At 42.4% G+C, this 57671-nt stretch carries 53 protein-coding genes and 1 other annotated feature (1 of these 54 only partly in view); of the genes, 18 read left to right on the top strand and 35 right to left on the bottom strand.

Annotated features, from left to right (window positions below):
- Window positions 1-1418: 1418 nt before the first annotated feature.
- A complete protein-coding gene (exbD, locus tag PR675_RS10155; RefSeq protein WP_004926875.1) occupies window positions 1419-1844 on the bottom strand; it encodes a TonB system transport protein ExbD in 426 nt (141 codons plus the stop codon).
- A 5-nt stretch (window positions 1845-1849) separates the two neighbouring features.
- On the bottom strand, window positions 1850-2782 hold the full coding sequence (gene exbB, locus PR675_RS10150) for a tonB-system energizer ExbB (protein WP_004926872.1): 933 nt from the start codon (window positions 2780-2782) through the stop codon (window positions 1850-1852).
- A 361-nt stretch (window positions 2783-3143) separates the two neighbouring features.
- Here exbB and metC point away from each other — a divergent pair, with 361 nt between their 5' ends.
- Window positions 3144-4331 (top strand): cystathionine beta-lyase, encoded by a 1188-nt coding sequence (gene metC / locus PR675_RS10145; protein ID WP_060560962.1) that lies wholly within the window; start codon window positions 3144-3146, stop codon window positions 4329-4331.
- Between the two features lie 170 nt (window positions 4332-4501).
- Window positions 4502-5173: a DedA family protein gene (locus PR675_RS10140; protein ID WP_004926866.1), complete on the top strand. Its 672-nt coding sequence runs from the start codon at window positions 4502-4504 to the stop codon at window positions 5171-5173.
- Window positions 5174-5226: 53 nt separating this feature from the next.
- Here PR675_RS10140 and PR675_RS10135 read toward each other — a convergent pair whose 3' ends face one another.
- Window positions 5227-6243, bottom strand: a complete 1017-nt coding sequence (locus PR675_RS10135) for a MerR family transcriptional regulator (protein WP_014656795.1) — start codon at window positions 6241-6243, stop codon at window positions 5227-5229.
- 172 nt (window positions 6244-6415) lie between these two features.
- Here PR675_RS10135 and PR675_RS10130 point away from each other — a divergent pair, with 172 nt between their 5' ends.
- Window positions 6416-6814, top strand: a complete 399-nt coding sequence (locus tag PR675_RS10130) for a hypothetical protein (RefSeq protein ID WP_014656796.1) — start codon at window positions 6416-6418, stop codon at window positions 6812-6814.
- A 69-nt stretch (window positions 6815-6883) separates the two neighbouring features.
- Here the strand turns inward: PR675_RS10130 and carB are convergent, their stop codons facing one another.
- From carB to PR675_RS10055, 15 genes are all read right to left on the bottom strand, one after another.
- A complete protein-coding gene (carB, locus tag PR675_RS10125) occupies window positions 6884-10105 on the bottom strand; it encodes a carbamoyl-phosphate synthase large subunit (protein WP_036941863.1) in 3222 nt (1073 codons plus the stop codon).
- Between the two features lie 14 nt (window positions 10106-10119).
- Window positions 10120-11283 (bottom strand): glutamine-hydrolyzing carbamoyl-phosphate synthase small subunit, encoded by a 1164-nt coding sequence (gene carA, locus PR675_RS10120; protein ID WP_060560961.1) that lies wholly within the window; start codon window positions 11281-11283, stop codon window positions 10120-10122.
- A 446-nt stretch (window positions 11284-11729) separates the two neighbouring features.
- Window positions 11730-12551 (bottom strand): 4-hydroxy-tetrahydrodipicolinate reductase, encoded by an 822-nt coding sequence (gene dapB, locus PR675_RS10115; protein WP_004926849.1) that lies wholly within the window; start codon window positions 12549-12551, stop codon window positions 11730-11732.
- 246 nt (window positions 12552-12797) lie between these two features.
- On the bottom strand, window positions 12798-14300 hold the full coding sequence (locus PR675_RS10110) for a helix-hairpin-helix domain-containing protein (RefSeq protein WP_272582737.1): 1503 nt from the start codon (window positions 14298-14300) through the stop codon (window positions 12798-12800).
- A gap of 30 nt (window positions 14301-14330) precedes the next feature.
- Window positions 14331-15869, bottom strand: a complete 1539-nt coding sequence (locus tag PR675_RS10105; RefSeq protein ID WP_004926841.1) for a PP2C family serine/threonine-protein phosphatase — start codon at window positions 15867-15869, stop codon at window positions 14331-14333.
- Window positions 15869-16909, bottom strand: a complete 1041-nt coding sequence (locus tag PR675_RS10100; RefSeq protein WP_014656801.1) for a TerY-C metal binding domain-containing protein — start codon at window positions 16907-16909, stop codon at window positions 15869-15871. Before PR675_RS10100 ends, PR675_RS10105 begins: the two co-directional genes overlap by 1 nt.
- A 106-nt stretch (window positions 16910-17015) precedes the next feature.
- Entirely contained in the window at window positions 17016-17654 is a 639-nt protein-coding gene (locus tag PR675_RS10095; protein ID WP_004926837.1) for a vWA domain-containing protein, read from the bottom strand.
- Window positions 17655-18293 (bottom strand): TerD family protein, encoded by a 639-nt coding sequence (locus PR675_RS10090; protein ID WP_004926835.1) that lies wholly within the window; start codon window positions 18291-18293, stop codon window positions 17655-17657.
- Window positions 18294-18306: 13 nt separating this feature from the next.
- Window positions 18307-18945 (bottom strand): vWA domain-containing protein, encoded by a 639-nt coding sequence (locus tag PR675_RS10085; protein ID WP_014656804.1) that lies wholly within the window; start codon window positions 18943-18945, stop codon window positions 18307-18309.
- Window positions 18946-19252: 307 nt separating this feature from the next.
- Window positions 19253-19726: a hypothetical protein gene (locus PR675_RS10080; protein WP_004926830.1), complete on the bottom strand. Its 474-nt coding sequence runs from the start codon at window positions 19724-19726 to the stop codon at window positions 19253-19255.
- 257 nt (window positions 19727-19983) lie between these two features.
- Entirely contained in the window at window positions 19984-20934 is a 951-nt protein-coding gene (locus PR675_RS10075) for an HpcH/HpaI aldolase/citrate lyase family protein (RefSeq protein ID WP_004926828.1), read from the bottom strand.
- Window positions 20934-22013, bottom strand: a complete 1080-nt coding sequence (locus tag PR675_RS10070) for a cysteine protease StiP family protein (protein WP_036941878.1) — start codon at window positions 22011-22013, stop codon at window positions 20934-20936. Before PR675_RS10070 ends, PR675_RS10075 begins: the two co-directional genes overlap by 1 nt.
- Window positions 22006-22788 carry a hypothetical protein gene (locus PR675_RS10065; RefSeq protein ID WP_014656808.1) on the bottom strand — a complete coding sequence of 261 codons (783 nt, stop codon included), beginning with the start codon at window positions 22786-22788 and terminating at the stop codon, window positions 22006-22008. Before PR675_RS10065 ends, PR675_RS10070 begins: the two co-directional genes overlap by 8 nt.
- Window positions 22781-23926 carry a phosphoribosyltransferase domain-containing protein gene (locus PR675_RS10060; protein ID WP_004926817.1) on the bottom strand — a complete coding sequence of 382 codons (1146 nt, stop codon included), beginning with the start codon at window positions 23924-23926 and terminating at the stop codon, window positions 22781-22783. The genes PR675_RS10065 and PR675_RS10060 overlap by 8 nt, the downstream gene beginning before the upstream one ends.
- Window positions 23927-23928: 2 nt before the next feature.
- Window positions 23929-24996 (bottom strand): ATP-grasp domain-containing protein, encoded by a 1068-nt coding sequence (locus PR675_RS10055; RefSeq protein WP_014656809.1) that lies wholly within the window; start codon window positions 24994-24996, stop codon window positions 23929-23931.
- A 320-nt stretch (window positions 24997-25316) separates the two neighbouring features.
- Between PR675_RS10055 and PR675_RS10050 the strand changes: the two genes are divergently transcribed.
- From PR675_RS10050 to PR675_RS10025, 6 genes are all read left to right on the top strand, one after another.
- Window positions 25317-25910: a TerD family protein gene (locus PR675_RS10050; protein WP_004926810.1), complete on the top strand. Its 594-nt coding sequence runs from the start codon at window positions 25317-25319 to the stop codon at window positions 25908-25910.
- On the top strand, window positions 25907-27091 hold the full coding sequence (locus PR675_RS10045) for a TerD family protein (protein ID WP_004926807.1): 1185 nt from the start codon (window positions 25907-25909) through the stop codon (window positions 27089-27091). The genes PR675_RS10050 and PR675_RS10045 overlap by 4 nt, the downstream gene beginning before the upstream one ends.
- 25 nt (window positions 27092-27116) lie before the next feature.
- The gene (locus PR675_RS10040; RefSeq protein WP_004926805.1) at window positions 27117-27572 is read left to right on the top strand and encodes a tellurite resistance TerB family protein; all 456 of its coding nucleotides are present in this window, start codon (window positions 27117-27119) and stop codon (window positions 27570-27572) included.
- Window positions 27573-27603: 31 nt separating this feature from the next.
- On the top strand, window positions 27604-28647 hold the full coding sequence (locus PR675_RS10035; RefSeq protein WP_004926804.1) for a TerC/Alx family metal homeostasis membrane protein: 1044 nt from the start codon (window positions 27604-27606) through the stop codon (window positions 28645-28647).
- Between the two features lie 48 nt (window positions 28648-28695).
- Window positions 28696-29274 (top strand): tellurium resistance membrane protein TerD, encoded by a 579-nt coding sequence (gene terD / locus PR675_RS10030; protein ID WP_004926803.1) that lies wholly within the window; start codon window positions 28696-28698, stop codon window positions 29272-29274.
- 72 nt (window positions 29275-29346) lie between these two features.
- Window positions 29347-29922 (top strand): TerD family protein, encoded by a 576-nt coding sequence (locus PR675_RS10025; RefSeq protein WP_004926799.1) that lies wholly within the window; start codon window positions 29347-29349, stop codon window positions 29920-29922.
- Between the two features lie 110 nt (window positions 29923-30032).
- Here PR675_RS10025 and PR675_RS10020 read toward each other — a convergent pair whose 3' ends face one another.
- The 6 genes from PR675_RS10020 to ribF form a co-directional block, all read right to left on the bottom strand.
- Window positions 30033-30692, bottom strand: coding sequence for an HAD family hydrolase (locus PR675_RS10020; RefSeq protein WP_004926796.1), 660 nt, complete (start codon window positions 30690-30692; stop codon window positions 30033-30035).
- Between the two features lie 93 nt (window positions 30693-30785).
- Window positions 30786-31739, bottom strand: coding sequence for a 4-hydroxy-3-methylbut-2-enyl diphosphate reductase (ispH, locus tag PR675_RS10015; protein ID WP_004926791.1), 954 nt, complete (start codon window positions 31737-31739; stop codon window positions 30786-30788).
- Window positions 31720-32190 carry an FKBP-type peptidyl-prolyl cis-trans isomerase gene (fkpB, locus tag PR675_RS10010; protein ID WP_036941890.1) on the bottom strand — a complete coding sequence of 157 codons (471 nt, stop codon included), beginning with the start codon at window positions 32188-32190 and terminating at the stop codon, window positions 31720-31722. Before fkpB ends, ispH begins: the two co-directional genes overlap by 20 nt.
- A gap of 65 nt (window positions 32191-32255) precedes the next feature.
- A complete protein-coding gene (gene lspA / locus PR675_RS10005; protein ID WP_014656811.1) occupies window positions 32256-32756 on the bottom strand; it encodes a signal peptidase II in 501 nt (166 codons plus the stop codon).
- Window positions 32756-35566 (bottom strand): isoleucine--tRNA ligase, encoded by a 2811-nt coding sequence (gene ileS, locus PR675_RS10000; protein ID WP_004926779.1) that lies wholly within the window; start codon window positions 35564-35566, stop codon window positions 32756-32758. Before ileS ends, lspA begins: the two co-directional genes overlap by 1 nt.
- 27 nt (window positions 35567-35593) lie before the next feature.
- Window positions 35594-36532: a bifunctional riboflavin kinase/FAD synthetase gene (gene ribF, locus PR675_RS09995; protein ID WP_004926774.1), complete on the bottom strand. Its 939-nt coding sequence runs from the start codon at window positions 36530-36532 to the stop codon at window positions 35594-35596.
- Window positions 36533-37133: 601 nt separating this feature from the next.
- Here ribF and rpsT point away from each other — a divergent pair.
- The gene (gene rpsT, locus PR675_RS09990) at window positions 37134-37394 is read left to right on the top strand and encodes a 30S ribosomal protein S20 (RefSeq protein WP_014656814.1); all 261 of its coding nucleotides are present in this window, start codon (window positions 37134-37136) and stop codon (window positions 37392-37394) included.
- A 52-nt stretch (window positions 37395-37446) separates the two neighbouring features.
- On the opposite strand, the gene nhaR is transcribed toward rpsT, so the two are convergent.
- Window positions 37447-38370: a transcriptional activator NhaR gene (gene nhaR / locus PR675_RS09985; protein ID WP_014656815.1), complete on the bottom strand. Its 924-nt coding sequence runs from the start codon at window positions 38368-38370 to the stop codon at window positions 37447-37449.
- Between the two features lie 183 nt (window positions 38371-38553).
- A complete protein-coding gene (gene nhaA, locus PR675_RS09980) occupies window positions 38554-39726 on the bottom strand; it encodes a Na+/H+ antiporter NhaA (RefSeq protein WP_004926760.1) in 1173 nt (390 codons plus the stop codon).
- A 392-nt stretch (window positions 39727-40118) separates the two neighbouring features.
- On the opposite strand from nhaA, the gene PR675_RS09975 reads away from it, so the two are divergent.
- Entirely contained in the window at window positions 40119-40967 is an 849-nt protein-coding gene (locus PR675_RS09975; RefSeq protein ID WP_004926757.1) for an EamA family transporter, read from the top strand.
- Between the two features lie 63 nt (window positions 40968-41030).
- On the opposite strand, the gene dnaJ is transcribed toward PR675_RS09975, so the two are convergent.
- The gene (gene dnaJ, locus PR675_RS09970; protein ID WP_004926754.1) at window positions 41031-42167 is read right to left on the bottom strand and encodes a molecular chaperone DnaJ; all 1137 of its coding nucleotides are present in this window, start codon (window positions 42165-42167) and stop codon (window positions 41031-41033) included.
- A 110-nt stretch (window positions 42168-42277) separates the two neighbouring features.
- On the bottom strand, window positions 42278-44197 hold the full coding sequence (dnaK, locus tag PR675_RS09965; RefSeq protein ID WP_004926752.1) for a molecular chaperone DnaK: 1920 nt from the start codon (window positions 44195-44197) through the stop codon (window positions 42278-42280).
- Between the two features lie 335 nt (window positions 44198-44532).
- On the opposite strand from dnaK, the gene satP reads away from it, so the two are divergent.
- Window positions 44533-45099 carry an acetate uptake transporter gene (satP, locus tag PR675_RS09960; RefSeq protein WP_060560957.1) on the top strand — a complete coding sequence of 189 codons (567 nt, stop codon included), beginning with the start codon at window positions 44533-44535 and terminating at the stop codon, window positions 45097-45099.
- Window positions 45100-45154: 55 nt separating this feature from the next.
- On the opposite strand, the gene mog is transcribed toward satP, so the two are convergent.
- Both mog and tal read right to left on the bottom strand, forming a co-directional pair.
- Window positions 45155-45733, bottom strand: coding sequence for a molybdopterin adenylyltransferase (gene mog / locus PR675_RS09955; RefSeq protein WP_004926746.1), 579 nt, complete (start codon window positions 45731-45733; stop codon window positions 45155-45157).
- A gap of 309 nt (window positions 45734-46042) precedes the next feature.
- A complete protein-coding gene (gene tal, locus PR675_RS09950) occupies window positions 46043-46996 on the bottom strand; it encodes a transaldolase (RefSeq protein WP_014656817.1) in 954 nt (317 codons plus the stop codon).
- A 284-nt stretch (window positions 46997-47280) separates the two neighbouring features.
- On the opposite strand from tal, the gene yaaA reads away from it, so the two are divergent.
- The 4 genes from yaaA to PR675_RS09930 all read left to right on the top strand — a co-directional run bounded on the left by yaaA (window position 47281) and on the right by PR675_RS09930 (window position 50315).
- Complete coding sequence (yaaA, locus tag PR675_RS09945; protein WP_004926740.1) at window positions 47281-48057, top strand: peroxide stress protein YaaA; 777 nt, start codon at window positions 47281-47283, stop codon at window positions 48055-48057.
- A 191-nt stretch (window positions 48058-48248) separates the two neighbouring features.
- On the top strand, window positions 48249-49244 hold the full coding sequence (locus PR675_RS09940; protein WP_272582736.1) for an aldo/keto reductase: 996 nt from the start codon (window positions 48249-48251) through the stop codon (window positions 49242-49244).
- Window positions 49245-49552: 308 nt separating this feature from the next.
- Entirely contained in the window at window positions 49553-49771 is a 219-nt protein-coding gene (locus tag PR675_RS09935; RefSeq protein ID WP_004926727.1) for a hypothetical protein, read from the top strand.
- Window positions 49772-49832: 61 nt separating this feature from the next.
- The gene (locus PR675_RS09930) at window positions 49833-50315 is read left to right on the top strand and encodes a hypothetical protein (RefSeq protein ID WP_272582735.1); all 483 of its coding nucleotides are present in this window, start codon (window positions 49833-49835) and stop codon (window positions 50313-50315) included.
- A gap of 122 nt (window positions 50316-50437) precedes the next feature.
- Here the strand turns inward: PR675_RS09930 and thrC are convergent, their stop codons facing one another.
- The 4 genes from thrC to thrL form a co-directional block, all read right to left on the bottom strand.
- On the bottom strand, window positions 50438-51730 hold the full coding sequence (gene thrC / locus PR675_RS09925) for a threonine synthase (protein ID WP_004926722.1): 1293 nt from the start codon (window positions 51728-51730) through the stop codon (window positions 50438-50440).
- A gap of 3 nt (window positions 51731-51733) precedes the next feature.
- On the bottom strand, window positions 51734-52663 hold the full coding sequence (thrB, locus tag PR675_RS09920; protein WP_004926720.1) for a homoserine kinase: 930 nt from the start codon (window positions 52661-52663) through the stop codon (window positions 51734-51736).
- A gap of 3 nt (window positions 52664-52666) precedes the next feature.
- A complete protein-coding gene (gene thrA, locus PR675_RS09915) occupies window positions 52667-55126 on the bottom strand; it encodes a bifunctional aspartate kinase/homoserine dehydrogenase I (RefSeq protein WP_014656818.1) in 2460 nt (819 codons plus the stop codon).
- Window positions 55127-55150: 24 nt separating this feature from the next.
- Window positions 55151-55272, bottom strand: a sequence feature (Thr leader region).
- Window positions 55211-55279 carry a thr operon leader peptide gene (gene thrL / locus PR675_RS21000; RefSeq protein WP_071599685.1) on the bottom strand — a complete coding sequence of 23 codons (69 nt, stop codon included), beginning with the start codon at window positions 55277-55279 and terminating at the stop codon, window positions 55211-55213. (Overlaps the previous feature by 62 nt.)
- Window positions 55280-55933: 654 nt before the next feature.
- Between thrL and arcA the strand changes: the two genes are divergently transcribed.
- Window positions 55934-56650 carry a two-component system response regulator ArcA gene (arcA, locus tag PR675_RS09910; protein ID WP_004926714.1) on the top strand — a complete coding sequence of 239 codons (717 nt, stop codon included), beginning with the start codon at window positions 55934-55936 and terminating at the stop codon, window positions 56648-56650.
- 104 nt (window positions 56651-56754) lie between these two features.
- On the opposite strand, the gene creA is transcribed toward arcA, so the two are convergent.
- Window positions 56755-57231, bottom strand: coding sequence for a protein CreA (creA, locus tag PR675_RS09905; RefSeq protein WP_014656819.1), 477 nt, complete (start codon window positions 57229-57231; stop codon window positions 56755-56757).
- 254 nt (window positions 57232-57485) lie between these two features.
- Here creA and robA point away from each other — a divergent pair, with 254 nt between their 5' ends.
- Window positions 57486-57671: the start of an MDR efflux pump AcrAB transcriptional activator RobA gene (gene robA, locus PR675_RS09900; RefSeq protein ID WP_004926707.1), read on the top strand. Its footprint extends 711 nt past the window's final position; the window shows 186 of its 897 coding nt (coding positions 1-186); the start codon lies at window positions 57486-57488; its stop codon lies off the right edge, out of view.

Genomic DNA, 57671 nt, shown 5'->3' with positions numbered 1-57671 from the left:
AGAGAACCCCGCCGTTGTATAGCATGCCCGCTTCACAAGCCCCCCAATGGTTGCAAGAAAGCAAATTGGCATATTCCCCACAGCAGATAGGGATAACATCATACTCCGATAATTAGTTTCGGGAAGCTATATGCTATAAATATTTCACGGTCTATCCCTTCAATCGCTGATTTTTACAGCAGATATAATAACCTATCGAAAATAAAAGGATGGCTCGCAATACCCTAGGTTGATTATATTGCATCTCAGGTTTTGCCATTAACATGAAGATTTTGAAAACTTACATTAACTTTATGTTTTATAAAAGAAATTTAAGCAAAAAAAAAGCGTTATCAGAGATAACGCGGGAATGTGTAGTCTTATTTTATCTATAGTAGAGGAGTATAATATGAAATTGCCGTATAACGGCGTTGCATGCTATGCGTAGTCTGAAGTCAGCCCATTTGACTCCAGTAATAACATTTATCAACTTAAAAACACATTCATCCGTAAGTTAAAAAATAATACGATATAGATCATTTTTACTAACTCAAATTATCAAGATGACTTTATTTTTCCCTAGTTTGGCGAATAAAGAAAATAAAAAAATTTGAAAGATGAAAAGTGTTTAAAAGTATTTCTAAATGTTATTGACCGCATTATAACTCAACATAATTGTTGCGCAAGTGTTTTTTTCATTTAACTAAAATTTCAGCGTAAATTCAATTTTAATGAATAAAATCATATTGTTACACTATTATCGTTAAATATAAAAAACATAATTATATATTTTTAATAATAATTTACATAAATAGCGACATCTTTAAAATGTTACAAAACAAATTATTCAATTAACTCTTCTTATCTAGATAATAATTAACATTTAATTGTTAGATTTATTTATATAGATATCATAATTTGAATAAGCATTAATCTAATTTATTTCATTATCTATTCTACTCAATAACACTTGTAATGGATAAATATAATCTGTATTTATACTCTCAATAATATAATCAGAATTTTATATGTAAAACAAAAGGTTACAAAAGATAAATAAAAAACCCTTTATCTACGCAAAAATAAAAAATACGCGTAATTACTTAAAGACTCACAAAATAAAATAACATCCTAATAGAAAAATAGTTTATTTTTAATAATCACTTATTGAGGAACTAGGCAAAAAAAGATGTGTTAGTGGACAAAAAAAAACCATACAACTCAACGGATAAATCACAAAGAAGTCATAAAATTAATTCAAAAAACTAATCATTACTCGCAATACGTCATACCGAATCAAGAAAAAAATTGTGACTTAGGCACCTCAATGATGCAGTTTGGTGCCTGTAGATTTAAACCCTCAATAAAAAACGCACCTTATAACCCCACTATATGTAAAGGGATAAAGTGCGCTTGCTATAGAAAAAGATACTAGCGAACTACTTAGACGCCGCCGCTTCCATGCCTACTAGGCCAATTTTAAGATACCCTGATTGACGCAATGCATTCATTACATCCATCATTGTTTCATAATCAACACTCTTATCCGCTTGGAAGAAAATTGTGGTATCTTTATTCGCATTTGTTGCCAGATCAAGAGAGGCCGCTAACTGCTCTTTTGTTACAGCTTGGTCTCCTATGAATAATTGGCTATCCGCTTTTACCGTCAGAAAGACCGGTTTTTCTGGACGTGGTTGCGGTTTCGCTGTCGAAGCAGGTAAATCCACTTTGATATCAACCGTTGCCAAAGGAGCGGCAACCATAAAGATAATCAACAGAACTAACATAACATCGATAAACGGTGTTACGTTGATCTCGTGCATTTCACCACTATCGTCTTGTTCGTCACCTAAACGCATTGCCATAATCGTTACCTTGCTTTGCTATTTGCCAGATCCAGATCGCGACCTAATAGTAACGCAGCCTGTGCTGCAACATCACCGACCTGACCACGGTAGTTATTAATCATTCTGGCAAAAATGTTATAAATAACAACGGCAGGGATTGCTGCGATCAAACCAATTGCTGTTGCTAATAATGCTTCCGCGATCCCTGGAGCAACAACGGCTAAGTTAGTGGTTTGTGAGTGAGCAATACCAATGAAGCTATTCATGATCCCCCAAACCGTACCAAACAACCCAACAAACGGAGAAATCGCCCCAATGGTGGCTAAATAACCATTTCCACGCCCCATATGGCGGCTAATTGCAGCGATTGAACGCTCAAGACGGAACCCTGTGCGATCTTTAATACCAGAAAGATCTGTGCTTTGTGCTGACAGTGTTCTTTCCACAACCGCTTGTTTTAACAATAAACGGGTTACACTGTTTGCCTTAAAACCTTCAGCGATGCTCATTGCCTCATCTAACGATTTGACCTTATTAAGCTGTGCTACTTCAGCTTTTAAACGACGGCGCGCTGCCAATAACTCGATGCCTTTAGAGAAGAACAAGGCCCATGTAATCACTGATGCCAAAACCAGACCAATCATGACTGTTTTAACAACGTTATCTGCATTTTGGTACATACCCCAGACCGATAGGTCCTTATCAAAGCCACCTTGGTTTTCGGTCGCAATCTCAATACTTTCGCTAACCACTGGTGTTGTTGCACCATTTTCTGCTGCGGCTTGAGTTTGTGCCGGTGCTGCTGCCGATGGGGTATTTGTTTCAGTCGCCGGTGCCGCTGGTGTTGTTTGGGCTGACGCTGTGGATGTCGCTGGGGTTGTTGCTGGTGTGGTTTCAGCATTTGCTGTCCCCAACAGGCCTATCGCCAATAGAATAGAAGCTGTTAGTTTACGCATCAGTTGGCCTTATACTCTCTTTTTCTGTGTTCTATTAATAAATTCGTGCCGATGATTTCACGTTCACCGACTAACCTATAAAAGCGAAATTGACTCGCCCAATTCATCTCTTTTTTCAAAAGATGGTGCAGATAATATCAAACGCTGCGCGAATTGATAGTAATTATCATTACTATTCAATATTTTTTTCATATTTCTTGCGCTTTAACAAATATGCCCTCAACAACAGTGAGACTATTACTGAGTGACATGAAAAAAAATCCGATTGGACGTTTACACTTGTACATCTTCAACAAAATCATTTAACTTCAAGTATTCTCTTTTTGTTTCGTATCGCTCAGGAGCAGCTAAAGGACGCAATATGGCTAAGATCAAACCAGAAACTCAACTCGTGCACCTTGGTAGAAACCCTGCTTTTACTCAAAAAGGCGTGAACCCTATAATCCAACGCACCTCATCCGTAATATTCAACACCCTTGCTGAAAAGCGCCATGCGACACAAAACAGAGCCAATTCTGTACTTTTTTATGGGCGTCGTGGAACACAAACTCACTTTGCATTTCAAGAGGCGATGACGGAATTAGAGTGTGGTGCAGGTGCGGCACTTTATCCCTCAGGGGCGGCCGCAATCACCAATGCACTGTTATCTTTTATCTCTTCGGGAGATCATATTCTTGTCACAGGCTCAGCTTATGATCCCACACAAAACTTTTGCGATAAGATCCTAACAAAACTAAACGTTACAACGGACTATTTTGATCCGATGATTGGAGCTGGTATCGCTGAGCTTATCCGTCCTAATACTCGAATAGTCTTTTTAGAAGCGCCCAGTTCTATCACTATGGAGATTCATGATCTCCCTGCTATTGTGCAAGCGATACGTCAAAAAGCCCCCGAAACTATTATTATGATTGACAACACTTGGGCCGCGGGCGTGTTATTAAAACCTTTATTATTAGGCATCGACATCTCTATCCAGTCTGCGACTAAATATATTAATGGTCACTCGGATGGTATGTTAGGCGTTGCCGTTGCTAATGAGCGCTGCATTGAACCCCTTCGCGAAAACTCTTATTTACTCGGTCAGACTGCCGATCCTGATACGGTATATATGGCCGGTCGCGGCTTACATACGTTAGCAACGAGACTCAAACAGCATGAAACCAATGGCTTAGCTGTTGCCCAGTGGTTAGCGCAGCGCCCTGAAGTTGAACGGGTTTTCCATCCCGCGCTTCCTTCTTGTCCGGGGCACTCATTCTTTGTTCGTGATTTTAGTGGCAGCAACGGGCTATTCTCTTTTCAATTAAAATCACGCTTATCCCAAACACAGTTTGAAAATTTCTTAAATCACTTCAGCCATTTTAAGATGGGGTATTCATGGGGAGGTTATGAATCTTTGATTTTGGGATACCAAAAAGAAGATCTTATCAGCATGCGTCAGTATGATTTTACCCCCAATGAGGGTACTTTTTTCCGTATTCATGTTGGTCTGGAGCATCCCCGAGATTTAATTGATGACCTCACATTGGCATTTGAACGTATCCAATAATGGTGTTTTGTTACACGCTTTCATCATCGACCCAAGATGAAAGCGTGAAAATTCAATCATCTTATTTATCAACTAATCCTCTCATTTAGTAAACAAATCAAACTTGGTGTGGTTTTTTCCTGTAATATAAGAAAAGAAATTCGCTTTTTCGTAGATAGACAGGAACAATTATGGAAGTACTACGCGAAATCGTGCTGGCGCTTTGGCATCATGATTTCCTTAAACTCTCCAATCCAGAAGTGCTTTGGGTTATTTACACAGTTCTCTTTGTGGTCATTGTGCTAGAAAATGGGGTACTCCCCGCCGCTTTTTTACCTGGTGATACCTTATTGATCCTTTCGGGAGCCTTAATTGCAAAAGGAGTGCTGCACTTTATTCCGACCATTTTGCTACTAACAACAGCGGCAAGCTTGGGGTGTTGGCTCGGTTTTCTTCAAGGAAGGTGGTTGAGTGAAACAAAAATCGTTAAGCGTTGGCTCTCACAGATCCCGCATGAATATCATGATAAAGCCAACCATATGTTTCATAAACAAGGCCTTTACGCCTTACTCATCGGTCGTTTTTTAGCCTTTGTCCGCACACTATTGCCGGTATTAGCTGGGCTGTCTGAGCTAAGCCATCGACGTTTTCAACTCTTCAATTGGTTAAGTGGCTTACTTTGGGTAGGCATTATCGTGACATTAGGATATGCACTGAACCAAATTCCTTTTGTGAAGCAACATGAACAAATCGTCATTAGCGTATTAATGATCTTACCTGTACTTTTGCTCATCGGTGGGCTTATCGGCTCCATCATGATGTATTGGAAACATCGCAAGTCTATCAATAATAAATCGAAATAATAAAAACCGCCTCATCATTGAGGCGGCATTAGACTTAGTTACGATGGCTTATTTTAATGCGCTGTTAAGGCCGCAAATAAGTATTGACCAATTTCAGGGGTCATCCACGTACCTTGTGAAATAACAGGGTTTTCGCGATAAATTTGACGAATTTTTTCCTGTAATTCAGGGTCTCCCCCAGTAAATTGATTAAACATGTTTAACCATGTTTTAGCCAAGGATTGCACTTCTGGTGATTCAGGTGATACACCTGATTGCTGCGCTCTGTATAAGCCCGCAATCAATTCAGGCCATACTTTACCTGATTCAAAGTAGTGTTCACGCACAAATGCAAACTGTGAATCCGTTAAATAAGACTTAAAAATCGCAAGCTGGTGCTCGCTAAACCCTTTCGCCACATATTCAATCATTTCCTCAGTAATACCTGAAGACAATGCAAATTCATTATCCGACAAATGAATTTTATTCAATCTAGCGAAAAAGTCAGGGTTCCCACCAGTATCACGCTCTAAAGCGATCATCCACTCCGCTGACACTTTGCGCGCTTGTTCAGAGTCAGGTGTAACACCTTCTTGCATAAGGTTTTTAACGGTTTCTACGCGTTGCTGCCACTCTTGGCTTTTTAACGTATTCGCCGTATATAATGGCATTTTTTCTAATTCTTTCGGTGTAAAATACTTGTCGTACATAGACATCATCTCCAATATGGAAAACCAATCAGCCTGAGTGAGAATATCGCCAGCTTGCATTTGTAATTGAAGCTGCTCTAACCGATAGCGTAGTTTGGCTATCTGTTTCATCTGTTCAGAAAGCGCGCTAATACGTTCCTGTAACAATTGCGCCATATTCCCACTATGGCCATCTAAGATCTTACCGATGTCTTTGAGTTTAACGCCCACTTGTCTGAGCATTTGAATTTGAGTTAAACGCTCGAGACACTCTACGTTATAGAGTCGATAACCCGCATCGGTTCTCGCAGTTGGAACGAGTAATCCTATCTCTTCATAATGATGAAGTGTGCGAATGGTTAGCCCTGTTTTTTGTGCAATCTCACCCACTTGAAATAGCATATCGAACCTCCTGTGATTGATGTGCAGGTTAGTGCCTCACGTTACGTGAGAGTCAACCGTTTCTGACAAGAATTTTATCTTTTTTTCTCTTTCTAGATCATCTTTATCTTCACAAACACACTGATTATAATTTTCGCGGAATAACCCACACTGAATAATAATGGTGAAATTAATGAGTATGAAAGCAATATGTATAGGATTGCTTTTACTCCCTTCTTTAGGGTTAGCAAATCCCCTAAACACCGGAGAGCCGAGTACGCCTGGGTATGAGAAAGCCGAGGAAGCTAAAGCGTGTATTGACCAATATGCTTTTGATATCGCAAGACAATATGACCAACCTGCCAGCCAAATAGCCGAAGCGGCTCTTGGTTACTGTGATCAAAAGATAGAGTCATTTCGCCAATACAACCGAGAAATGAGTGTTGCCAACATTCCACAAAGTAACCTCCGAGAGCTTTCTTTGCGGGGAGCCGCGCTCTATGCTGCCGACCAGCAATTCCATGATCTCAAACTTTCGTGGATAAAAGATATTGAATACAAAATATTAAAACACAGAGAAGCAACACAATAGCATTTTCTTAAAATAAAAAAGCCCTGCCACTTAAGATTAAGGACAGGGCTTTAAACTTATCTTATTGCATTATTTAATTAGAGCATGCATCTCTTGCACTGAAATCACTTTTTCCGTTGGATCAGCGCTTAATGACATTGTGGTCGCAAAGCCGCCATTCAACGTCGTATCATAGTGTACTTTATATTGTAATGCGCTACGGCGTATTAACTTAGAATCCTCAATCGCTTGACGACCAGCCGTAGTGTTCACAATATAATCGTATTCACCATTTTTGATCCTATCTTGGATATGAGGACGACCTTCATGCACTTTGTTGACCAAACGAGGGTTGATCCCAGCTTCACCTAAGACGATGGCCGTACCATGGGTCGCATCCAATTCAAAACCATGCTTAAGCAATTTAGCCGCCAAATCAACGACACGAGTTTTATCCCCTTCGCGCACAGACAACAATGCACGACCGGATTTTTTCATTGTCGAGTTACTGCCTAACATTGCTTTCGCGAAAGCCTCCGCAAATGTACGGCCAACGCCCATCACTTCCCCTGTTGAGCGCATCTCTGGCCCCAAAATTGGGTCAACACCTTGGAATTTATTAAATGGTAGCACCACTTCTTTTACAGAATAATAAGGAGGAATAATCTCTTTCGTCATCCCTTGTTCTGTTAATGATTGACCAACCATCACTCGCGCAGCAATTTTTGCCAGAGGCAGCCCAGTCGCTTTAGATACAAATGGAACAGTACGCGCTGCACGTGGGTTCACTTCGATAAGATAAACTTCGTTATCTTTTACGGCAAACTGGACGTTCATCAAGCCACGAACACGTAACTCAAATGCCAAGTTACGCACTTGCTCACGCATCACATCTTGAATTTCTTGGCTAAGTGTATAAGCAGGTAATGAGCATGCTGAATCACCTGAGTGCACCCCAGCTTGTTCAATATGCTCCATGATGCCACCAATCAACACCATTTCACCATCACAGATTGCGTCAACGTCTACTTCAACTGCATCATCTAGGAAACGGTCGAGTAGTACTGGTGCATCGTTAGAAACACTCACGGCAGTTTGGAAATAGCGACGTAGATCAGATTCGTCATAAACGATTTCCATCGCACGTCCTCCTAAAACATAGGATGGACGTACCACCAGCGGATAACCGATGCCTGACGCTTTTTCAACCGCCTGCTCAATCGTCACTACAGTCGCATTTTGTGGTTGCTTCAAGTTCAATCGATTAACCGCTTGTTGGAAACGTTCACGGTCTTCTGCACGGTCAATGGCATCTGGGCTAGTACCGATGACGGGTACACCAGCCGCTTCTAGGGCACGAGCCAGTTTTAATGGCGTCTGCCCGCCATATTGAACAATAACCCCTTTTGGCTGCTCAATACGTACAATTTCAAGTACATCTTCTAAGGTAACTGGCTCAAAATAGAGGCGGTCTGAGGTGTCATAGTCTGTTGAAACCGTCTCAGGGTTACAGTTAACCATGATGGTTTCATACCCATCTTCACGTAGTGCCAACGAAGCATGAACACAGCAATAGTCAAATTCAATACCTTGACCTATACGGTTTGGACCACCACCTAATACCATAACTTTAGGCTTGTCGAAATTAGGGTTAGACTCACACTCATCTTCATAGGTGGAGTACATATAAGCGGTATCTGTTGCAAACTCAGCCGCACAGGTATCAACACGCTTATAAACAGGGTGTAAGCCATAACCTTGACGCAGTTTACGTAGCTCAGCTTCAGAGACACCAACAAGTTTTGCTAAACGTGCATCAGCAAAACCTTTGCGTTTCAAAACGCTTAAAAACGTTTTGGTTAACCCATTAATGCCTAGCTCTGTAACTTGTTCTTCTAAGCGCACCAGCTCTTCGATTTGCACTAAGAACCAGCGGTCGATGTTAGTTAGGTTGAAAATACCGTCAACGGATAGTCCAGCACGGAAGGCATCGGCAATATACCAAATACGCTCTGCGCCCGCGTCTTTTAACTCGCGACGAATACGTGTTAGTGCTTCAGGATCATCTTGGCTAACTTTTGGATCAAAACCAGTCGCGCCAACTTCAAGGCCACGTAATGCTTTTTGCATTGACTCTTGGAAGGTGCGACCAATTGCCATCACCTCACCAACGGACTTCATTTGCGTTGTCAGGCGGTCATTCGTGCCCGCAAATTTTTCGAAATTGAAACGAGGAATTTTTGTGACGACATAGTCAATGGAAGGTTCGAATGATGCAGGTGTACGACCACCTGTAATATCATTCATTAGCTCATCAAGTGTGTAGCCAACAGCAAGCTTAGCGGCAATTTTGGCAATTGGGAAACCAGTCGCTTTCGAAGCAAGTGCGGAAGAGCGCGATACACGAGGGTTCATTTCAATAACAATCAAACGTCCATTTTTGGGATTGACGGCAAATTGAACGTTAGAGCCTCCAGTTTCAACACCAATCTCACGCAATACCGCCATCGAGGCATCACGCATAATTTGATATTCTTTATCGGTCAGTGTCTGGGCTGGCGCAACGGTGATAGAGTCACCCGTATGGATCCCCATCGCATCAAAGTTTTCAATTGAACAAACAATAATGCAGTTATCATTTTTGTCGCGTACCACTTCCATTTCGTACTCTTTCCAGCCAATGAGCGACTCATCAATCAGTAGCTCATTGGTTGGTGAGAGGTCAAGGCCGCGCGTACAGATTTCTTCAAATTCTTCACGGTTATAAGCAATACCACCGCCAGTTCCCCCCATCGTAAATGAAGGACGGATAATACAAGGGAACCCAACATCTTCAGCTACCGCGTAGGCTTCTTCCATATTGTGTGCGATACCGGAGCGCGCTGTATCCAAGCCAATTTTTTTCATGGCTTTATCAAAACGTTGGCGGTCTTCGGCTTTATCAATCGCATCGGCGGTGGCACCAATCATTGTCACACCGAACTCAGCTAATACGCCTTTACGCTCAAGCTCCAGTGCACAGTTCAAAGCAGTTTGCCCACCCATGGTTGGCAACACCGCATCCGGACGCTCTTTTTCGATGATTTTACGCACCACTTCCCAATGAATTGGCTCAATATACGTTGCATCAGCCATTTCAGGGTCAGTCATGATGGTTGCTGGGTTAGAGTTGACTAAAATAACGCGATAGCCTTCTTCACGCAGTGCTTTACACGCTTGCGCACCTGAATAGTCAAATTCACATGCTTGGCCGATAACAATCGGGCCAGCCCCTAGAATCAGAATACTTTTTATATCTGTACGTTTTGGCATTTTTCTGCTCCCGATTATTTTGCGTTATGACGAGGTTGGTTCTGGCGATATTCATGGATAAGTTCGATGAAGTGATCGAACAATTTCGCCGCATCGTGAGGGCCAGAACTTGCTTCAGGGTGCCCTTGGAAACTAAACGCTGGCTTATCCGTACGGTGAATACCTTGCAGAGTGCCATCAAACAATGACTTATGTGTCACACGTAATGTGTCGGGTAATGTTGACTCATCGACAGCAAAACCATGGTTTTGTGCTGTAATCATGACAACATTTTGATCTAAATCTTTAACTGGATGGTTTGCACCATGGTGACCAAACTTCATTTTCATCGTACTTGCGCCGCTTGCTAACGCCAGTAGCTGGTGCCCTAGGCAGATACCAAAAACAGGAATTTCTGTTTTTAAGAAATCTTGAATTGCTTTGATAGCATAGTCACAAGGGGCAGGGTCGCCAGGCCCGTTAGAAAGGAAAATACCATCTGGATCCATCGCCAATACGGTTTCTGCTGGTGTTGTTGCAGGAACGACAGTCAAACGGCACCCACGATCCACTAGCATACGTAAAATATTACGCTTAGCCCCAAAGTCATAAGCGACTACATGTAACGGTAGCTCATCTTCACTTTTCGCACTCAGTTGACCATCAGCCAAAGTCCAAGAGCCTTGAGTCCAACTGTATGCTTCTTTCGTGCACACTTCTTTCGCCAAATCTAAGCCGTTTAGGCCAGAGAATGCGCGAGCTTTTTCCAGCGCCAACGCCGCATCTGGTACATCACCGGCAATGATACAGCCGTTCTGAGCCCCTTTTTCTCTTAATAAACGCGTTAATTTACGTGTATCAATATCGGCGATAGCAACGACATTATGACGTTTCAGGTATTCTGATAGGCCTTCCTGACCGCGAAAGTTACTATAAACCAGTGGTAGGTCACGAATAATCAAACCTTGAGCATGAACATTTGGGGATTCTTCGTCATCAGCATTAGTGCCGACATTACCAATATGGGGATAGGTGAGAGTAACAATTTGGCGGGAATAGGAAGGGTCGGTAATTATTTCTTGATATCCGGTCATTGACGTATTGAAAACGACTTCTCCAACAGCGGCCCCTTCAGCACCAATGGCGCGCCCGTGGAATTCGGTTCCGTCTTCGAGAACCAGTATAGCTGACTTAATCAAAACACCCTCCAGGGAATAATAAATCACAATTAGTGCATATTAATTCAGATTTGAGGATCTAAATCAATGCCAAAATGCGTTTTTAAGCAAATTTTTGGCAAATTGCGCGCATTCTAATGATGAGATGAGGTCTTGTCTAGGAAAAAACGCATTTTTTTCATTTTTTTGTTACTTTTTTAGTGATCAGCCCGATTTTTAGTGCGATGGCTAGCAAAACTAACACCAATAGTACCTAAGTAAACGGTTGCAAACTGAATTAAGTGAATATCTTATGGTAAAGCAGGAAGAGCATCGAAGAAAGTCTATTTTTTAAGCAAAAAGACTTAGAAAAAACAATTAAACATCAAAAAACAAAGGTAATTTATAAAACATATAACAATAGATGCAAATCACAACAAATACATAAATAACATCATGATTTGCATCAATAATATTAAAAAATAAATCTATAAATTCTCCAAATCGAGAACATCTTTCATATTATATAAGCCTGCATTTTGAGCAACTACCCATGCAGATGCTTTAATTGCCCCATTAGCAAAGGTCATTCGACTGGAAGCCTTGTGAGTTATCTCTACACGCTCACCAATATCGGCAAACATTGCAGTGTGCTCACCAACAATGTCACCCGCTCGTACAGTCGCAAAACCAATTGTGCCAGCTTCGCGCTCTCCGGTATGGCCTTCACGCGCATATACTGCACACTCTTTAAGATCTTTACCTAGTGCATGAGCAATCGACTCACCCATAGCCAGTGCCGTACCTGAAGGGGCATCGACTTTATGGCGATGGTGAGCCTCGATGATCTCAATATCCGTGTAATCTCCCATCACTTTCGCCGCTTTTTCCAGCAATTTCAGCACTAAGTTAACGCCCACACTGAAATTTGCTGCAAACACAATAGGGATCGATTTAGCAGCTTCGGCGATGGCTTGTTTGCCTTGATCGTCAAAACCGGTTGTACCAATTACCATCGCCTTATGGTTAGCGCGGCAAAAAGCTAAATAATTCAACGTACCTTCGGGACGCGTGAAATCAATCACGACATCAAAATCATCAACAACTTTATCCAATGTATCAACGACAGCAATACCCAGTTTGCCGACTCCCGCAAGCTCACCCGCGTCCGTTCCAACTAATGATGAACCGACGCGCTCAATTGCCGCCCCTAACCGGATACCCTCTTGATTTTGTGTTGCCTGAATAAGCTGACGCCCCATGCGCCCTCCTGCACCAACAATTGCAACACGTACCATTGAATTTGCCATTTGCTATCCTTTTTGTCCGTTTTGCGGTGAATGTGAGGCCCAATACCACTTCACTCGCCACCACAACATCGTCATGTGAAAAATCATTGTGATATAGCTTAGCGAGCCTCTTGAGACTCTGCTAGCTCTAATCTTGAATTATTAACAAAAGCGTATAATGGCTAGAAATTATCAGAAAAAGTTGTGGGAAAAATAGGAATAGCCACAGAAGGGGGTCCTCTGTGGCTAGCGTGTGAGATAAGTCAGCTAATCATTAGAAATTAATTGAACGACGACTAGTCGGCCGCCTTCTTCTGTCGATAACACAAACTGCAAGCCATCAGTCAATGCAATCTTATCGCCAATAGGTATCTGTCTTTTTTCTGGTAATACCATCAAGCCATCAATACGTTCATTCACTAGCCACCATTGGTTATTGTGGAAAATAAAATAACCAACACGTTTCTTTTGCTCATCCGTTGTTCGCTCATTAGGCGCAATAAGTCGATTAACATGCCAAGCATAAAGTGATTGCCCACTCCATACCATCAACCGGTGGTCATCTGGTCGATAATTTCCCGCTTTACGTGAAGAGTATAGGTTTAAGATCGGTAATTTACCTGAGTATGCAGTGCCACAATAAGGGCAAACAGGGTGCATTTTCCCAGAAAAAACATACCATTGCTGCTCACAATCATGGTTTTGACACGGTTGAATGAGATCGACAGTTTTTACTAGTGCCGTTTCCCACTCATCCGCAGTAGGCCTGAGAGAGGGTTCGTGCAGACCAGCAATAAACGCTTTTTCAAATAACGGCGTTAAATAAGGCCCCATCACGGTATAAGGGATTTTTTCAGGATCAGCCCAAGGCAAAGATGAAGGTTTAACCTGATTCAATTTAACGGCATTACTTCTATCGGTAGGGTGTTCAATAAAAAGCGCTTTTTCCCCCATTAATAAGCTTTCATCATTCATCTCATCATCTATATCATGAATTTTACCGCCACGCAGTGGATGTCGATAAAATAAATACATATAGATCAGAACTGATAACGCATGCCTATCTGTAGTAATACTCGGTAAAATACGATTTGGGTCGGATTTGGCTAAATGAGCCGTTTTGACCACTTCCGGTGCAATAAAATCTGGCGTACCGACCACATCGGGGGGATATTTTCCAGGAACCACTAACCCATCAATATCAATCACGCACGCATGCCCCTGTTCAGGGTCGATTAGCACGTTTTTATAGCTTAGATCACTGTGACACAGACCCGCAGCGTGCATTCGGCGAACGGCTCTTGCCAACAAAAGACACACTTTCAAGTAATTCAGCATATTGCCGCGTTCACGCGGATCTAAGAATTTATTTTGATTATTTGCGCTGGCAAACCACTTTCCTTCTTTTTCACGGCCTTTAATCGCTAGGAAGTCATTATTCTTAGAGCCATATTTAAAGAAAAAATGGGATTGATAAGTTGGAACAACAATACCAACCTTACCTTCATGCTTCACAATATCGGTTGGCCAACAAAACAAACCTTTCCAGTATTCACCACCAATTTGCTCAAAAATATTTTTTCTGTATTGCCCTGTGATCATATCAATACGTTCAAGCGCTTGCGCATTTTGGGGCGTTTTATAAAATGCGACGACATAGGATCTGTCTGGCGAAAAATAGACATCCTTCATGGAGCCGGAACCAATAATTTCGTCAACGTATTGAACGGTTTTCCCATCCTGAGTTGTACAGGTAATAATATTTGCCATAAAAACCACCAAATTTATATTTCAGAACGGTTACCAAGCAACAATGATGGTGCGATCATCATGATTACCTGCTGAGAAAAAATTTAACCATTCGGCAAGCTTTTTATCAGCCTCTACTGGGCTTTCTAAACAAGGCGTTATTTGCTCAAGAAGATCATCCCATCGCTGTGGATCTTTCAGGCCGTTATCGGTTTCAAAAATAGGATCAGAAACCCCATCAGTCATCAGGATCAGGTGAGTGATTTCAGGCCATTTACCAATCCCGATCCGCCGATTAAAGTCGTTATCATTGATTTCACTCTCATCGAGGAAACGGGTTTGCCCTGCATACTCCCCACTGTCGGGTACACCAAGAAGACGTACTTTACCTGCTGGACCATAAACCGCAATTGCCCCATCCCCCATCCAAAACGAAGCCGCGAATAACTCATCGCCAACACGCATTGAAGCCGTCGCCAGTAGCGTCGTTGAGAATGATTTAATCGGTTGATCAACGTGAATAGCTTCATTTTTAATATTATTGATCGTCAATTGTGCTGCGTTATGGAACAACTTAGCAAAGTAGGCACCGATATATTTGGTTGATTCCGCATCCCATGACGTCAGCGCTCCCATAAATTGTGCTCTTTCTTCATCGCTAGCACTCGATAACCGCCCGTTAAGGTACTCACCGAATGTATTGACCGCAATACGTGAGCCTTCACGTGAGTTTTTTGCACTGCCTGCGCCATCAGCAACAATCATTAAGCTCCAACCACTTTTATCATCATGGTGAATATAAAAATCATCATCACGAAATGATCCAGCGTGTTCATGAGAGCGACCACGGCGGCTTGCTGCTGCAATACGCAATGGGCCTTCTGAAATAATTTGATGGTCAATATGCTTTTTAGGGTAAGGGCTATCTGCTGGTGGCTCATTAATTTGCCATAGACTACGAGGATCAGGATTGATAATAAAAATCCCCTCTGTGGTACAAGGCTCTCGGCCTTCACTTGACCAAACTACCGACATCTTAATGTTGCCACTTTGTGTTGGTACGCCTGATAACATTGATGTTTCAGCATCAAAGGTAACGCCAATCTCATCTGAAAAATCGACACGCTCAACGGTTGCCGTTTCACCATTACTCAATAACACTTGAACTTGAGAATTAAAGGCAAGCCCAACTCGCCCATTTGCGATAACAATGCTCGCAGTAGGAGGCAGAGAAACGGGTTCTTTCGTGATATTCGCATTGCCTGCTGCGGGGATCTGCCCCGGTTTAAGCACGGGCTCTTTTTCCAAAGATACAGGCTCGGTGACCTGCTGTGACTGGCTTTGCAAATAAGGCAATAATAGAGTCAGTTGTGAATCACTGAATTGGCACTCATTCAACCTATCAGCGAACTGTGCCTGCTCTTTAATATCTGCACATTTTTCTTGGATTTGCTCAAGAATGTTAAAAATGGCTTCAGCTATCTGTTTATCTTCATAAATTGCCACCAAAGCGCTTTCAGAAATAGGCATATTACGATTTCTAATTGCGTGCTCTAGCAGCAATTTAATCAATAGTGCATTTTGATCCATTACCCTTTTCCTCTAGTCACATCAAAATCAGACTGGTCATCACTATTGTTAAAAGAGATCCCCCTTTCACACCAAGGACAGATGACAGATTCAGGGCCATTGACACAGAGTAATTTGCCACAGGCACAGACGGCGAAAGCGGTCGCATTACCACAATATGGGCAACCTGGCGTACCATTTAGCTCGCTAGTGTTCACTTGTGACATATTCGCGCTATCATCGCTCCACGCAAAATAACTTTCATCAATGGTGTAACACCCTGTAAGGTTAAAGTGACTGAGGTTCAATTTGAAGTTCAGGTTAGGTAGATGTGTTGGTGGACGTTCATATTTCATCAAATAAGGCCGTTTAGAACGGTTACAACGCCCGACAAAAGTGACGCAAGTATCATCATAACTTGCCGCAATTTCATCTTTAGCTAACCGCACCACTTGCTCTGTCTTATGCAATAGTGGTGGTGCTTCATCGCCCACACTGCGACTTTGGGAAACAACGGATGCCGTAATCCATTTGATAAATTTAGTAAAATCCCCTTCCTGAGCTTCCGTGAACAATAAAACGTTCTCCGTTAATTGCGATAATACGTTTAAGTCGGCAGAGGCGCCTAAGCCAATCGCAATTAAATTGACTTTAGAGGCATATTTTTCTTTCCAACGCTGAATTTCCGGTGCCACATTATCGGTAGGTCGCCCATCTGTCAGTAAATAGACCACAGGCTTCCAATCCCCTTTTCTTTCATAAGTGGTTTTTTGGACTTGAGTATCTATTTGATAGGATAATTCTTTCAGGGCGCTACCAAGACTGGTTCCACCCCCTATGGGCAATTGAGGTGGATAGAAGGAAACAACTTCCGTTAACGGCACAATTGTTTTAGCAATACCCGCAAAAGCGATAATGGAAATCCAAGCTGTTTCTAATGCATGAGGGTCTTTTCTGAGATCGTTGACGATCATCTGTAGACCATCATTCATTTTTTTTAGGTTTTCTCCCACCATGGATTCAGAACAGTCAAGCACGAAGAAAATAGGCAGTCTTCTCATCACTAAACCTTATTACAAGTAAATTCCTTTCAAGCTGTCCTGTTGTTCATCAAACAGTGGATAGCCCAATAAAAGCAAAGTTTCATAATGAAACTTTGCTTTATTCCTATAATACAAGTTGTATTTCAGGAGGTGGAGGAGGCAAGGTATCCTGATTACTATTAATACCTGCGCTGGAACTCCCTGAAGAGACACTCGCTGAAACCCATTTAAAGAAACCGGAAAAGGCATTCGAGTCGAGTGTTTCAAGTGCAACGACTTGAGAGGTTAGCTGTTTCAGGTGGTCATGTTTTGCTTTTGGCCCCACGGCACAAGCAATAATGGAACCAAAAGAACGCTTTTTGATTTCTTTAATGGCTTCGGTATAAGCATAGCTGTCTGACGGAGTACCATCTGTCATTAAAAAAACTAAAGGTCGCCAATCCCCTTTTTGCGTATCGTCAGTACGTCTAATATCCCTATCAACACATTGAATTAAGCATTCCAATGCAGCGCCAGTGAAGGTCCCTCCAGAGCTAGGCACGACAATATCGGTAAATTGAAAGTTTTCTAATGCGGTAAGAGGAATAAATTCACGTGCTTCGTTATCATAGGTGATGATCGCGATATGAACACTCTCTAATGCGTAAGGATCTTGCCTTAGTGCATTAAGCATAGCTTGGATCCCAACGTTTACGGCATGTATTGATTCACCTCGCATTGAGCCAGATGTATCAATCAAAAGATAAACGGGTAACCTTCTCATTTAGCAATAATCCTTCAAATAAGAGACGAATGAATCTGAGTCTGAAGGTTGACCTATCGCATTCAATTTCCAGCCAGAGTCTTCTCTGACCAACTCAGCAAAAAGCATAGAGCGCTGGTGATTAAATTCTGCACCACCAGATAAATCGAAACGCGCCATTTCAACATTTTTCGCATCGACTGCACGAATAAACGCATTTTGTACTTTGCCAAAATGTTGTTGTAACTGCTTACCGTTATAAATCTGCACAATGAAGACAATTTTGGCATATTTGTCATCGAGGGTGTTCAGTTTTACGATAATCTGTTCATCGTCACCATCACCAGCGCCTGTACGGTTGTCACCCGTCAACCAAATTTGCCCTGATTTATGTCTTAGGCTATTAAAGAAAATAATGTCGCCATCAACAAGAGATGCTTGACCGCCTTCCATTCTGCCTAAATCTGCAACCTTACCATTAGCGTCACATAAAAAAGCAATGACATCTAAGTCGTACTCTTCTTGTTTACCGAAAAGACTTCCTAGAAAACCTTTTTTTTCTTCTTTAATATCCCAACCCAGCCCAATGGTGACAGAGGAAAGATCATATTCACTTTTCTTTAAACTGACGCCTTGGCCTTTCTTTAAGCTAACTGACATAAATTAATCCTTTTTAAAGTACCACATTAACTTCTGGTGGCGGTGGTGGTAAGTCATTGAGATCAGCAATATCTTTTTTACTCAAATCCACTTTCTGACTACCTACGGAGATACTTGCAGATACCCACTTAAAGAAAGACTTAATCGTCGTTGAATCCGCGGTATCTAACTGAAGAACAACCTCGGTGATCTCTTTTAACACTTTTGTTTGTGCTGATTGCCCCGCTGCACAAGCAATGACGAGCCCCGTTCTTGCTGCTTTAAATTTGTTTAATCCGGCCTTCCAATCATCAGTTGGTGCCCCATCCGTCATAATAAATACCAACGGACGCCAATCACCTTTTGACTCTACAGTTGTTCTTTGCACTTCATTTTCGATACAGTGAGCCACAACGGAGAGAGCGTCTCCCAATGCTGTCGTGCCACTCGCTTGTAAATCAGGTAAGGAAAAATTGATAAGGTCGGTTAATGGAACAATTTGTTGTGCCGTTGAGTTGAAGGTAATAATGGATACATGGGCTGTTTCGAGTGCATAAGGATCTTGTCTTAGTGTCGATAACAGCGTTTGCACACCATTTTTCACCGCTTCAATCGGCTCTCCGTGCATAGAACCAGAGGTATCAAGTAAAAGATAAACGGGCAATCGGCGCATGAATGAGTCCTATTCAAAATTATGTTTTTTATTTATACAATATCTTAATGCATCTCAACATGAATTCAATCAATATTGCACTTAGTACTCGTAGCAAGGCAATCAGAACAATCCCGTTAATAATTGAAAATTAAGTAAAAAAAATAGCCGACTAAAATTAGTCGGCTATTATTCGGATTAATCATAATTCAGTAAATCTCAATGAATGCTAATGATACGCCTCGACTATATTTCTCGCCCACATTAGGGAAAAGCATCATTAACAATGCGATAACTTAAAGCATAACGAATAGATACACTTAATAAGTTAGCTTTTTTTATTTTCTGCGGAGATTTTTTGAATAAGCTGCTCAATAAAATTATCAACCAGTAATTCAACGGCATCACTACGAGTTGATTTATTTAAACGTGATAGTCGGTCAATCTTTCTTAACGTAAGCATTTTTAATGACAATGAAACTGACTTCTTTTTGTCTTTATCTAATCTTACCCGACTAGTAATTTCTTGATGCATTCTTTCTTCATTAGCCACTAATGCTTCGCGCATGCGACGGATCGTTTTATTATCCAATTGCCCTCTTTCGGTCATTTGATAAGCACGATTCGATTTACTGTATTTTATCTCTGCGCCATAAGCTTCACGCAGCTCTTTCAATACGCGTGTCAACGTTGGCTCTGAGCATTCTAGCGAAGAGATTATTTTTGTCGTAGCAACTGGCTTCCCCGGACTTAAAAGCGCGGCTAATGTATAAACTCTGATTTGGCGAGTACTGAGTTGCATGATTGTTGTCACTTACTTGAATAAAATCGAAAATTAAGGATACAAAATAGATTTGATACTTATATATGATAATATCTTTAAATATTAATAACATATATTATATCAAAAGAAAACTCACCTATTGGCGATAACATGCGAAAATCCATGTATGATAACCATTTTCAACCCAACTAACGATTTTACTTAAAATAATGTCGATAACACAAGCCATACTTCCTATACTATCGAATTATTTAAAACGTCAATCATCAACTTCATCATTGTGTTGCATTTAAACGCGGTGAACCTATTTTGCCTTGCTCTTGTGCGATACCGTAGATTTTTGAACGAGCTAAAATACCGATTGCCCAACGCCGATGAGTCGCAGGCTCGCACATAGCGCCCTGAGATTTAAACACCGCTTGGGTTGAGTTCAAAATACGTAAAGCGTCCGAATGTTCTGACTGAGAGACCATCAGTGCTTGTTCTATTTTACTGATCTGCTTAGGATGGATCGCCGTTTTCCCCACTAAGCCATTAGCAATATCAAGCATCAACTCTTTTTCCATGATTTGATGGTCGTCGATATGCTCGCAAACTGGAGCCGTTAAAAAGAAATTACGGGAGCCAAAAACCGCAACGAGCATTTTGATCACATACCCCATCGGTCCATCATATAACGTAAAATGGCGATTACGTCGCAATGAAATCACATTCATTAAATCATTTCCACCAATTCGTAGCGCAATAATTCGCTCATGACAAGGGTGTACTAGTAAATGATTTGCAAGTTCAGTCATTTGTATTACATCAAAGACTTCTTCTGTTTCCAGTGTCGGCATCATGCACAAATGTGTATTTTCGATGATATTCCACCAGACCGGGAGTGATTCTTGGGTAAATTTTGGCAGTACAAAACCGTCAATTGCACTGAGATCAAGATGTTGCACTATCCATTCACCCATTTCCGTCTCTCTTGGGCGAATAAACACTAACGGCCACGCCTGATTACCCGTTTGTTTTTTAACTTCAGATAATTCAAGTAGTAAAGCTTGCAGGTTATTAAGCGCCAGAGGAATATCCGATTCACTCACCGAATCTTCTAAACAGATGATTAATGAACGTAGTCCTGCTATTTTGTGATTCAAAATAACATCAGCAATATCAGTACGTGTTGCTGGCATATAAAGCGTAGCACCTAGTTTCCAAGGTGAGAGTCTCTGCTCCATTACTTTACCTTCTTAATAATCGTTACTGCACGATATTGGCCGATGTCATTGCCAACCTCAGTGATAGTAATATTTTTCTGTTGTGCTAAATAAACCAACAAAGCGACATCAGGATCACTCATTTTGCGCACTAAAACATGATCGGGAACACGACGTAATACCGCACGAGTTGCCTCTGCAATCCCTGGTTTGATACGGTTAATATTGGTAATACTGTATTGCTCTGCCAACGTGTTGATTACCTGCTCGCTACGCTGTTTGAGCGATGCGCATAATGGGGAGTTTGGAGACGGTGTGGCAATTGAAGCCATCTCTAAAGCATCTCGTTGTTTGGCAACGGTATCGACAAGCAGGCGGCTGCACTCAAATTGGCTTAAATGATCACATTTAACACAGCCATGAAAGCCTGATTCAGTCCATATTGAGCGTGAAATTAACCCTGAAACAGGTGCTCCCATGATACCAAATGGGATCAACCAATCATCATGGCTCGCAGACAACCATGCACACCCACAAGGATCTGCTAGTACGACGAGTCTAGGCTGCGCAGGATAGCCCTCACGCCCCGTTAATGAGCGCACTAATTCACCGGTTATGGCCCCTTTTCCCGTCCAGCCATCAACAAACACAATACCTTCGGTGCCATGACGCTGCTCAATCCACTCTAATGCCGTGGTATCGATTCCTCTATCGCGGATAATACTGATACCATAGTGATAAGACTCTTTCCCCATCGCACGTAGTGTTTGTTGCAACATAACACCTAACGGCACACCTGCCCTCACAAGGCTCGTCAGCACAATTGGGGTCTTATCGAACTGCTGAATTAGCGCTTTGGCTAGCATCACAACCTCGCTAGCTAAACGTGCCGCGCCTGAATCAAGGGCTTTCGCAAATAAATCAAGGTGCCACGGAGTCGGTTCAGGCTCTTGGCTTAGCATATCTGAATAGTGCTTTGCCCCTGACTGTATAAGTTGCTCTTTTAGCTCAACAGGTGTCATTTCGATGGTGACGGGCTGCAACAAAAAATGGACATCATCAGGCAAATAGCTACCAGAAAAAGGTTCAAAATCACGCATCGTCTAATCCCTCAAAAATCTTTGTATTAATTTGAGCAGCAAACTGACTCTGTTTTGGCATTCCAAACCAACTACACAGCTTCATAAAACGATGATCGCTTAAGCTATCACCTAAACCAATCACAGGAAAAACGCCTCGTTCACTTCTCAATTTATTAAGTAAATAAGTCACCGCATGCCCTTTTTCTATCGACTCAGGCAACCAAGCAATATTGTTACTGTTACGATGAATATAGAAACCTTTGGTTGAAAATAGCTGCTCAATTTCATCGCCAATGGCATACAGCTCATCTAATTTAGTGCTATCGCGGTGCTTCATAACCAAATAAATGGGCGTATTATCATATTCATAATTAATTCGTGCCCAAGCATCGATATTGCGTTCGGCCATTAACGCGGTGATCTTTTGCTGCATCTGGATCAGTTGTTCAGTGTAATTTTGCAGGCTCGCTAATATTTGTGTTCGCCACTGCCTATCTTCTTCACCCTGTGGATTTAAGATCACCGCCCCGTGTGTCGTAATGGCCCAAGAACGAAAGGGGATGGTGACACGGCGGATCTCTTCCGTTCCACGCGCGGTAACAGGGATCAGATCAGCATTTTCAATCATCCAATTCACTAGCATGGCTTGCTCTTGGGTCATAAAGCTACGTGGCTCTAGGTCTCTGTCTAAGGCGCCAACCTGAAAAGGCATTAAGTCTAGCTCATCAACCATTTTCCGCCGGGTCTGAAACAAAGTGTCATCTAAATCGGTAAAAATCACCGGCCTACTCATAACTTAATACCTCAACTATTGGGGCCACTTTATTCAGTGCTTCAAGTAGTACGGGGTCCACACTCTCTTTGGGTGTTTCGATGCACAGTATGATGCGTGAGAAATGTTGATGGGCAACGTTATAAACAAAATTAGGGATCCCCAAGCCGTAATTATCCTTAAAGGCAATAGCAGATTGAATTGCATAATTAACAGAAATTGGTGAACGCGTTGTGGAGCTATATTTTACCTCCGCACCTTGTTGCTCTAACCTCTCTGCTAACAAAAAGGGTTCCCAAACAAATTCCCCTGAGCCAAGCACCAATATTTTTTCGTCGGAAGAGGCTTGGATATGGCGACCCAAATCTCCAGCCGGTGCTGCTATCCCCAACCTTCCCCAACTTTGCTTACCTGTAATTGGGAAATGACCTGTTCCTGTAATATTCACATTTGGCATGATGGGGACAGGCGCATCTTTATTTTGCTGCCACTGCCATTGCCCCTGCACTAACGATAGAGTACGTATCGGTAAGGGGCTACGCTCTTGTAAAGCGTCACCACTCCAATCGGTTAAGGTGACGGCTATCACCTGTTTAATCTCAGTCAAACCGCCAGCGTCACGTAAAGCACAAAGTAAATTAATAAAGGTATTTCCCGTGGTTGCCTCATCATCAACAAGGACAACGGTTTGCGCATGCAATACACGGCGTCTTAATTCAGGGTCATGGGGTAAATAAAGCAGATGATCCGTCGCATGGCTGTGATTTTCCTTGAACTCACACAATAACTCACCCCCTTCAACAGGATGACGCGTCGACGTCAAATAGACAGAATCTTTATAATGTTTTCTCGCCTCATCAAACACGCCAGCCCCTAACCCCACGGCGGTTTCTGCCATGCCTATAAATAAAACAGGCCCTTCAAGTGTTGACGGAAATTGTTGGCATAATTGCTGATATGTTTTACGCATCAATTTTGGCTGGACAGGAATATGCCTGCCCAACACTTTACTCACAAATAGAAAGGCACGTTTCGGGTTACGTCTCTCTGCGATTTCAAAGAGTTCATCTAGCGTGTCCAAAGAACAAGTGGGAATAACACTCAAAGTGCCAGTCGTCAGATTGCGGCGGTAAACTACAGGCTCAGTCGTACTCTTCATTATTAGTTTTTATCCGTACTGATTAAATTGGTTGTTATTGAACTATAACTGATTGAATTTGTGATAGGCCGTATAATCGAAGGTGTGAATTTTGCTTTTTCAGCAACGACTTCCTCTTGGCTAATTAAACCAAGCTGCCGCAAAGCAAAAATACCAGGTAGGTTGATACCACTATGTTGTGTGTAACCTATTCCACCAGAAGGACGCATATTGATTTCAAGCAAAACGGCGTTCCCCTGAGCATCATTGCGTGTTTGCACATTAACAATCCCATCGGCTTGCATCACTTGCGCGCAAGCACAGCCTAACTCATAAGCTTCCCCTGAGTTTTCTAAGTGCTGCAAAGAGCCTTCTTTACGGCGAGCAACCGCAGCAATAACACGACCTTGTTCGACAACCATATCTACCGAATATTCAGGCCCCGGCAAATAAGGCATTAAGACTAAAGGTTCAAAGCCGTCTGCTTGTTCCATCGCTTGCAAATAGAGGCGAGGGTTAACTCGACGACTCTCAGGGTGAGTAAATGCCGCCATAGCAGAAACGGAATCATCAAAACGCCAAAATCCCATACCATAAATCCCTTTAATAGGTTTCACACATAATGGCACATTTTTAAAAGGGTTATTCACGATAAATGCTTTTAATTCATCAATTGAGTCAATCTGAATAGAGGGGACAACGGGCAAACCGTGCTTTTCCATTGATTGTGCAAAAGCATATTTATCATCGGCTAACTGAAGTGCACTAACGCTCATCGCCCCCGTTGTTAATTTAACGCCAAGAGACTCAATTTGCTGGCGGTGAGATTCAAACCATTCACTATTTCGGCCAGCTTGGATTGCCGATATTTTCTCTTTTTCAACCAGCCGAGTGATAAATGCCAATCGCTCAGTACTATCTTCTGGCTCTAATCGTGCATAGTCGGCCTGAGATAAAATTTCATTTCGGGCATGACGATGAGAAGCAAATATCGTTATGTTTTTCAGTTGTTGTTGAGCAAACTCACGAGCACCTTGAATAAGGTCTCGCTGCGAAGACAAGCCTTCCATAAACCATATTTTACTGTTCATCAATCCCTACATCCATCCGAAGCACCCAATAATAAGATCGGCAATAATGCGATTTAAACCGCAACATGTCAATCATATTGTGATTTATTACCGTTAATAGTTTAGAACTACATATATTTACATTTAGTTCGGAAAAATCTCATTAATCAATATACTAAAAATGAATTAATCATTTATATTCAACACGTTAAAATAAAAAGAAATAATATTGAAAAAAATAGCGTTGCCCAACTACTTCATCATGATATGATTAACTTTATATTTTGGATTTTAGTTATGTAAAAACCACTATTTCATCGTAACTTTGAAGGAATTTTATTATGGTTTCATTGAGCAAAAATCAAACCATCTCCCTGAGCAAGCAAGCACCTGCGTTGAATCATCTGATGTTTGGTTTGGGCTGGGATCCGGTTCAGGTTAAGAAAAAAGGATTTTTAAGTGGGCTTTTTGGTGGCGGTAATTCAATCGATTTGGACGCTAGCTGCATTTTACTTGATGCACAAGGAAAGCAAATTGATGTAGTCTCTTTCCGCAAATTAAAATCAAGCTGCAACTCTGTCATTCATTCAGGCGATAACCTTACCGGTGAAGGTGATGGCGATGATGAAACCATTTTTGTAGAACTCAATAAACTGCCAGCCAATACCGAATACCTCGCATTCACAGTCAATAGCTTCCGTGGTCAAACCTTCAATGAAGTCGAAAACGCATTTTGCCGCGTTGTTGATCACGCTACTAAAAAGGAGCTGGCAAACTATAAATTAACGGAACAAGGCTCACATACAGGGATCATTATTGCTTCTTTGCGTCGTAATAACGGTCAGTGGGATTTCACCGCTCACGGTTCGCCTTCTACAGGTCGCACTATTCAAGATATGCAATCTGACATCGTTAATGTGGTGGTACGCCCATGAATATGACTCCAGGTGCTAATGCTACCGTTCCTTCTCAAACCCTGACGATCCGTATTCAATCTGGCATGGCTGTTGATGCCTCGGCTTTCCGTTTATACGATACAGGTAAAGTTAAAAACGATGCGGATATGGTTTTTTATGGTCAAACAACGAATGATGATCAAACCATTAGCTTTCGTCCTGAAGGCAACAATAGCCTCTTTACCGTCGATTTAAATCGTTTACACCCTAGTGTGCAAAAAGTTGCATTTACAGCAACTTGTGACGGCAACCAAACCATTGCTGGCTTGCAGCGTCTTGCTATTCAAGTTGATGCTAATAATGAAGTTTTGTTAAACGGCACGGTGGAAACTAATGGACGCCAAGAAGCGGCATTAATTCTCGGTGAACTCTATCGCCGTAATGACAGTTGGAAGTTCCGCTTTATTGCTCAAGGGTTTAATGGTGGACTAAAACCTCTCGCTGAGCATTTTGGTGTTGATGTTGAAGATACACCGACACCCGCGCCGACACCCACTCCAGCACCAGCCTCAACACCAACACCGCCCCCTGCTCCGGCTTCCGTGAATCTGAGCAAAGTGTCTCTAACTAAAGAAAAACCTTCAATTAGCCTCGTTAAAAAAGACGATTTTGGGAAGATAAGGATCAACCTTGATTGGCACCGTGGTAGTAATACTGGGTCAACAGGCTTCTTAGGTGGCTTATTTGGTGGTGGAAATAAAGGAATTGACCTTGATTTAGGTGCATTTGTTGAGCTACAGAACCGTGAAAAAGGGGTTATCCAAGCGCTTGGAAACACTTTCGGCTTCTTTAATTCTCCACCGTTCGTCGAGTTACAAGGGGATGACCGCACTGGTGATGTTTCAGGTGGCGAATGGATATATATCAATGGTCGTGAGTGGAAAAATATCAAGCAAATACTGATTTACGCCTTTATTTACGAAGGTGTACCAAGCTGGGATAAAACGGACGGTGTGGTCACTATTCATGTACCAGATCAACCACCAATTGAAACACGTTTAACCGAAGGAAATAATGGTCGCGGCATGTGCGCTATCGCGCGACTCGTGAACGAGCAAGGCGCTATCAAAGTTGAGCGTATCAACCAGTTCTTTAAAGGTCATAAAGATATGGATAACGCCTTTGGCTGGGGGTTTCGCTGGACTGCCGGTTCTAAATAATCAAAAGGAAATTAGGGGATATACCATGAGTTTTTTCAATAAAGTTAAAGATGCGTTGAATACAGGCCGAGCAGAGTTAACCAAACAAGTCGGTCGTTTTAAAAACAAAAAATTTATGCAAGGCACAGTGGCTGTTTGTGCTCGTATTGCTATTGCCAGCGATGGCGTTAGCTCTGAAGAGAAGCAGAAAATGCTTGGCTTCTTAAAAGCCTCTGATGAGTTAAAAGTTTTTGATACCACTGAAGTGATTGAGTTTTTTAATAAGCTCATTACAAGCTTTGATTTCGACTCAGAAATTGGCAAGGGTGAAACAATGAAATACATCCTTGCACTAAAAGATCAACCTGAAGCCGCTCAGTTAGCTATCCGCGTTGGTATTGCGGTCGCCAAAAGTGATGGTGATTTTGACAATGATGAGAAAGCCGCGGTACGTGATATTGCAACTGCATTAGGCTTTTCACCAGCAGACTTTGGTCTGTAATTTTAATTAAGGACCCCGTTTAGGAATTATTATGGTATCCACTCATATTGGCTTTCCGACTGAAACCGTAATTGTGTTTGTGGTATTAGCAATCGGAGCTATTTTTATCGATTTATTTATGCACCGTGCTGATAAACCGATCACATTAAAAAATGCAATTTTCTGGTCCATATTCTGGGTTGCCATTGCTATGGCATTTGCTGGATTCCTATATATCCATCATGGCTCGGAAGTTGCCAGCCTATTCGTAACAGGTTATGCGTTGGAAAAAGTCCTCTCGGTCGACAACTTGTTTGTCATGATGGCGATTTTCTCTTGGTTTGCCGTACCGGATCGCTTTCGCCACCGGGTTCTATACTGGGGGATTATCGGTGCCATTATTTTCCGTGGGATCTTCGTCGCCATCGGTACAGGACTTCTCAGCTTAGGACCATACGTTGAAATCATCTTTGCCCTTGTGGTTGCTTGGACAGCGGTAATGATGTTACGTAGCGGCGATGACAGTGATGAAATTGAGGATTATTCTCAGCACTTAGCCTATCGTTTAGTCAAACGTTTCTTCCCAATTTGGCCTAAAATAACGGGGCACGCATTCTTATTAACACAAAAAGAAGTTGATGCAGAGCTAGCCAAACCTGAAAACAAAGATGTGACAATCGGCCGCGGTAAAAAAGCAGCACTTTACGCAACCCCACTTATGTTATGTGTGGCTGTCGTTGAGTTATCTGATGTGATGTTTGCTTTTGACTCTGTACCCGCTATTATCGCGGTAAGCCGTGAGCCACTGATTGTTTACAGCGCAATGATGTTTGCAATATTAGGTTTGCGTACGCTTTATTTCGTTCTGGAAGCATTGAAGCAATATCTTGTCTACTTAGAAAAAGCCGTCATCGTTCTTCTGTTCTTTATTGCCGTTAAACTTGGCTTGAATGCAACAGATCATATTTGGCATCATGGCTTTAGTATCTCTGCTAGCACAAGCTTGTTTGTGGTACTTGGGGTACTTGCATTAGGCATTATCGCAAGCGTACTTTTTCCAGAAAAAGATAAATCTGAGGATGAAAAGCATAGCTAACATTCTTTCACAACATATTTTTGCATAAATTTTCAAGGAGTTATAACAATGAGCGTTTCTCTATCTAAAGGCGGCAATGTTTCGTTAAGCAAAGCAGCACCAACGATGAAAAACGTCCTAGTTGGACTTGGCTGGGATGCTCGTTCAACAGACGGTCAGGACTTTGACTTAGATGCTTCTGCGTTTTTATTAGCCGCTAACGGAAAAGTACGTGGTGATGCAGACTTTATTTTCTATAACAACCTAGCATCTGCCGACGGCTCAGTAACTCATACCGGTGATAACCGTACTGGTGAAGGCGATGGTGACGATGAAGCGCTGAAAATCAAATTAGACCTGATCCCAGCAGACATCGATAAAATCATCTTCGTTGTCACTATTCATGATGCACAAGCTCGTCGCCAAAGTTTCGGCCAAGTTTCTGGTGCATTTATCCGTTTAGTCAATGATGACAACCAAATTGAAGTCGCTCGTTATGACCTGACTGAAGACGCGTCAACGGAAACGGCAATGCTATTCGGTGAATTATACCGTCATAGCAATGAGTGGAAATTCCGTGCCGTCGGTCAAGGCTATGCAGGTGGCCTAGCCTCTGTATGCGCTCAATACGGCATCAATGCATCTTGATATCAGTAAAATCAGTGATAAGTATTGGTAGCGAAAAAACGCTACCAATTTTCAACAGCAAAGGAGCTTTATATGGCAGTTTCCCTCGTTAAAGGTGGTAATGTATCCCTGACTAAAGAAGCACCGACAATGAATGTTGCTATGGTCGGTCTGGGATGGGATGCTCGTGTTACTGACGGCGCAGATTTTGATTTAGATGCTTCTGTATTTATGGTTGGAGAAGACGGTAAAGTTCTCTCTGATGCAAATTTTATCTTCTTCAACAACAAAGTAAGCCCATGTGGTTCTGTTGAACACCAAGGCGATAACCGTACTGGGGAAGGCGACGGTGATGACGAACAAGTCAAAATCGACCTGACTAAAGTTCCTGCTGAAGTGAAAAAACTGGTTTTCTCTGTCACGATTTATGATGCAGAAACACGTAAACAAAACTTTGGCATGGTAAGCAACAGCTTTATGCGTGTTTACAACAACGATACCAATGCTGAAATTGCACGTTTTGACCTATCTGAAGACGCGTCAACTGAAACAGCAATGATTTTTGGTGAGCTATATCGCCATGGTAACGAGTGGAAATTCAAAGCGGTAGGCCAAGGCTTCGCGGGTGGCTTGAGTGCATTAGCAGCTCAACACGGTGTCAATATCTAATTCACCTTAACTAAGATGAGCACTGCCCTCATCTATAAAGATTACTGGCAGTCATCAAGCTCTCATCTCTCTCTTGATGACTTTATTTTCCCAAGAGACTGATAATAAAATCAGTCTCTACTAACCACCTGTTTATGTTTATATCGGTAGTGCTTTTTATGGAAATGGCGCCAGTGTGCGTCTTGCGCAGCTTGCAATAATTCAAAATCCCCACGAGTATCACCCCAAGCGCGTAGGTGATATTGACCCAAGTCACCGTATACCTGCTCTAAACGTTTTACTTTCTGTTCACGGCGGCAGTTTTGGCCAACCAAATTCCCCGTTAATTTACCATTCACCACTTCAAGTTCAGTACTGATCAACTTGATGCCTAACCTTTTTGCAAACGGCTTAAGGACCAGAGATGGTGAGGCGGAACAAATCGTCACTTCAGCACCACTTTCAACTTCAGCGGCAACACCTAACACCCCTTCAGGGCGCATCAATTTCGTCCAATAAATCTTACAAAATTGTTCGGCTTTCTCTTTTAGCCACTTCTCGTCAACCCCCGTGAGAAAGGTCTTAATCAGCACTTCTTTTAATTCGTCACGCGTGAGCTTGCGCCTAGCACATTGCAAAGTAGGCAAAACCAATCTAATAATTTTGCGGGAAAAACGATATTTCCCGAACGCGAATTTTAAAAATGGGATAAAGCTGTCACGATATGTTAATGTGCCATCGAAATCAAAAACAGAAAGTACATTAACGGCATGGGCGGTATTGTTGGGCACGAATGAAAACTCCAAAAACGCTGCGTTGCCTCCAACCTGCCTCTATTAGGCAGATCAGAGGTATTCTATAATAAATAACTAGGCGCCTTGCCATTAGCTAATTTGCTTAACCTCAACACGTAACTCTTTAGGCACTTCAAACACAATATTTTCTTCGCGGCCTTGAAGCTCTACAACCTCATCGGCGCCAAACTCTTTCAGTTTATCGATCACTTGGCGAACTAAAATATCAGGCGCTGAGGCTCCCGCAGTCAAACCGATAATTTTTTTATCGACTAGCCACTCTGTTTTAATGTCTTCAGCACCATCGATGAGATAAGCTGGTTTTTTCATTCGGGAAGCCAATTCCGCCAAACGATTCGAGTTTGACGAATTTTTAGACCCCACAACCAACACAATATCTGCACGCTCAGCAAGTTCACGCGCTGCTTCTTGACGATTGGTCGTCGCATAGCAGATATCATCTTTACGCGGGCCAACAATGCTTGGGAAACGTTGAGTTAATGCATCAATAACGTCAGAGGTATCATCAACCGAGAGCGTTGTTTGGGTCATAAAGCACAAATTATTTTCGTCTTTTACTTGCAGCTTCCAGACATCTTCTGGGCTTTCAACAAGGTACATTCCACCTTCTGGGTTACTGTACTGCCCCATGGTACCTTCTACTTCTGGATGGCCTGCGTGACCAATCAAAATAGCTTCTTTGCCTTTTCGGCTAGCACGCGCCACTTCCATATGTACTTTGGTCACCAATGGACAAGTCGCATCAAATAACATCGTCAGATCACGTGAGCGCGCTTCTTGACGAATAGCTTGAGAGACGCCATGAGCAGAAAAAATCAGGATCGAGCCATCGGGTACTTCAGAGATCTCTTCAATAAAAATAGCACCGCGCTGACGCAGATCATCTACCACATAACGGTTGTGAACAACCTCATGGCGTACATAAATAGGTGCACCATAAAGCTCAAGTGCTCTTTCTACAATGCTGATCGCACGGTCTACCCCTGCACAAAAGCCACGAGGGTTAGCCATTAATATTTGCATTTTGACTCTCCAATTGCGGGTCAATCTCAAGTACTTCAATATCAAAAGTGATTTGTTGCTCTGCTAACGGATGATTAAAATCAATCGTCACAGATTCACCTTCTATTGATTTTACTACTCCAGGCATCTCACTGCCATTCATTGCAGTAAAAAGCATGATTGTGCCAATCTCAGGTATCCCTGTTTCCGTAAAATCACGCAGAGAAAAGTATTGAATTAAATCAGGATTATGTTTACCGAAGACCGTATCACCCGGTAATGAAAAACTTTTCTTTTCACCCACACTCAGCCCAACTAATTGCGCTTCTAATTCAGGTGAAAGTGAACCATCCCCTAAACTAAACAACGCAGGTTTACCCTGACTATGGGAAGAATCGGCTGTCGAACCATCTTCTAGTTTCAACGTAAAATGCAACAATACCGCGCTTTGTGGTTGTACCTGAGTAGACATAAATCGAACCTATTTCTATTATAAAAATCAGCCCGGCAGAACCGGGCTGAGGGTTATTATATCAGTTAATTTGCTTTCTTTTTGTCCTTGTCAGGCAAGAAGCCTTCTAAGATCACTAAAGCGGCACCAATACAAATCGTAACATCTGCAAGGTTAAATGTTGGGTAATGCCAATTGCCTATATAAAAATCAATATAATCAATGACAAAGCCATGTATTAAACGATCACTCAGATTGCCAATTGCTCCACTGATAATCAACGCATAAGCGATATTGCTTAGTCGTTTTTGCGCGCTTTGGCGATACATCATTACCATTAAAATGACAGATATCGTCACCGCGATGCCAGCAAAGAACCAACGTTGCCAGCCTCCCTCATCAGCAAGAAAACTAAATGCGGCACCAAAGTTTTGTGCATACATCAAGTTGAGGTAAGGCATGATTGGATGTGGCTCATACAGGTTCATCTCTTTCAAGACTAACTGTTTAATGCCTAAATCCAATGCAATCAGCACAACGGTTAACCACAACCAACGTAACCCAGTAGAACAAATAGGTCTCTTCATTATGCAAACTTACGTATTTCACCGTTTCCGGCTACGTTAGTGACACAGCGACCACACAATTCAGGGTGATCAGCAACGGAACCTACATCATTAGCATAGTGCCAGCAGCGAGGACATTTTTCACCAGCAGCCTTGCTAAAGCCAATTTTCAAGCCACTTAGCTCTGATTGTTGTGCATTCGCTGGTGCCTCAGCAATATCAGCAACTCGTACTTGAGAGGTCAACAACACAAAACGGAGCTCATCCGCTAAGCTATTGAGCTTCTCTGCAAGCGCTTTATCCGCATACAAGGTGACAGAGGCCTCTAATGAGCCACCGATATGTTTATCTGCACGTGCTTGCTCAAGAACTTTGTTAACTTCACCACGAACAGCAAGTAGCTCAGCCCAGAAATCATCATTCATGCTTTCTGTTTCTGCCAAACCAAATAATGCGTCATACCACTCTTCGGTTAATACAAACTTAGCACGCTCACCTGGCAGCTCGTTCCAAATTTCATCCGCAGTGAACGACAGTATTGGTGCAATCCAACGAACCAAGGCTTCCGCAATATGGAATAACGCTGTTTGGCAGCTACGACGAGCAAGGCTATCACTCTTCGCGGTATACTGGCGATCTTTAATGATATCCAGATAGAATGAGCCCATTTCGATAGAGCAGAAATGCATAAGGCGCTGAATGACTGACAAGAAGTCATATTCGTCATAAGCTTTAGTGATCTCTTTTTGAGCCTCAAGTGCACGCCCTACTGCCCATCTATCTAACACCACCATCTCTTCAGGTTTAACCATATCAGTTTCAGGGTTAAAGCCGTTCAGGTTAGCCAGTAAGAAACGTGCAGTGTTACGAATACGGCGATAAGAGTCTGCCGCACGTTTTAAGATCTCATCCGATACCGCAATTTCACCAGTGTAATCGGTAGATGCCACCCATAGACGTAAAATATCAGCACCCAGTTTGTTCATCACATCCTGTGGGCTAATTGTGTTACCTAAAGATTTAGACATCTTGCGGCCTTGACCATCGACAGTAAAGCCATGAGTCAGTACTTGACGATAAGGTGCTTTGCCTTTCATTGCCGTTGAGAGCATCAATGAAGACATAAACCAACCACGATGTTGGTCTGAACCTTCAAGGTACATATCCGCTGAATTGCCGTGATACTCAGGACGTGCATCCACAACGGCAAAATGTGTCGACCCTGAATCAAACCATACATCCAGTGTGTCTGGCACTTTACGGTAGATTTCAGCTTCATCACCTAATAGCTCAGCAGCATCCAGATCCCACCATGCTTGAATACCATCAACTTCAACACGTTTAGCGACTTCTTCCATCAACTCCAACGTGCGAGGATGTAACTCTTCGGTCTCTTTATGCACAAACAGTGACATTGGTGTTCCCCACGTACGTTGACGCGAGATACACCAGTCAGGGCGGTTTTCAACCATTGATTCGATACGTGCACGACCCCAACCTGGGATCCACTGAACGATATCAATCTCTTTTAGTGATTGCTCACGCAAGCCATTCTTATCCATGCCAATAAACCATTGTGGTGTAGCACGGAAAATGACTGGGGTTTTATGACGCCAACAGCATGGATAGCTATGTGAAATAGCTTGCTTATACAGCAATGCGCCTTTTTCTTTCAGTAACTCAACGATGACATCGTTAGCTTTGAAGATGAACACACCATCCAAGGTTGGATAGGTATTCGCAAGGAAGCAACCATCTGGACCTACTGGGTTTGCAGTTTCTAGGCCATATTTTTGACCGACTACATAGTCTTCTGGACCATGACCTGGGGCGGTATGCACTGCCCCTGTACCGGCATCTAGAGTAACGTGATCCCCTAAAATAGCAGGCACATCAAAGCCCATAAATGGATGCTCGAAGCGCAATAATTCAAGGGCACTGCCTTCACATTCGCTCAGCACTTTCCATGACTCAATGCCCACTGTTTTCATGACATCTTCAACGAGATCAGCCGCAAGGATAACGACTTCGCCATTGGCTTCAACCAACTGGTATTTAAACTCAGGGTTCAGTGAGATAGCACGGTTAGCTGGTAACGTCCAAGGCGTTGTGGTCCAAATGACTAGCGCTGGCGTTTTATCACCCACTACGCCAAATTTTTCGTACACCGCGTTGCTATCTACGGCAGGGAAACGAACGTAGATAGATGGTGACGTTTTGTCATAGTATTCAACTTCTGCTTCAGCAAGTGAAGACCCACAAGCGGTACACCAGTGAACTGGTTTTGCCCCTTTCACTAGGTGACCATTAGCGATAGTTTTCGCCAATGCTCTGATAATGTTTGCTTCTGTTTTGAAGTCCATCGTCAGATACGGCTTATCCCACTCACCCAAAACACCAAGGCGAATAAAGTCAGCTTTTTGGCCTTCAATTTGCTCTTTAGCATATTGACGGCATTGTGCACGGAATTCAGCGGCGGAAACTTTCTCCCCTGGCTTGCCTACTATTTGCTCAACTTTATGTTCAATAGGTAAACCATGGCAATCCCAACCAGGGATGTATGGGGAGTCAAAGCCCGCCAACCCTTTGGATTTAATAATAATGTCTTTGAGAATTTTGTTGACTGAGTGACCAATATGAATACTGCCGTTAGCATACGGAGGACCATCGTGCAGAATAAATGTTTTTTTGCCCGATTTTGCTTTACGGATAGCATGATACAAACCTTCTTTGTACCAGCGCTCTAACATCTGTGGTTCGCGTTTGGCGAGATCGCCACGCATTGGAAACCCTGTTTCTGGTAGATTCAGGGTATTTTTATAGTCACTCATCGATTCTCAGTTCCATTTTCCGCTAAATTATCTGACATTTATTGCCGCTAAGTAATCCCTAGCCGCAATCACATCTTTAGCGATTTGCTCCTTAAGCGCGTCTAATGAAGCAAACCGCTGTTCGTCGCGTAATTTCTTACGCAACACGACATCAATATGACGTCCGTATAAATCCATATTGGCATCAATCAGATGGACTTCTAATTGCTGCCCTTTACCAGATACTGTTGGCCTAGTACCTATATTTGCTACACCAGGCAAGGGCTTATCCCCTAAACCGTAAACTTCTACAGCATACACACCCGTCACAGGTGTGACTAATCGTTTTAATGGCAGGTTTGCCGTTGGAAAACCGATGGTACGCCCAAGTTGGTTTCCATGCACAACACGCCCACTGATACGATATGGGTGGCCTAATAACGTTTCTGCTAATGCCAGATCGTTATCTTGTATTGCTTTGCGAATCGCAGTGCTACTGATACGCAACCCCGAATCACAAAAACTTTCTGTATCCGCGACTTGAAACCCATACTGGCTACCTGCTTGCTGTAGGAAAGCAAAATCGCCCATACGATTCTTACCAAAACGAAAATCATCGCCTATGGCGAGGTATTTTACGCCCAATTTTTTTACCAGTAGTTCAGCGACAAACTCATCTGGCGTTAAAGAGGCAAAATGTTGGTTAAACTCAACACACAGTAGGTAATCAATCCCACTGTCTGCCAAGTATTTCACTTTGTCTCGCAGACGCGTCAAACGAGCAGGCGCTTTATCACCAATAAAAAACTCAAGGGGTTGTGGTTCAAAAATCATCACGACAGAGGGTAACCCCAACTGCTCACCCTTTTGCTTCAAATTTTGAAGTAAAACCTGATGCCCACGATGGACACCATCAAAATTACCAATAGTCAGCACGCAACCATGATGGCACGCCCGGATATTTTGTATACCGCGAATTAGCTCCATAACAGGCTCAATACCGAGGAAATTGCTGGATTATACCTTGTACGACGCTTAAGGTTAACCCAAGTTCGTAAAAGGTTTCATTCAATCGCTATTTTTTGATCAATACACAAGCTACAGCCCAGTTTTAGCCTGAATAAAACCCCGATTAAGCGGTTTTAACGAAAAAAATTTAGCTGTTGCTGAATATAAAGATCAAAATATAGGGATAACCAATGGATTATCAATACAACAAAATTGCGCTGAGGTCTCGAAAAATCGTAAATTTTTCTGATTTTCGTCCAGACTTATGCAAGCCATTGTTCTCAATGACCAATAAACAAACAATTATTGCGTGATAATTATACTAACTGCTATTATCTTCAACTCAAAAATTTTTTCAGTAAAAAAATTTTTTATTATGTGCCATCAAATACGCTTTTTTTTCGCGTGAAGATCTGTATTCCTCTAGCATTTGCTGGTAGAATCTTGCACCATTCACAAACGCACTTACGTCGATGTACACGACGTTTATTTGCACAAATCCATTGACAAATGAAGGGCGAAAGGGCATATTCCTCGACCTTTGAATTGTCCTCAATAGAATACATTTGGGAGTTGGACCTTGGCTAATATCAAATCAGCTAAGAAACGCGCTATACAATCTGAGAAACGTCGTCAGCACAACGCTAGCCGTCGTTCTATGGTGCGTACTTTTATCAAGAAAGTTTACCTTGCTATCGCTGCTGGCGATAAAGAAGCGGCTCAGAAAGCATTCAATGACATGCAACCTATTGTTGATCGTCACGCCACTAAAGGCCTGATCCACAAAAACAAAGCAGCGCGTCATAAAGCTAACTTAGCAGCTCAAATCAAAGCTATGTAATTTTGCTTCTTGATTAGCTAAAAAAACCGGCTTCTGCCGGTTTTTTTGTCTGTTAAACTTTTTTCTCAAGCTTATCAAATGGCGCTGAGAACAGATTGGAAAAATCTTTGTTACAGACACGCTGAACCGCAGGATGTTGGATCATGCGTTCCGCAAAAATGACAAAATACTCTTCTTTAACGCTATCTAGCCGACCGAGTTCGATAACATCCTCCCCTCCCAAAATATCCGCGGCATATAATGAGGGAGCAACAAAGATTGCATTGTGATGCATACCAAAGGCTTTCATTAAAGCAGCATCATCAAATTCACCAAGTACTTCAACTTGCAAATTCTTATTACGGATCCAAGTCAATAAGTGGCGTCCTAACATTGAACGGCGACCTGGGATCAGCAAACGACGCTCTTCTAAACATTCAGGGAATGGCTTTTTAGGTGCAGGGTCGCGGCAAAAGAAACTCACACTGCACTCGCCTAACTTCACAGAAAATAGGCCTTCTTGCTGTGATGAATCGACTGGGCAATCAGATAAAATCATATCAAGTTTGTGTTGGCTCAGTTGCTCAAGCAACATTTCATGAGTCGATTCAAAGCAGCGAAGATGGATCTGCTCATGTTCAACGACTGCCGTTTCTAAAACTCGACTTACTAACTGTTTCGATAAGGCATCAGCAACACCGACATCAAACAACAAATTTGATTCTCGGCTATAATTGACAATATCAAGCATTTCTTGGCTTAACATAAACATTTTGTCAGCGTAGCGAAAAATGAGTTGCCCAAGCTCTGAGGGAACTAAACCGCGCCCTTGGCGCTTAAATAATTTACCGCCTAGCCGCTCTTCTAATGCTTTTATTTGCCCGGTAATGGTTTGAGGGGTTAAATACAACGCTTCAGCCGCCCCAACGACAGACCCTTCTTTACAGACATGCCAAAAATAATAAAGGTGGTTAAAATTAAGGTGTGAAACCCGCATATCGATTCCTTCTGTACCGCCAATAATAATCAATACTGACCATACTATTTTTCACTGCTCCTTTTGCAGGAGTTATATAGATATACCCACAACACAAAAAAGGTGTGTTGCGGGTATATCATAGTCCATTAACTCGGAATTTCTTACTATTTATTTCTGAATTTATTGGAATTCAGACAATCACTATTTTTGTTGAGGTTTCGGTAACACTACCTTTAACAAAAAGTAACCTAAAAAGGCAGCTAATGTTGATCCAAGTAAAATTCCTAGTCTTGAATAGGTACTATAGCTATCATCCAACCCATCAAATGCCAGTCCGGTAATAAAGATAGACATAGTAAAACCGATTCCACATAAAACAGATACTGCGAATACTTGCCTCAAATTAATGGACTCAGGTAATTTTGCAAACCCAAGTTTTACCGAAACCCAACTAAAGAGAAAAATCCCTAAAGGCTTACCAAAAAGTAAACCTGCCGCAACCCCTAAAGGTAATGTACTCATCAATCCATCAAACGTGACGCCGTTTAATTGAACACCTGAGTTGGCAAAAGCAAATATCGGTAAAATCATATAAGCAACCCAAGGGTGTAGCACATGCTCAAGCTCTTCTGACGGTTTTGTATTATTTGTGCCATGCAGTGGTATCAAGAAACCGACAATGACCCCCGCGAGAGTTGCATGCACGCCTGATTTAAGAATACAAACCCAAAGGATCAGCCCGATAACTAAATAAGCTGCGGTATTTTCAACTCGCCGCCAATTCATGATAACCAGTAATGCCACACATAAAGCCGCTAAACCAAGCGCGACTAAAGATAACGAACTGGTATAGAAGAATGCGATAATCACAATGACACCAAGGTCATCAATAATCGCTAGTGCCAATAAAAAGACTTTTAACTCTGTTGGCACTCGCTTACCTAAAAGCGCCATAACCCCTAGGGCGAAGGCGATGTCTGTTGCTGCGGGTATTGCCCAACCTTGGCGTGTAATATCATCAGCGCCATTAAACAGCAAATAAATGAGTGCAGGTGCTAACATCCCACCTAGCGCTGCAACAGCAGGAAAAATAGCTTTATCTTTCCCTGCAAGCGACCCCTCAAGCAGTTCTCGTTTAACCTCAAGACCGACGACAAGAAAGAAAATCGCCATCAAAAAATCATTAATCCATAGAATTAATGGCTTATCGAGCTCTAGTGATGAGATCTTAACGGAGATAGGTATATCTAAAAACTGCTGGTATAGTCCCTGAGCTGGCGAATTCGCCATAATTAATGCGACTATGGCAGCAATAATTAGGAGTAGCCCTCCCGCTGCTTCTAACCTTAAAAATTTACGGATGATTGCTGTCATATATTTAACCCCAAAATAAACAGAGTGTTAATATTATGCTAATCATTAGTTCGTAAAAAGTCGTTTATTTATCAGTAATGATTCGACATTCTCGAGCAATATGAGAAATTACTCACTCTTTTTGTTTAATTACTGTTAAATTTAAATATAGACAAATTTATTTGAATCCATATTTTTCTTTTTTACGCAGTCGCAGTACACATCCCGTTTCTTAAGATAATATGCTTAACAGATCAACCACTAGCCACTTTTTTAGAGTAAACGCTCTTTTTCGTGCCGGCTCACAAAATAAAGCTTCACCATCCAGTGAGTGACAATCAACCTCGTAAGCCCTTCACAAAAAAGCCTCATTACGTAATACTGAATGACAACCTATTTCACCTATTCGTATTATGACAACCTATGTTTTGCTCGCTGTATTATTTGCAGCATTTTGTCACGCCAGTTGGAACGCCATCGTAAAATTCGGTAATGACCGTTTTTTCGGTTTAGTCATGATCTCATTATTTTCTGCGGTGTTAGCAATACCGGCACTGTTTGTGTTGGGGTTGCCTTCCGTTCATGCCATACCTTGGTTAGCCTTATCACTCCTTTTTCATCTTGGCTATGCCTATTTTTTAAGCCAAGCCTATACACATGGTGATTTAGGGCAGATATATCCCATTTCTCGAGGTTCTGCACCGCTTATTACTGCCTTACTCAGTTTGCTAATCTTCCATGAAATGATCTCTTTAATTGGGCTACTTGGGATCCTATTCATTATGAGTGGGGTGATTATTATTGCGTTTGCCGGAAGAAAGCTGACGCTCAATATCACAGGAAAAGCACTCTGTTACGCACTGTGCACTGCTTTTTTTACCGCCTGCTATACCTTATCCGATGGGCAAGGTTCTCGGGCTAGCGAAGATCCTATCGTGTATACGTTATGGCTATTTTTGCTTAACGGCATAGTACTTACTCTCTCGGGCGCTTTGAAATATCAAAAAACCCTGTTTCAAGGTATCAAACAGTATTGGCGCTCTGGTTTAATTGGTGGATTAATGCAGTTAGTGAGTTATGGCATTGCTATCTGGGCAATGAGCCAAGCCCCCATCGTTTTGGTTGCTGCGGTCAGAGAAACCAGCGTACTTTTCGCGATGTTTTTATCTATCGTTTTCTTAAAAGAGAGGTTCAACTTCATGCGCGTTACTGCTTGTGTGATTATTTTAGCTGGTGTGTTACTCGCGAAGCTGAGCCATTAATACAAAGAAAGAAAGGCACTAATCTCAAAAAAAAGCCCGCAACTAAGCGGGCCGTTTAATTTATTATTTGTTAGTTAGGTCATCAAAGAATTTCTTCACGCCGTCTAAAAAGCTTTTTGAGCGTGGGCTATTCTTTTCGCCACTCGTACCACCGAGTGATTCTCCAAACTCTTTGAGTAGCTCTTTTTGCTTCTCATTCAATTTAACTGGTGTTTCAACGACAATATGGCACATGAGATCACCCTGCATACCACCACGAACAGATTTCACGCCTTTGCCTTTCATGCGGAAAATTTTACCGGTTTGGGTCTCTGCTGGGATTTTCAGTTTGACGCGACCATCAAGGGTCGGGACTTCTATTTCACCACCTAATGCCGCAACCGCAAAGTTAATCGGAACTTCGCAATGTAAGTTGTTGCCATCACGTTCAAAAATACTGTGTGGTAACACACGAACTTGAACAAACAGATCCCCTGCTGGTGCCCCATTTTCCCCAGCTTCACCTTCACCGGATAAACGAACACGGTCGCCAGTATCTACCCCTGCTGGGATTTTCACTGATAGGGTCTTATAGCGTTCAACGCGGCCATGACCATGACACTTGTTGCATGGATCTTTAATAATTTTGCCTCGGCCATGACACGTTGGACAAGGTTGCTGTACAGAGAAGAAGCCCTGACGCATGTGTACCTGACCCATACCATGACATGTTGGGCAAGTATCTACGCTGGTTCCCGGTTTAGCACCATTACCATGGCAGACATCACAGGTTTCCAAAGCTGGGATACGGATCTCTTTGGTCACTCCACGGACAGCCTCTTCAAGGGTCAGCTCCATGTTGTACTGTAAATCAGAACCACGGCTTGGGCGCTGCTGTCTGCGGCCGCCTCCAAAAATATCACCGAAGACGTCACCAAAGATATCGCTAAAATCAGCACCGCCGCCAAAACCGCCGCCGCCCATGCCACCTTGCTCAAAGGCAGCATGGCCATACTGGTCGTAAGCTGCGCGCTTCTGCTCATCGGACAGGACTTCGTAAGCTTCTTTTATCTCTTTAAATTGAGCTTCTGCTTCATCTTTTTTATCCTGATTACGGTCAGGATGATACTTCATTGCTAAACGCTTATATGCGCGTTTGATGTCTTTATCTGAAGCATTTTTTTCGAGGCCTAAGACCTCATAAAAATCTCTTTTCGCCATTTATTTTACCCTTAACATGCCGACACGGGCGTGGAGTTTCCTCGACGCCCGTGTTCGGTATCAGTAACCATTAATAACCATTAGCAAGGTCACTGCGCCCGCTAAGGGCATTATTTTTTGTCTTTATCGTTAACTTCTTCGAACTCAGCATCAACAACATCGTCATCTTTCTTCGCTTCTGCGCCTGCGCCAGCATTTGCTGAGCCAGCTTGAGCTTGTTGTTGTGCAATTTCCAGAAGTTTAGCTGAAGCAGTTACTAAAGCTTGGATCTTCGCTTCGATATCTGCTTTATCTTCGCCTTTGATTGCTGCTTCTAGCTCAGATGTTGCTTTTTCGATATTCGCTTTATCTTCTGCTGGCAGTTTATCGCCTGCTTCTTCAATTTGCTTACGCGTACCGTGGATCAGTTGGTCAGCTTGGTTACGAACCTGAACTAACTCTTCAAATTTACGGTCTGCTTCAGCGTTCGCTTCCGCGTCACGTACCATTTTTTCGATTTCCTCGTCGTTCAGACCGGAAGAAGCCTTAATGGTAATGTTTTGCTCACGACCACTGTTTTTATCTTTCGCTGATACATGCAAGATACCATCAGCATCGATATCAAACGTAACTTCGATTTGTGGCATACCACGCGGTGCTGGTTGAATACCATCTAAGTTAAACTGACCCAGTGATTTGTTATCACCGGAACGCTTACGTTCACCTTGCAGAACATGGATTGTTACTGCAGCTTGGTTGTCTTCTGCTGTTGAGAACACTTGGCTATGTTTCGTTGGGATAGTGGTGTTCTTCGGAATTAACGGAGTCATCACGCCACCCATTGTTTCGATACCTAAAGACAGTGGCGTTACGTCAAGTAACAGCACGTCTTTAACATCACCCGCTAACACACCACCTTGAACTGCTGCACCTATTGCAACGGCTTCATCTGGGTTCACGTCTTTACGTGGTTCTTTCCCAAAGAAATCAGCAACTGCTTTTTGTACCAAAGGCATACGGATTTGACCACCAACCAAAATAACATCGTTGATGTCATTTACGCTTAGGCCAGCGTCTTGTAGCGCAACCTTAACAGGCTCCATGGTACGTTTAACTAAATCTTCTACCAGTGACTCTAATTTCGCACGAGTCACTTTGATGTTCATGTGTTTAGGACCTGTTGCATCTGCTGTAATGTACGGCAGGTTAACATCTGTTTGCTGTGCAGAAGAAAGTTCGATTTTCGCTTTCTCAGCCGCTTCTTTCAGACGTTGCATTGCCAGCGGGTCATTACGTAGGTCAACACCTTGGTCTTTTTTGAATTCTTCAACTAAGTAGTTGATCAAACGGTTATCGAAGTCTTCACCACCTAAGTGAGTATCACCATTGGTTGCCAGCACTTCATATGTTTTTTCACCATCAACTTCATCAATTTCGATGATTGATAGGTCAAATGTACCACCACCTAAGTCATAAACTGCGATAGTACGGTTACCCACTTCTTTATCTAAGCCATAAGCCAATGCTGCGGCTGTTGGTTCGTTGATGATACGCTTAACATCAAGACCAGCAATACGGCCAGCATCTTTTGTCGCTTGACGCTGAGCATCGTTAAAGTATGCAGGAACAGTAATAACAGCTTCTGTTACTGGCTCACCCAAGTAATCTTCTGCTGTTTTTTTCATTTTTTTCAGAACTTCAGCCGAAACTTGTGGTGGAGCCATTTTTTGGCCTTTTACATCTAACCAAGCATCGCCGTTATCTGCCGCAATAATTTTGTATGGCATAATAGCCACGTCGCGCTGAACTTCTTCGTCTTGGAAACGACGGCCGATCAGACGTTTGATCGCAAATAATGTATTTTCAGGGTTAGTCACTGCCTGACGTTTTGCTGGCTGACCGACCAAAATTTCACCGTCTTGTGTGTACGCAATGATGGAAGGAGTAGTACGATCACCCTCGCTGTTCTCAAGAACACGAGCAGCTGTGCCATCCATAATTGCAACGCATGAGTTAGTTGTACCCAAGTCGATACCAATAATTTTACCCATCTAAAACGCCTCCAAAGGAATTCTTTTTTGTTCAATTTCATTACCAATCTATATGAGGCTCAATATTTCATTTTCAAGGGAGTTTTTACTCCGAGGCTCAATTTTTTTGCTTTACACAATTATTCGACTGATAACGAGTGATGCTTTAAAGATGGGGTCGTAAATTCATTCATCAAGGGGATGACTTAAAAAAATTTCATATTTTTTGCAAAAAAACCTGTCTTTCGATCATTGTTTCAGCAAAAAAAACTGCGTATGATTCGCCGCCAACCTAAACAAGCTGGCAAAAAATTTTATATCTTTTTGAATTTTAATCATTTTTCACCAGAGGTTATATGCAATCCAGCTCTATTGCTAATCCGGGTCCACTTGGTTTATTGGGCTTTGGTATGACTACAATTCTGCTCAATCTCCATAATGCAGGTTTTTTCCCTCTCTCATCAGTGATTTTGAGCATGGGGATTTTTTATGGTGGTATTGCTCAGGTGATAGCCGGACTTATTGAATATAAGAAAGGAAATACGTTTGGCGCAACAGCCTTTAGCTCATACGGGATGTTTTGGTTAACGTTAGTTGGCCTATTATTTTTGCCCACGCTGGGCTTAGCAGAGCCAACCGGACCTGCATTTTTAGGGGTTTACTTACTGATTTGGGGAATCTTCACCTTCTTTATGTTCCTTGGAACATTAAAAGCCAATTTTGTTTTGCAATTTGTTTTTGGCAGCTTAACCATACTGTTTGCATTGTTAGCCATCGGTAATTTAACAGGCAATAGCACTATTTTAACGATCGCAGGCTTTGAAGGGATTGTTTGTGGCGCAAGTGCATTCTACTTAGCAATGGCTGAAGTGTTGAATGAGCAATATGGCAAAACTGTTTTACCAATAGGGCAGCGCTGTTAATCGTCGTCGTAAGCAAGTCAGGTGAGTGAACCTCACCTGACTTAATAATCATGATTTAAGAGCGGATCGCCGACTTTGGCCTAAATGCCTTCACAACACTCGGATCCGTTTCGACATAAGGCCCATCGAGCAGTTGAATACAGTAAGGCACACTAGCAAAAATCCCAGAGACGATGACATTCCCTTCCGCATCCTTTAACCCTTCCAGTGTTTCTGCAATGGCTTTAGGTTGACCCGGTAAGTTGAGGATTAATGCTTGATTGCGTATCGCCCCCACTTGGCGAGAAAGAATGGCCGTTGGCACAAATTTTAAACTAATTTGACGCATTTGTTCACCAAAACCAGGCATCTCGCGATCGGCAATCGCTAATGTTGCATCTGGCGTGACATCACGACGTGCGGGGCCTGTACCACCAGTTGTCAGTACTAAATGGCAGGCAAACTCATCCACTAGCTCACATAATGTTTGTTCTATCATGATTTGCTCATCAGGGATCAGGCGAGTTTCAATACGAAAAGGTGTTGTCAGCGCTTTCGCAAGCCATGCTTCTAAGGATGGGAGCCCTTTATCTTCATAAATACCACTTGAAGCACGGTCAGAAACTGAAACCAAACCTATGCGCAATTCATCCATACAAACCTCAATAAATAACCAATAAAAAGTGCTCATTGCGGGCAGCACCCGCAAATCACGCGCATTAATACGTAGGTTATCATATCATGGGAAATATAAGGTTTCAGTGCTAAGTATCGCGATATTGCTTAGTGAAAATACATGAAGAAATGTAGGCCGTTCAGCATTAGCCGCGTCGTCAATGATTTCATTTAGTTAAATAATATTCAGGTTGCTTATCAGGGGCTCTTTTGTATTTGGTACTTACTGCTCCAAAATGCAAAAAACCCAGTGAAGACACTGGGTTCTCATAAAAAGTGAAGGCAGAAATTACAGTAGCTCTGCGATCATTTTTTCCAGTTTTTCTTGGTCAATAGCAAATTTGCGGATACCTTCAGCCAGTTTATCTACTGCCATCGGATCTTGGTTATGCTGCCAATAGAACTGAGATTCAGTCAGTTTAGCTTCTGGCTCTTTTGTCTTACCAGAGTCAGTTAATTTACGAACAACTTCGCCTTGCGCTTCAGAGAGTTCTTTTAACAGTGCAGGTGAAATCGTTAGGCGATCACAACCCGCCAGTTCCAAAATCTCACCAACATTGCGGAAACTTGCGCCCATAACGACGGTTTTGTAACCATGGGTTTTGTAGTAGTTATAGATCTCAGTCACAGAAATAACACCTGGATCTTCTTGCGGTGCATACTCTTTTTTATCGGTATTCGCTTTGTACCAGTCAAGAATACGACCAACGAATGGTGAAATCAGATAAACACCTGCTTCCGCACATGCACGAGCTTGTGCAAAAGAGAAAAGTAGGGTTAAGTTACAGTTGATGCCTTCTTTTTCTAATTTCTCAGCTGCACGGATGCCTTGCCAAGTTGAAGCCAATTTAATCAGAATACGGTCATTGCTGATACCCGCTTCGTTGTACAGCTTAATCAGACGACGCGCTTTAGCGATACACGCTTCTTCATCATAAGACAGACGTGCGTCAACTTCCGTTGAAACACGGCCTGGAACCAGTTTTAGAATTTCCAAACCGATGTTGACTGCCAATTTGTCACAAGCATCAACAACCTGCTGTTCACGATGACTGCTTTGTTTACGGGCCCACTCGACCGCTTCGTCAATCAGTTTACGATATTCAGGAATTTGTGCTGCATTTAGAATCAAAGATGGGTTAGTTGTCGCATCTTGTGGTTTATAAAGCTTCATCGCTTCAATATCGCCAGTATCAGCAACAACGGTGGTCAGACTACGTAAGGAGGTTAATTTATCGGTCATTTCTTTAATCTCGTTGTTATAAAGGAATTGAGGCAAACGCCGCACCGTACAATGATAATATCACGCATCCAAGTTGCTGCAAGCGACTAAAACTATTCTATAGCAACTAATTGATATGCAATCGTTTTCGCAATTTAAATTAAAACTGAATCCTTTTAGCTTCGAATAAGCATAATCACAGTACGACAAAATAGAAAAATTGTTTTTACTTATCTCACCGATTAGCTATTTAATGGCAATTTTTGTTAAAGTGGTCGTCGTCATTTTATTATAGGGATCTTGCTATGCTCATCACAATCTCACCAGCCAAAACATTAGATTATGAAAGCCCGCTCGCAACACACTCTTTCACACAGCCTGAATTACTGAATGAGTCACAGCAACTGATTGAGGTTTGCCGCAAACTATCTCCAGCAGACATCTCAAGCTTAATGAAAATTAGCGATAAACTGGCTGGCCTCAATGCTGCACGTTTTGGTGAGTGGCATGCGGATTTCACGCCTGAAAATGCACGCCAAGCTATTCTTGCATTTAAAGGGGATGTGTATACAGGTATGCAAGCTGAAACATTTTCTGCACAGGACTTTGAGTTTGCCCAGCAGCATTTGCGTATCTTATCAGGGCTATATGGCTTATTACGCCCTCTCGATTTAATGCAGCCTTACCGCCTTGAAATGGGAACGCGCCTAAAAAACCCTCGAGGCAAAGATTTGTATGAATTTTGGGGCAATATCATCACCGACAAGCTCAACAAAGCGCTTGCGGATCAAGGCGATCATGTATTAGTCAACCTTGCCTCAGATGAATATTTTAAAGCCGTTAATAGCCAAAAATTAGATGGTGTCATCATAAAACCGGTCTTCCTTGACGAAAAAAATGGCAAATATAAAGTGATCAGTTTCTATGCTAAAAAAGCACGTGGTTTGATGAGCCGCTTTATTATTCAAAATAAGCTAACCAAAACAGATCAATTGGCTGATTTTAACCTTGAAGGTTACCAATTCGATGAGAGCCAATCCAAAGGAAATGAGCTGGTCTTTACCCGTCCTGAACAACATTAATCCCTTAAATAAGGTGGTCGCTAGTGTGATCACCTAACTCACGACTCGGCAATATTGTCTCTTTTTTATCCTCCATCACATATTTACTAAAAATTTGTATTTTGGTTAAAAATTAGCATTGATTCACCATAGCGAAAATGACATTTGTGTCAGTATCGTTTAGGTCTCTGCCAACTATTTGGAGGTGAAGTATGCCTTATATTGCAAATACTGATCGTTACACGGATATGGAATATCGCCTATGTGGTCGCAGCGGGTTAAGGCTCCCACTAATCTCTTTAGGTCTTTGGCACAATTTTGGTGACAACAAATCCCCGGATAACTGCCGAGCCATGTTAAGGTATGCTTTTGACCATGGGATCACCCACTTTGATCTCGCCAATAATTATGGTCCTCCGCCGGGCGCAGCAGAAAACCTATTTGGACGAATACTCCAACAAGATTTTTTACCTTACCGAGATGAAATGATCATTTCATCAAAAGCTGGCTTTACCATGTGGGATGGCCCTTATGGTGATTGGGGCAGTAAAAAATATTTAATTGCCAGCCTTAATCAAAGCCTAAAACGCATGGGTCTAGATTATGTTGATATTTTTTATCACCATCGCCCAGATCCTGATACTCCTCTTGAAGAAACAATGGGCGCCCTTGATCTGATCGTACGCCAAGGTAAAGCTCTGTATGTTGGGATCTCTAACTATCCTGCCGAGCTTGCAAAAGAAGCGATTGAGATCCTTAACCAATTAGGTACGCCTTGCCTAATCCATCAACCTAGATATTCCATGTTAGTCCGTGATCCAGAAGATGAATTACTTGATGTGCTTGAAGATGAAGGCGTCGGCTCCATAGCTTATTCGCCGCTTGCAGGTGGCATACTTACCGACCGTTACTTAAACGGTATTCCTGCCGATTCAAGGGCGGCAAGCAACCCTTCTCTTCCCCCAGAAAGGCTAACCTCCGCGGTACTCGCTCGGGTGAAAAAACTGAATGAACTTGCTTTGCAAAGAGGCCAAAAATTGAGCCAAATGTCCCTAGCCTGGGTATTACGCCATGATAGGCTCACCTCTGTGCTCATTGGTGCAAGTCGAGTTAGCCAAATTGATGACGCTCTCGGTATGATGGCAAACCGCGAATTTACACCTGAAGAGCTAAAAACCATTGAACTTATCTTAGAAGACGCCATTTAGCGCTTATCCGCTGCTCCTTTGTATTCCGAGTATGAAGTGGCAGCGCCATACCAACTTCCCCCCTCAACACAAAAACAGTGATTAACTGTCTCGTGGCTTCTTTTTTGCTGATCGCAGGTCAATAAATTAATTTAATATTATTTAAAGGAATATATTAAGTTAATTCACCGTTTAAATAAATAATCTCTTATAAATCAGGATATTTTAAATACAACACATTCTAAAAGCCTACTTTTATTGATAAATAAAAATGAACAAATAAACTGAAATAGCAGTTTGTTTAATTCATTTAACCAAGAGAATATTATATGAAAATAAAACATATCCTTATCGCTTCTCTGTTTACCCCTGCATTATCTTTCGCTTCTCTTCCTCAATATCAACTCCTTGATATGCTAATGGATCCGACCTCAGTATCGGGCCAATACTTTGGCAATGGTGGTAACGGTGGTCATGGCGGAAACGGGGGTAACGGCGGCAATGGTGGTAACGGTGGCAATGGCGGCAACGGTGGTAATGGTCGGTAATTAACTCGTAATCTTATATGATTATTCCCCCCTTCTAAATGGAGGGGGGTCGGAGGAAACTATGCAACGAAAATGGCTTCTCACTATCAGCACGCTATTTTTCTTAACTCCCGCAATATCAAGCCATTCACTCAGTTACAACAATCCACTACACAGCACAACGCCACCACATGCGATTTCGAGTGAGCACAATATCTTTTATGTGAATCATGGTGGAAATGGAGGTAATGGTGCCAACGGCGGTAATGGGGGCAATGGACTCAATAATGGTAATGGAGGAGATGGGGGCCATGCACAGCCCGGCAGTAACGGTAATGGTGGTAATGGCGGTAATGGTACAGGAAATGGTCACGGCGGAAACGGGGGGAATGGGGGTCATGGTGGCAACGGTGGTAACGGCGGTCATGGTTCAGGAAGTGGCAATGGCGGCAACGGTGGAGATGCAGGCCCAGAAGGAGGAAAAGGGGGTAAAGGAGGTCTTGGTGGACCAAATGGTGGCAGAAACGGCCTAGATGGTGCAAGTTCAAATCGCTCTACGCACTAGTCCTCTACTATACCGACTTTCGTGATCTCATCGTGTCATCAATATTTGAATCAATGAACTATTATCATTACGATAAATAGAAACGGAAGCATATCGCTTCCGTTTCATGGATCCAGAAATCGCTATTTAGGTGCACGTTCCATTAAGAAAGCCCTTAGCTTCGCAAAATCCGACGGCAAAAAGTGTGATAGCAGAGGTAGCTCAGCACGCTCAGCTAAAGCTTCTGGTAGAGGAAGTTGTTTATTCAAAATCGCCTCTACACTCTCTTTAAACTTAGCAGGATGCGCCGTTCCTAAGAACAAACCATACTCACCATCTTGTAATTGATCGCGTAAAACACGATAAGCGACAGCTGCGTGCGGCTCAGATACATACCCTTTTTTATCTAACTCACGCACCGTTTCTTTAGTCACCTCATCGGTCACCGCTCCATAACCAAGCTCTTTCAGAGACCACCCTTTACGACGGAATAGCTCCTCAATACGCGGCCAGTTATTAGGTTGGCTCACATCCATCGCATTCGATAAAGTCGCAACGGTTTGATGTGGTTTCCACTCCCCACCTTCAAGGTAACGAGGAACCGTATCATTGACGTTAGTTGCAGCAATAAAGCGTTTAATCGGTAAGCCCAGCGATTTAGCAAGTAAGCCCGCAGTTAAATCACCAAAATTACCACTTGGAACAGAAATAACGAGTTGCTCACGCTTCTCAGCAGGGATTTGAGCAACCGCTTCAAAGTAGTAACAAATTTGTGCTAACAAACGGCTAATGTTGATTGAGTTCGCTGAGTTTAAATGCAATGCTTTTTTCAGCGCCTCATCATCAAAAGATTGTTTGACCAAGGCTTGGCAGGCATCAAAGTCATCTTTGATTGCAACCGTGTGAATGTTTTCACCTAGGGTACAAAAGAGCTTTTCTTGTAGTGGGCTGATCTTACCTTCTGGATAGAGAATAACCACTTGCACATTATTTAAACGGTAAAATGCGTGTGCAACCGCCGCACCTGTATCCCCAGAAGTTGCAGTTAAAATAGTCACAGGCTGGTCACCAGCAACTTGGGCAAGTGCTTGAGCCATAAAACGGCCACCAAAGTCTTTAAAGGCGAGTGTTGGACCATGGTATAGCTCTAGTGTCGCTACATCTTGCTCAACTTGAGTAACAGGAGCAGGGAATGCAAAAGCTTCTTTGACGCGAGCCGCCAGCTCAGCTTCAGGGATCTCATCACCAATAAATGCCGTTAAAATACGGCTACTACGAGTGACAAAATCCAGTTTTAGTAGCTCATCAATTTCAGCAGCGCTAAACTCTGGCAAATCTTGCGGGAAGAATAGACCTTGTTGTTTGCCCAATCCCTGTTTTACTGCCTGTGCGAAGCTCACTTGCTCGCTATTATCTTTCAAGTTATACAGTTTCATTGTTTACCCTATTGTCCTTGCCCCTGTGAGATCCAAACGGCAGATATGCACAAAGCCTTCATCATTTTGAACATAATGTTGTTGTAGATAATCGGCCATTTTTTCAGCGATTTGTTTATCATCACAAATGGCAAATAGTGTCGGCCCAGAACCAGAAATACCACATGCAAGTGCACCAATTTCATAAGCATTCTTACGCGCCTCGGCAAACCCAGGAAGTAGCTGTGTTCGATAAGGTTCAGCTACGACATCTTGGATCATAGTCGCGGCAAGCTTTGGTTGGCCTGTATGGCAAGCATGGATAAAGCCCGATAAATAACGCCCATGATTAACAATATCATGGCGCGGATAACTATTTGGCAAAATAGCTCGCGCTTCCGCGGTAGAAACCTTGATCCCCGGATACGCCATCACCCAATACCAATTCTCGAAAGCGGGAACAGGTTGAGAAATAATTCCGTTTTGCTCAATAATCAGTTGTAAGCCACCTAGGTAACAAGGAGCCACATTATCGTAATGTACACTGCCTGAAATACGCCCTTCTAGCTCCCCCATCATACTTAATAACGTGGTCTCATCAAAAGGCTGACCGGCAAACTCATTCAGTGCCATCAGTGCCGCAACAACAGAACATGCACTGGAGCCAAGCCCTGAACCAATAGGCATGTTTTTTTCGAGAGTCATCGCAACATTAAGCGGTTTACCAAAGCGTTCGCAAAACAGTTCCCAACATTGGTAAACAATATTATGTTCATTTTTTTTCGGTAATTTTGCGACAAAGCGGCCTTTATTCGTCAAAGAAAAGCTCTCAGCCGCTTCAACAGTGACACAATCCCCTAACAGCGTTCCATCTGCTGGCGATACCGCCGCGCCTAATACATCAAACCCGACACTAACATTACCAATTGAAGCGGGCGCATAAACTTTAATCACTTATTAGACTCCCAATTTCCATGATAGAGTACGCAACATATCTGCAAATACGCCGGCTGCGGTAACATCATTACCTGCTCCATAGCCCCTGAGTACTAAAGGAATTGGCTGGTAATAGCGCGTATAGAAAGCCAATGCGTTTTCGCCATTTTTGACCTTGAAGAGCGGATCATTGCCATCAACCGCAACGATTTTCACTTGGCAGCGTCCTTCTTCTATCAATCCGACATAGCGTAACACTTTTTCTTCTGCTTCTGCTGCTTTTATACGCTCTGCAAACGGCTGATCAAGTTGCGGTAAGCGAGCCATAAATTCAGTCACATCGCCACTGCTATCAAACTCCGCAGGTAATACGGGTTCGATTTCAATATCTTCTAGCTCTAATTCATAACCGGCTTCACGCGCGAGGATCAACAGCTTACGTGCGACATCCATGCCTGACAAATCATCGCGAGGATCTGGCTCGGTAAACCCTTTCTCTTTAGCTAGAGCCGTCGCTTCAGATAAAGACATCCCTTCGTCGAGTTTGCCAAAAATAAAGGAGAGTGATCCAGAAAGAATACCGCTAAAGTGAACTAGCTCATCACCCGCATTCAGGAGATTCTGTAAGTTTTCAATCACAGGCAACCCCGCACCAACGTTAGTGTCATAAAGGAACTTACGTTTTGATACTTCACACGCGGAGCGTAATTGGCGGTAATACTCCATTGATAAGGTGTTAGCTTTTTTGTTAGGTGTCACAACGTTAAAGCCGTCTTTTAAGAAACTGACATACTGCTGGGCAATTTCTTGGTTAGAAGTACAATCGATGATCACTGGATTGAGAAAGTGATATTCACGCTCCAATCTGATCAAGCGGCTCAGGCTAAACGGCTCGGTCGCTTGCGCCAACTCTTCTTTCCAATTATCAAGAGAGATGCCTTGCATATTCGTCAACATTGCTCGTGAGTTGGCGATCCCACAAACGCGTAAATCGATATGCTTTTGTTTCAGCCATTGCTGTTGACGATGGATTTGCTCAATCAGTGCGTTTCCTACCCCACCCACACCGATAATGAAGGCTTCAATGACTTGCTCAGCATTGAATAGCATTTGATGGCATAAACGAACCGCCGTGGTTGCTGCTTCATTGGCAATGACTGCCGAAATTGAACGTTCAGACGAACCTTGGGCAATCGCCACGATATTGATATTACCGCGTGTTAATGCCGAGAAGAAACGCGCTGAAATCCCTTTTAGAGTACGCATGCCGTCGCCAACGACCGAAATAATGGCTAACTGCTCCATGACATCAAGAGGGTCTAAGACGCCATCTTTTAATTCTAAATAGAATTCTTCTTCCAAGGCAGCACGTGCACGTACTAATTCCCCTTGAGGCACACAGAAGCTAATGCTGTATTCCGATGATGACTGCGTAATAAGTACAACCGAGATCCCCTTACGTGACATCACAGAGAAGATACGTGCGGCCATACCAACCATTCCTTTCATGCCGGGGCCTGAAACGTTGATCATCGCCATGTTATTCAGGTTGGTGATCCCTTTAACAGGGGTGCTGTCATCTGTTTGTCCATCCCCGATCAATGTACCCGGAGCACTGAGGTTAGTGGTGTTTTTGATAAGGCAAGGAATTTGGAATTGTGCGATTGGTGCTATGGTACGCGGGTGCAGTACTTTTGCACCAAAGTAGGATAACTCCATCGCCTCTTGATAGGACATCCCTTTTAATAGGCGTGCATCAGGCACTAAACGTGGGTCACAAGTATATACCCCATCCACATCGGTCCAAATTTCGCAGCATTCAGCACGTAAACAAGCCGCTAATACTGCCGCGGAATAATCGGAGCCGTTACGCCCTAATACGACCAATTCGCCTTTATCATTCCCCGCAGTAAAACCCGCCATTAATACAAAGTGGTCTTTAGGGATGTTTAATTCCTTAATACGTTTAGTTGACTCATTAATATCAACAGTGGACTCAAGATAATGACCGACGGCTAATAAATTTTCGACAGGATTAATCACCGTGACTTTGTGCCCGCGTGCTGTTAGCACAGACTCCATAATGGCAATAGAGAGTTTTTCACCACGGCAAATAATTGAGGCGTTAATGCTATCAGGGCATTGGCCTAGAAGAGTAATACCATGCAGTACTTGTTTGATCTGTGCGAATTCTTGTTCAGTGAGTTTTTTCAGTCTATCGTAATCAAAACCGGGTTGTTTTTCTTTTAATCCTTTTAATAAGTTCGCAAAAATCATTTCTGCATCATTCACATGCGTGATGACATCCTGACCTGCAACCGTTTTATCAATCATTGCGACCAAATGGTTAGTGATTTTTGCTGGTGCAGATAGCACCAACGCCACTTGCCCATCGGCCAATTTACTTTCAGCGATGTCAGCAACATTCAGTACTCGTTCGTCATTTGCAACCGAAGTACCGCCAAATTTAAGCACACGCATGGTATTTCTCTCCTGATTTAACACCAAAAAAAAGCCCACATCTGATTGGATGCGGGCTTTTTCGTTTTTTATTTTTTGGATGCGTCAGCCCGCCCCGTTTCCTGTGGTTACGGTGGTGGTAATAATAATCGTAGTCAGGCTGATGTTACGCATAGATTTCTGTCTGTCTCTTGATTCGTTACTTGCTCCCTATACGGTTAAAGCAATTGCCCAAAAATGTCAAATTTATTTGCAAAAAAAGCCCGTTATTCAAAGCGTGACCTATCAAAAATTATCCTATTTTCTCAACAAAATTTAATCACAAATGAATAGGCCTCACAATTTGCTAATTTAAAAAACCAAAAAATTAACAATTGTCAGATTAAAATATCCATAAACTTTTTTTTAGCGTTAGCTTGAATAGTTGGCCATTTTTCACCCAAACGCATCGTTTGAGTAAACAAAGAATAAAAAACTTTTACTCTTTATCTGATAGTTAAACAGCCATTGAATCGGTAAGATTTTCTTCCTAACAAATTTTGTTAACGTGCTACAATTGATTTTGATATGTATCAACAAAAGTTATTTTTTTAGGTGGTAAATGCAGTATTAGCTGTTATATTGCTGTTAACAGCCCAACGTTGGGAAGGTGCCTAAATTTTGATTCAATTTAGAATCTGATGACGATAGAGGCGACAAAATAACCTTGACTCGAAAACATATTTATAACCCATAGACGCGTCGTTCCAGTAAAATAAAATCAAAACCACCTAATTTGGAAGCGGCTTATGAGTTCACAATTTTATTTTAAAACTTTAGGTAGCAAATATGCAGACCCCACACATTTTAATTGTTGAAGATGAGATTGTCACACGCAATACGCTGAAAAGTATCTTTGAGGCTGAAGGCTATGTAGTTCACGAAGCCACTGATGGCGAAGAGATGCACAATGTTCTGTCCGAGCATGACATCAACCTCGTTATCATGGATATTAACCTACCCGGTAAAAACGGCCTTCTCCTTGCGCGTGAATTACGTGAGCAAGAAAGTATTGCACTGATGTTCCTAACAGGCCGTGATAATGAGGTGGATAAGATCCTTGGCCTAGAAATTGGTGCGGATGATTATATCACCAAGCCATTTAACCCTCGCGAGCTGACTATCCGTGCACGCAACCTGCTATCTCGTACTATGAATTTAGCTGGTGGCACTGAAGAGCGCCGTTTAGTCGAAAGCTATAAATTTAATGGTTGGGAACTCGACATCAACAGTCGCTCACTGATCAGCCCTGCTGGCGAACACTACAAATTACCTCGTAGCGAATTCCGCGCTATGCTACATTTTTGTGAGAACCCGGGCAAAATTCAAACTCGCGCCGATTTGTTGAAGAAAATGACAGGCCGTGAGCTTAAGCCTCATGATAGAACGGTCGACGTCACTATCCGTCGTATTCGTAAACATTTCGAATCAACGCCTGATACCCCAGAAATCATCGCAACAATCCACGGTGAGGGTTATCGCTTTTGTGGTGATCTCGACGAATAATCCCGCCATCGTTCGATAAAGACCGATGAATAAATAACCCCCAATAATTTCATTATTGGGGGTTATTTTATGCGGGAAGAGCACCTGTAGACCCACTTAAAGACTTACCATGGCATAATAGGTACAGCGCTTAGCGCATTCTTCGGTGAGCCATCAATCATCTTGTCTGAATAAGTCAAATAAACAAGCGCATTGCGTTTGGGATCATAAAAACGTACTACCTGCAACTTTTTGAATACTAATGAAGTCCGTTTTTGGAAAACAACGTGCGGTTTTTTCGGTGAACGTTTGATCCGTTCATTCAGTTCAATCGGACCAACTTGTTGGCAAGATATCGCCGCATCAGAAGTATCTTCTGCTAAACCAAGCCCACCTTTAATCCCTCCCGTCTTCGAACGGCTTAAGTAGCAGGTCACATTTTCAACATCGGGATCATCAAAAGCTTCAACAACAATTTTATGGTCAGGGCCAAATACTTTAAAAACGGTATCTACCGAGCCAATTTCTTCCGCAAACGTCGCAAAGGGTAATGCAGACAACAGTGATGCCAATACGATCTTTTTCAACTTGCAAAAATGCATACAAATTTCCTTTTCAACCAGAAGACTTAGCCTCTTTGTTATATACTTTTTAAACAATTCGAGTGACATTTCAGCCATTATTAACCATAAGGCAGCCTGAAATATGACAAGTATAAAAGAAGTTAATCATTTTCTTTACAACTAAATGGTAAATACAACTCTTTTACTATAAACGAAAAAGGTAACTTGATATAGAATAGGCGTTCCTTGATAACCTATATCTGTTTTTTAAGTCTTATTGACTAGGGATATACATGGATCAAACAAATATTATTCGTGACCTTCTTCGCTGGATCGATGATAACCTAGATAAACCTCTATCACTCGATAATGTTGCGGCAAAAGCTGGCTACTCCAAATGGCATTTACAACGGATGTTCAAAGAGGTGACTGACCAAGCAATTGGCGCCTATATTCGTGCTCGACGGCTATCTCGCGCT

Origin of the sequence: Providencia sp. PROV261 (assembly GCF_028477945.1) — a bacterium.
GTDB lineage: Bacteria > Pseudomonadota > Gammaproteobacteria > Enterobacterales > Enterobacteriaceae > Providencia > Providencia stuartii.
The sequence above is the reverse complement of the archived record's forward strand: the minus strand, read 5'-3'. Positions and strand labels throughout refer to the sequence as shown.

What these genes read in the sequence shown, in the direction of transcription:
- exbD (WP_004926875.1), bottom strand. Translation starts at nt 1,844, where the DNA reads ATGGCAATGCGTTTAGGTGACGAACAAGACGATAGTGGTGAAATGCAC.
- exbB (WP_004926872.1), bottom strand. Translation starts at nt 2,782, where the DNA reads ATGCGTAAACTAACAGCTTCTATTCTATTGGCGATAGGCCTGTTGGGG.
- metC (WP_060560962.1), top strand. Translation starts at nt 3,144, where the DNA reads ATGGCTAAGATCAAACCAGAAACTCAACTCGTGCACCTTGGTAGAAAC.
- PR675_RS10140 (WP_004926866.1), top strand. Translation starts at nt 4,502, where the DNA reads ATGGAAGTACTACGCGAAATCGTGCTGGCGCTTTGGCATCATGATTTC.
- PR675_RS10135 (WP_014656795.1), bottom strand. Translation starts at nt 6,243, where the DNA reads ATGCTATTTCAAGTGGGTGAGATTGCACAAAAAACAGGGCTAACCATT.
- PR675_RS10130 (WP_014656796.1), top strand. Translation starts at nt 6,416, where the DNA reads ATGAGTATGAAAGCAATATGTATAGGATTGCTTTTACTCCCTTCTTTA.
- carB (WP_036941863.1), bottom strand. Translation starts at nt 10,105, where the DNA reads ATGCCAAAACGTACAGATATAAAAAGTATTCTGATTCTAGGGGCTGGC.
- dapB (WP_004926849.1), bottom strand. Translation starts at nt 12,551, where the DNA reads ATGGCAAATTCAATGGTACGTGTTGCAATTGTTGGTGCAGGAGGGCGC.
- PR675_RS10110 (WP_272582737.1), bottom strand. Translation starts at nt 14,300, where the DNA reads ATGGCAAATATTATTACCTGTACAACTCAGGATGGGAAAACCGTTCAA.
- PR675_RS10105 (WP_004926841.1), bottom strand. Translation starts at nt 15,869, where the DNA reads ATGGATCAAAATGCACTATTGATTAAATTGCTGCTAGAGCACGCAATT.
- PR675_RS10100 (WP_014656801.1), bottom strand. Translation starts at nt 16,909, where the DNA reads ATGAGAAGACTGCCTATTTTCTTCGTGCTTGACTGTTCTGAATCCATG.
- PR675_RS10095 (WP_004926837.1), bottom strand. Translation starts at nt 17,654, where the DNA reads ATGAGAAGGTTACCCGTTTATCTTTTGATTGATACATCTGGCTCAATG.
- PR675_RS10090 (WP_004926835.1), bottom strand. Translation starts at nt 18,293, where the DNA reads ATGTCAGTTAGCTTAAAGAAAGGCCAAGGCGTCAGTTTAAAGAAAAGT.
- PR675_RS10085 (WP_014656804.1), bottom strand. Translation starts at nt 18,945, where the DNA reads ATGCGCCGATTGCCCGTTTATCTTTTACTTGATACCTCTGGTTCTATG.
- PR675_RS10080 (WP_004926830.1), bottom strand. Translation starts at nt 19,726, where the DNA reads ATGCAACTCAGTACTCGCCAAATCAGAGTTTATACATTAGCCGCGCTT.
- PR675_RS10075 (WP_004926828.1), bottom strand. Translation starts at nt 20,934, where the DNA reads ATGGAGCAGAGACTCTCACCTTGGAAACTAGGTGCTACGCTTTATATG.
- PR675_RS10070 (WP_036941878.1), bottom strand. Translation starts at nt 22,013, where the DNA reads ATGCGTGATTTTGAACCTTTTTCTGGTAGCTATTTGCCTGATGATGTC.
- PR675_RS10065 (WP_014656808.1), bottom strand. Translation starts at nt 22,788, where the DNA reads ATGAGTAGGCCGGTGATTTTTACCGATTTAGATGACACTTTGTTTCAG.
- PR675_RS10060 (WP_004926817.1), bottom strand. Translation starts at nt 23,926, where the DNA reads ATGAAGAGTACGACTGAGCCTGTAGTTTACCGCCGCAATCTGACGACT.
- PR675_RS10055 (WP_014656809.1), bottom strand. Translation starts at nt 24,996, where the DNA reads ATGAACAGTAAAATATGGTTTATGGAAGGCTTGTCTTCGCAGCGAGAC.
- PR675_RS10050 (WP_004926810.1), top strand. Translation starts at nt 25,317, where the DNA reads ATGGTTTCATTGAGCAAAAATCAAACCATCTCCCTGAGCAAGCAAGCA.
- PR675_RS10045 (WP_004926807.1), top strand. Translation starts at nt 25,907, where the DNA reads ATGAATATGACTCCAGGTGCTAATGCTACCGTTCCTTCTCAAACCCTG.
- PR675_RS10040 (WP_004926805.1), top strand. Translation starts at nt 27,117, where the DNA reads ATGAGTTTTTTCAATAAAGTTAAAGATGCGTTGAATACAGGCCGAGCA.
- PR675_RS10035 (WP_004926804.1), top strand. Translation starts at nt 27,604, where the DNA reads ATGGTATCCACTCATATTGGCTTTCCGACTGAAACCGTAATTGTGTTT.
- terD (WP_004926803.1), top strand. Translation starts at nt 28,696, where the DNA reads ATGAGCGTTTCTCTATCTAAAGGCGGCAATGTTTCGTTAAGCAAAGCA.
- PR675_RS10025 (WP_004926799.1), top strand. Translation starts at nt 29,347, where the DNA reads ATGGCAGTTTCCCTCGTTAAAGGTGGTAATGTATCCCTGACTAAAGAA.
- ispH (WP_004926791.1), bottom strand. Translation starts at nt 31,739, where the DNA reads ATGCAAATATTAATGGCTAACCCTCGTGGCTTTTGTGCAGGGGTAGAC.
- fkpB (WP_036941890.1), bottom strand. Translation starts at nt 32,190, where the DNA reads ATGTCTACTCAGGTACAACCACAAAGCGCGGTATTGTTGCATTTTACG.
- lspA (WP_014656811.1), bottom strand. Translation starts at nt 32,756, where the DNA reads ATGAAGAGACCTATTTGTTCTACTGGGTTACGTTGGTTGTGGTTAACC.
- ileS (WP_004926779.1), bottom strand. Translation starts at nt 35,566, where the DNA reads ATGAGTGACTATAAAAATACCCTGAATCTACCAGAAACAGGGTTTCCA.
- ribF (WP_004926774.1), bottom strand. Translation starts at nt 36,532, where the DNA reads ATGGAGCTAATTCGCGGTATACAAAATATCCGGGCGTGCCATCATGGT.
- nhaR (WP_014656815.1), bottom strand. Translation starts at nt 38,370, where the DNA reads ATGCGGGTTTCACACCTTAATTTTAACCACCTTTATTATTTTTGGCAT.
- nhaA (WP_004926760.1), bottom strand. Translation starts at nt 39,726, where the DNA reads ATGACAGCAATCATCCGTAAATTTTTAAGGTTAGAAGCAGCGGGAGGG.
- PR675_RS09975 (WP_004926757.1), top strand. Translation starts at nt 40,119, where the DNA reads ATGACAACCTATGTTTTGCTCGCTGTATTATTTGCAGCATTTTGTCAC.
- dnaJ (WP_004926754.1), bottom strand. Translation starts at nt 42,167, where the DNA reads ATGGCGAAAAGAGATTTTTATGAGGTCTTAGGCCTCGAAAAAAATGCT.
- dnaK (WP_004926752.1), bottom strand. Translation starts at nt 44,197, where the DNA reads ATGGGTAAAATTATTGGTATCGACTTGGGTACAACTAACTCATGCGTT.
- satP (WP_060560957.1), top strand. Translation starts at nt 44,533, where the DNA reads ATGCAATCCAGCTCTATTGCTAATCCGGGTCCACTTGGTTTATTGGGC.
- mog (WP_004926746.1), bottom strand. Translation starts at nt 45,733, where the DNA reads ATGGATGAATTGCGCATAGGTTTGGTTTCAGTTTCTGACCGTGCTTCA.
- tal (WP_014656817.1), bottom strand. Translation starts at nt 46,996, where the DNA reads ATGACCGATAAATTAACCTCCTTACGTAGTCTGACCACCGTTGTTGCT.
- yaaA (WP_004926740.1), top strand. Translation starts at nt 47,281, where the DNA reads ATGCTCATCACAATCTCACCAGCCAAAACATTAGATTATGAAAGCCCG.
- PR675_RS09940 (WP_272582736.1), top strand. Translation starts at nt 48,249, where the DNA reads ATGCCTTATATTGCAAATACTGATCGTTACACGGATATGGAATATCGC.
- PR675_RS09935 (WP_004926727.1), top strand. Translation starts at nt 49,553, where the DNA reads ATGAAAATAAAACATATCCTTATCGCTTCTCTGTTTACCCCTGCATTA.
- PR675_RS09930 (WP_272582735.1), top strand. Translation starts at nt 49,833, where the DNA reads ATGCAACGAAAATGGCTTCTCACTATCAGCACGCTATTTTTCTTAACT.
- thrC (WP_004926722.1), bottom strand. Translation starts at nt 51,730, where the DNA reads ATGAAACTGTATAACTTGAAAGATAATAGCGAGCAAGTGAGCTTCGCA.
- thrA (WP_014656818.1), bottom strand. Translation starts at nt 55,126, where the DNA reads ATGCGTGTGCTTAAATTTGGCGGTACTTCGGTTGCAAATGACGAACGA.
- arcA (WP_004926714.1), top strand. Translation starts at nt 55,934, where the DNA reads ATGCAGACCCCACACATTTTAATTGTTGAAGATGAGATTGTCACACGC.
- creA (WP_014656819.1), bottom strand. Translation starts at nt 57,231, where the DNA reads ATGCATTTTTGCAAGTTGAAAAAGATCGTATTGGCATCACTGTTGTCT.